The 56,503-nt window shown below is 72.9% G+C and carries 51 protein-coding genes and 2 pseudogenes (1 of these 53 cut by a window edge); 29 read left to right on the top strand and 24 right to left on the bottom strand.

Going from position 1 to position 56,503, the window contains the following annotated elements; all coding sequences use genetic code 11:
- Together ftsH and folE are read left to right on the top strand one after the other, a co-directional pair.
- A protein-coding gene (ftsH, locus tag ACIQR3_RS22655; protein ID WP_403542002.1) for an ATP-dependent zinc metalloprotease FtsH crosses the window boundary here: on the top strand, positions 1–1,165 show its 3' portion. Its footprint begins 887 nt before the window's first position; only the last 1,165 of its 2,052 coding nucleotides appear in the window; its start codon lies off the left edge, out of view; its stop codon occupies positions 1,163–1,165.
- 120 nt (positions 1,166–1,285) lie between these two features.
- Positions 1,286–1,891 (top strand): GTP cyclohydrolase I FolE, encoded by a 606-nt coding sequence (gene folE, locus ACIQR3_RS22650; RefSeq protein WP_403541659.1) that lies wholly within the window; start codon positions 1,286–1,288, stop codon positions 1,889–1,891.
- A gap of 13 nt (positions 1,892–1,904) precedes the next feature.
- On the opposite strand, the gene ACIQR3_RS22645 is transcribed toward folE, so the two are convergent.
- The 5 genes from ACIQR3_RS22645 to folP all read right to left on the bottom strand — a co-directional run bounded on the left by ACIQR3_RS22645 (position 1,905) and on the right by folP (position 5,054).
- A complete protein-coding gene (locus tag ACIQR3_RS22645) occupies positions 1,905–2,393 on the bottom strand; it encodes a DUF3180 domain-containing protein (RefSeq protein WP_403541656.1) in 489 nt (162 codons plus the stop codon).
- A gap of 71 nt (positions 2,394–2,464) precedes the next feature.
- A complete protein-coding gene (gene folK / locus ACIQR3_RS22640; protein ID WP_215170144.1) occupies positions 2,465–3,076 on the bottom strand; it encodes a 2-amino-4-hydroxy-6-hydroxymethyldihydropteridine diphosphokinase in 612 nt (203 codons plus the stop codon).
- Positions 3,073–3,432: a dihydroneopterin aldolase gene (gene folB / locus ACIQR3_RS22635; protein ID WP_215170142.1), complete on the bottom strand. Its 360-nt coding sequence runs from the start codon at positions 3,430–3,432 to the stop codon at positions 3,073–3,075. Before folB ends, folK begins: the two co-directional genes overlap by 4 nt.
- Positions 3,433–3,669: 237 nt before the next feature.
- On the bottom strand, positions 3,670–4,173 hold the full coding sequence (locus ACIQR3_RS22630) for a nuclear transport factor 2 family protein (RefSeq protein ID WP_403541654.1): 504 nt from the start codon (positions 4,171–4,173) through the stop codon (positions 3,670–3,672).
- Positions 4,170–5,054, bottom strand: a complete 885-nt coding sequence (gene folP / locus ACIQR3_RS22625) for a dihydropteroate synthase (RefSeq protein ID WP_403541652.1) — start codon at positions 5,052–5,054, stop codon at positions 4,170–4,172. The genes ACIQR3_RS22630 and folP overlap by 4 nt, the downstream gene beginning before the upstream one ends.
- A gap of 256 nt (positions 5,055–5,310) precedes the next feature.
- Here folP and ACIQR3_RS22620 point away from each other — a divergent pair, with 256 nt between their 5' ends.
- Positions 5,311–6,582 (top strand): hypothetical protein, encoded by a 1,272-nt coding sequence (locus ACIQR3_RS22620; RefSeq protein ID WP_403541649.1) that lies wholly within the window; start codon positions 5,311–5,313, stop codon positions 6,580–6,582.
- 122 nt (positions 6,583–6,704) lie between these two features.
- On the opposite strand, the gene ACIQR3_RS22615 is transcribed toward ACIQR3_RS22620, so the two are convergent.
- Positions 6,705–8,057: a PH domain-containing protein gene (locus tag ACIQR3_RS22615; protein WP_403541647.1), complete on the bottom strand. Its 1,353-nt coding sequence runs from the start codon at positions 8,055–8,057 to the stop codon at positions 6,705–6,707.
- Complete coding sequence (locus tag ACIQR3_RS22610; protein WP_403541644.1) at positions 8,054–8,560, bottom strand: PH domain-containing protein; 507 nt, start codon at positions 8,558–8,560, stop codon at positions 8,054–8,056. Before ACIQR3_RS22610 ends, ACIQR3_RS22615 begins: the two co-directional genes overlap by 4 nt.
- A gap of 31 nt (positions 8,561–8,591) precedes the next feature.
- Here ACIQR3_RS22610 and ACIQR3_RS22605 point away from each other — a divergent pair, with 31 nt between their 5' ends.
- The gene (locus ACIQR3_RS22605) at positions 8,592–9,743 is read left to right on the top strand and encodes an NADH-quinone oxidoreductase subunit D (RefSeq protein ID WP_403541642.1); all 1,152 of its coding nucleotides are present in this window, start codon (positions 8,592–8,594) and stop codon (positions 9,741–9,743) included.
- A 605-nt stretch (positions 9,744–10,348) separates the two neighbouring features.
- On the opposite strand, the pseudogene ACIQR3_RS22600 reads toward ACIQR3_RS22605, so the two are convergent.
- Positions 10,349–11,153, bottom strand: a pseudogene (locus ACIQR3_RS22600) (SAM-dependent methyltransferase); the annotation flags it as partial.
- A gap of 127 nt (positions 11,154–11,280) precedes the next feature.
- Between ACIQR3_RS22600 and ACIQR3_RS22595 the strand changes: the two are divergent.
- Together ACIQR3_RS22595 and ACIQR3_RS22590 are read left to right on the top strand one after the other, a co-directional pair.
- A complete protein-coding gene (locus ACIQR3_RS22595; protein WP_403541639.1) occupies positions 11,281–12,483 on the top strand; it encodes a sensor histidine kinase in 1,203 nt (400 codons plus the stop codon).
- 56 nt (positions 12,484–12,539) lie between these two features.
- Positions 12,540–13,211, top strand: coding sequence for a response regulator transcription factor (locus tag ACIQR3_RS22590; RefSeq protein ID WP_215170128.1), 672 nt, complete (start codon positions 12,540–12,542; stop codon positions 13,209–13,211).
- A 72-nt stretch (positions 13,212–13,283) separates the two neighbouring features.
- On the opposite strand, the gene ACIQR3_RS22585 is transcribed toward ACIQR3_RS22590, so the two are convergent.
- On the bottom strand, positions 13,284–14,417 hold the full coding sequence (locus ACIQR3_RS22585) for a DUF5937 family protein (RefSeq protein ID WP_403541636.1): 1,134 nt from the start codon (positions 14,415–14,417) through the stop codon (positions 13,284–13,286).
- A 154-nt stretch (positions 14,418–14,571) separates the two neighbouring features.
- Between ACIQR3_RS22585 and ACIQR3_RS22580 the strand changes: the two genes are divergently transcribed.
- Complete coding sequence (locus tag ACIQR3_RS22580) at positions 14,572–14,862, top strand: hypothetical protein (RefSeq protein ID WP_403541634.1); 291 nt, start codon at positions 14,572–14,574, stop codon at positions 14,860–14,862.
- Here ACIQR3_RS22580 and ACIQR3_RS22575 read toward each other — a convergent pair whose 3' ends face one another.
- Positions 14,863–16,074 (bottom strand): threonine aldolase family protein, encoded by a 1,212-nt coding sequence (locus ACIQR3_RS22575; RefSeq protein WP_403541631.1) that lies wholly within the window; start codon positions 16,072–16,074, stop codon positions 14,863–14,865. It lies immediately after the preceding gene.
- 223 nt (positions 16,075–16,297) lie between these two features.
- Between ACIQR3_RS22575 and ACIQR3_RS22570 the strand changes: the two genes are divergently transcribed.
- The 10 genes from ACIQR3_RS22570 to ACIQR3_RS22525 all read left to right on the top strand — a co-directional run bounded on the left by ACIQR3_RS22570 (position 16,298) and on the right by ACIQR3_RS22525 (position 25,162).
- Positions 16,298–17,461, top strand: coding sequence for a DUF2520 domain-containing protein (locus ACIQR3_RS22570; RefSeq protein WP_403541629.1), 1,164 nt, complete (start codon positions 16,298–16,300; stop codon positions 17,459–17,461).
- Positions 17,458–18,573, top strand: coding sequence for a pantoate--beta-alanine ligase (gene panC, locus ACIQR3_RS22565; RefSeq protein ID WP_403541627.1), 1,116 nt, complete (start codon positions 17,458–17,460; stop codon positions 18,571–18,573). The genes ACIQR3_RS22570 and panC overlap by 4 nt, the downstream gene beginning before the upstream one ends.
- Complete coding sequence (locus ACIQR3_RS22560; RefSeq protein ID WP_403541624.1) at positions 18,570–20,372, top strand: L-aspartate oxidase; 1,803 nt, start codon at positions 18,570–18,572, stop codon at positions 20,370–20,372. The genes panC and ACIQR3_RS22560 overlap by 4 nt, the downstream gene beginning before the upstream one ends.
- Positions 20,369–21,352: a carboxylating nicotinate-nucleotide diphosphorylase gene (gene nadC, locus ACIQR3_RS22555; RefSeq protein ID WP_403541621.1), complete on the top strand. Its 984-nt coding sequence runs from the start codon at positions 20,369–20,371 to the stop codon at positions 21,350–21,352. The genes ACIQR3_RS22560 and nadC overlap by 4 nt, the downstream gene beginning before the upstream one ends.
- Positions 21,353–21,359: 7 nt before the next feature.
- Positions 21,360–22,157: a type III pantothenate kinase gene (locus tag ACIQR3_RS22550; RefSeq protein WP_403541618.1), complete on the top strand. Its 798-nt coding sequence runs from the start codon at positions 21,360–21,362 to the stop codon at positions 22,155–22,157.
- A 496-nt stretch (positions 22,158–22,653) separates the two neighbouring features.
- Positions 22,654–23,265, top strand: a complete 612-nt coding sequence (locus tag ACIQR3_RS22545) for a hypothetical protein (RefSeq protein WP_403541616.1) — start codon at positions 22,654–22,656, stop codon at positions 23,263–23,265.
- Between the two features lie 26 nt (positions 23,266–23,291).
- Positions 23,292–23,459: a hypothetical protein gene (locus tag ACIQR3_RS22540; RefSeq protein ID WP_403541613.1), complete on the top strand. Its 168-nt coding sequence runs from the start codon at positions 23,292–23,294 to the stop codon at positions 23,457–23,459.
- Positions 23,460–23,575: 116 nt separating this feature from the next.
- Positions 23,576–24,001 (top strand): BlaI/MecI/CopY family transcriptional regulator, encoded by a 426-nt coding sequence (locus ACIQR3_RS22535; RefSeq protein WP_403542000.1) that lies wholly within the window; start codon positions 23,576–23,578, stop codon positions 23,999–24,001.
- Positions 24,002–24,010: 9 nt separating this feature from the next.
- Positions 24,011–24,544 carry an amino-acid N-acetyltransferase gene (locus ACIQR3_RS22530; protein ID WP_189421975.1) on the top strand — a complete coding sequence of 178 codons (534 nt, stop codon included), beginning with the start codon at positions 24,011–24,013 and terminating at the stop codon, positions 24,542–24,544.
- A 282-nt stretch (positions 24,545–24,826) separates the two neighbouring features.
- A complete protein-coding gene (locus tag ACIQR3_RS22525; RefSeq protein ID WP_403541611.1) occupies positions 24,827–25,162 on the top strand; it encodes an Lsr2 family protein in 336 nt (111 codons plus the stop codon).
- Between the two features lie 59 nt (positions 25,163–25,221).
- Here the strand turns inward: ACIQR3_RS22525 and ACIQR3_RS22520 are convergent, their stop codons facing one another.
- Positions 25,222–25,938, bottom strand: coding sequence for an SCO3374 family protein (locus ACIQR3_RS22520; RefSeq protein WP_403541609.1), 717 nt, complete (start codon positions 25,936–25,938; stop codon positions 25,222–25,224).
- A gap of 429 nt (positions 25,939–26,367) precedes the next feature.
- Between ACIQR3_RS22520 and ACIQR3_RS22515 the strand changes: the two genes are divergently transcribed.
- A complete protein-coding gene (locus ACIQR3_RS22515; RefSeq protein WP_403541606.1) occupies positions 26,368–28,893 on the top strand; it encodes an ATP-dependent Clp protease ATP-binding subunit in 2,526 nt (841 codons plus the stop codon).
- Between the two features lie 24 nt (positions 28,894–28,917).
- On the opposite strand, the gene ACIQR3_RS22510 is transcribed toward ACIQR3_RS22515, so the two are convergent.
- Both ACIQR3_RS22510 and ACIQR3_RS22505 read right to left on the bottom strand, forming a co-directional pair.
- Positions 28,918–29,076 (bottom strand): hypothetical protein, encoded by a 159-nt coding sequence (locus tag ACIQR3_RS22510; RefSeq protein WP_403541604.1) that lies wholly within the window; start codon positions 29,074–29,076, stop codon positions 28,918–28,920.
- 50 nt (positions 29,077–29,126) lie between these two features.
- Complete coding sequence (locus tag ACIQR3_RS22505; protein WP_403541601.1) at positions 29,127–29,810, bottom strand: HAD family acid phosphatase; 684 nt, start codon at positions 29,808–29,810, stop codon at positions 29,127–29,129.
- 487 nt (positions 29,811–30,297) lie between these two features.
- Between ACIQR3_RS22505 and ACIQR3_RS22500 the strand changes: the two genes are divergently transcribed.
- Positions 30,298–30,960, top strand: coding sequence for a M23 family metallopeptidase (locus ACIQR3_RS22500; protein WP_403541599.1), 663 nt, complete (start codon positions 30,298–30,300; stop codon positions 30,958–30,960).
- A 34-nt stretch (positions 30,961–30,994) separates the two neighbouring features.
- Here the strand turns inward: ACIQR3_RS22500 and ACIQR3_RS22495 are convergent, their stop codons facing one another.
- A complete protein-coding gene (locus ACIQR3_RS22495) occupies positions 30,995–31,585 on the bottom strand; it encodes a TetR/AcrR family transcriptional regulator (RefSeq protein ID WP_403541596.1) in 591 nt (196 codons plus the stop codon).
- Positions 31,586–31,728: 143 nt separating this feature from the next.
- Here ACIQR3_RS22495 and ACIQR3_RS22490 point away from each other — a divergent pair, with 143 nt between their 5' ends.
- On the top strand, positions 31,729–33,321 hold the full coding sequence (locus ACIQR3_RS22490) for an MDR family MFS transporter (protein ID WP_403541594.1): 1,593 nt from the start codon (positions 31,729–31,731) through the stop codon (positions 33,319–33,321).
- 617 nt (positions 33,322–33,938) lie between these two features.
- Here ACIQR3_RS22490 and cseC read toward each other — a convergent pair.
- From cseC to ACIQR3_RS22465, 5 genes are all read right to left on the bottom strand, one after another.
- The gene (gene cseC / locus ACIQR3_RS22485; protein WP_403541593.1) at positions 33,939–35,483 is read right to left on the bottom strand and encodes a two-component system sensor histidine kinase CseC; all 1,545 of its coding nucleotides are present in this window, start codon (positions 35,481–35,483) and stop codon (positions 33,939–33,941) included.
- A gap of 14 nt (positions 35,484–35,497) precedes the next feature.
- A complete protein-coding gene (gene cseB, locus ACIQR3_RS22480) occupies positions 35,498–36,199 on the bottom strand; it encodes a two-component system response regulator CseB (RefSeq protein ID WP_403541590.1) in 702 nt (233 codons plus the stop codon).
- A gap of 138 nt (positions 36,200–36,337) precedes the next feature.
- Positions 36,338–37,000: a hypothetical protein gene (locus ACIQR3_RS22475; protein ID WP_403541588.1), complete on the bottom strand. Its 663-nt coding sequence runs from the start codon at positions 36,998–37,000 to the stop codon at positions 36,338–36,340.
- Positions 36,988–37,539 (bottom strand): SigE family RNA polymerase sigma factor, encoded by a 552-nt coding sequence (locus ACIQR3_RS22470; protein ID WP_215166596.1) that lies wholly within the window; start codon positions 37,537–37,539, stop codon positions 36,988–36,990. The genes ACIQR3_RS22475 and ACIQR3_RS22470 overlap by 13 nt, the downstream gene beginning before the upstream one ends.
- A gap of 209 nt (positions 37,540–37,748) precedes the next feature.
- Complete coding sequence (locus tag ACIQR3_RS22465; protein ID WP_403541586.1) at positions 37,749–38,723, bottom strand: A/G-specific adenine glycosylase; 975 nt, start codon at positions 38,721–38,723, stop codon at positions 37,749–37,751.
- Positions 38,724–38,984: 261 nt separating this feature from the next.
- On the opposite strand from ACIQR3_RS22465, the gene ACIQR3_RS22460 reads away from it, so the two are divergent.
- Positions 38,985–39,851 (top strand): hypothetical protein, encoded by an 867-nt coding sequence (locus ACIQR3_RS22460; RefSeq protein ID WP_403541584.1) that lies wholly within the window; start codon positions 38,985–38,987, stop codon positions 39,849–39,851.
- Between the two features lie 128 nt (positions 39,852–39,979).
- Here ACIQR3_RS22460 and disA read toward each other — a convergent pair whose 3' ends face one another.
- On the bottom strand, positions 39,980–41,104 hold the full coding sequence (gene disA, locus ACIQR3_RS22455; protein ID WP_403541581.1) for a DNA integrity scanning diadenylate cyclase DisA: 1,125 nt from the start codon (positions 41,102–41,104) through the stop codon (positions 39,980–39,982).
- Between the two features lie 81 nt (positions 41,105–41,185).
- Entirely contained in the window at positions 41,186–42,595 is a 1,410-nt protein-coding gene (gene radA, locus ACIQR3_RS22450; protein WP_403541580.1) for a DNA repair protein RadA, read from the bottom strand.
- 253 nt (positions 42,596–42,848) lie between these two features.
- Between radA and ACIQR3_RS22445 the strand changes: the two genes are divergently transcribed.
- Positions 42,849–44,540, top strand: a complete 1,692-nt coding sequence (locus ACIQR3_RS22445) for a hypothetical protein (RefSeq protein WP_403541578.1) — start codon at positions 42,849–42,851, stop codon at positions 44,538–44,540.
- Between the two features lie 309 nt (positions 44,541–44,849).
- Here ACIQR3_RS22445 and ACIQR3_RS22440 read toward each other — a convergent pair.
- Positions 44,850–45,680, bottom strand: a pseudogene (locus ACIQR3_RS22440) (hypothetical protein); the annotation flags it as partial.
- A 71-nt stretch (positions 45,681–45,751) separates the two neighbouring features.
- Here ACIQR3_RS22440 and ACIQR3_RS22435 point away from each other — a divergent pair.
- From ACIQR3_RS22435 to ilvD, 3 genes are all read left to right on the top strand, one after another.
- The gene (locus ACIQR3_RS22435; RefSeq protein ID WP_403541575.1) at positions 45,752–46,684 is read left to right on the top strand and encodes a Ppx/GppA family phosphatase; all 933 of its coding nucleotides are present in this window, start codon (positions 45,752–45,754) and stop codon (positions 46,682–46,684) included.
- A gap of 123 nt (positions 46,685–46,807) precedes the next feature.
- Complete coding sequence (locus ACIQR3_RS22430) at positions 46,808–47,629, top strand: sugar phosphate isomerase/epimerase family protein (protein ID WP_403541572.1); 822 nt, start codon at positions 46,808–46,810, stop codon at positions 47,627–47,629.
- Between the two features lie 198 nt (positions 47,630–47,827).
- Complete coding sequence (gene ilvD / locus ACIQR3_RS22425) at positions 47,828–49,681, top strand: dihydroxy-acid dehydratase (RefSeq protein ID WP_403541569.1); 1,854 nt, start codon at positions 47,828–47,830, stop codon at positions 49,679–49,681.
- 182 nt (positions 49,682–49,863) lie between these two features.
- Here ilvD and ACIQR3_RS22420 read toward each other — a convergent pair whose 3' ends face one another.
- Positions 49,864–52,038: a PQQ-binding-like beta-propeller repeat protein gene (locus ACIQR3_RS22420; protein WP_403541567.1), complete on the bottom strand. Its 2,175-nt coding sequence runs from the start codon at positions 52,036–52,038 to the stop codon at positions 49,864–49,866.
- Positions 52,039–52,190: 152 nt separating this feature from the next.
- Between ACIQR3_RS22420 and ACIQR3_RS22415 the strand changes: the two genes are divergently transcribed.
- The 4 genes from ACIQR3_RS22415 (at position 52,191) to proC (ending at position 54,783) form a co-directional block, all read left to right on the top strand.
- Positions 52,191–52,511, top strand: coding sequence for an SH3 domain-containing protein (locus tag ACIQR3_RS22415; RefSeq protein ID WP_403541565.1), 321 nt, complete (start codon positions 52,191–52,193; stop codon positions 52,509–52,511).
- 34 nt (positions 52,512–52,545) lie between these two features.
- On the top strand, positions 52,546–53,070 hold the full coding sequence (locus ACIQR3_RS22410) for an EamA/RhaT family transporter (RefSeq protein ID WP_403541563.1): 525 nt from the start codon (positions 52,546–52,548) through the stop codon (positions 53,068–53,070).
- Positions 53,071–53,096: 26 nt separating this feature from the next.
- Positions 53,097–53,861: a class I SAM-dependent methyltransferase gene (locus tag ACIQR3_RS22405; RefSeq protein ID WP_403541560.1), complete on the top strand. Its 765-nt coding sequence runs from the start codon at positions 53,097–53,099 to the stop codon at positions 53,859–53,861.
- A 109-nt stretch (positions 53,862–53,970) separates the two neighbouring features.
- Complete coding sequence (gene proC, locus ACIQR3_RS22400) at positions 53,971–54,783, top strand: pyrroline-5-carboxylate reductase (protein ID WP_403541558.1); 813 nt, start codon at positions 53,971–53,973, stop codon at positions 54,781–54,783.
- A 12-nt stretch (positions 54,784–54,795) separates the two neighbouring features.
- Here the strand turns inward: proC and trpS are convergent, their stop codons facing one another.
- Positions 54,796–55,791, bottom strand: coding sequence for a tryptophan--tRNA ligase (trpS, locus tag ACIQR3_RS22395; RefSeq protein WP_403541556.1), 996 nt, complete (start codon positions 55,789–55,791; stop codon positions 54,796–54,798).
- Between the last annotated feature and the right edge of the window lie 712 nt (positions 55,792–56,503).

The following is a 56,503-nucleotide window of genomic DNA, read 5'->3' as shown; positions in this document are numbered from 1 at the left end:
GCTCCTCGTCGAGATGGACGGCTTCGACGTCAAGGGCGGCGTGATCCTCATCGCCGCGACGAACCGGCCCGACATCCTCGACCCGGCGCTGCTGCGTCCCGGCCGCTTCGACCGGCAGATCGCCGTCGACCGCCCGGACATGCAGGGCCGCCTGGAGATCCTCAAGGTCCACCAGAAGGGCAAGCCGGTCGCCCCGGACGTCGACCTCTCGGCCGTCGCCCGGCGCACCCCCGGCATGACCGGTGCCGATCTGGCCAACGTGCTGAACGAGGCCGCGCTCCTCACGGCCCGCAGCGACCAGAAGCTGATCGACAACCACATGCTGGACGAGGCGATCGACCGCGTGGTGGCGGGCCCGCAGAAGCGGACCCGGATCATGTCCGACAAGGAGAAGAAGATCACCGCGTACCACGAGGGCGGACACGCCCTGGTCGCGGCGGCCTCACCCAACTCCGACCCCGTCCACAAGATCACCATCCTGTCCCGGGGCCGCGCCCTGGGCTACACGATGGTCCTCCCGGACGAGGACAAGTACTCCACCACCCGCAACGAGATGCTCGACCAGCTCGCCTACATGCTGGGCGGCCGGGCGGCCGAGGAACTGGTCTTCCACGACCCGACCACCGGCGCGGCCAACGACATCGAGAAGGCCACCGGCCTGGCCCGGGCGATGGTCACCCAGTACGGCATGACCGAGCGCCTCGGTGCGATCAAGTTCGGTGGCGACAACACCGAGCCGTTCCTCGGGCGTGAGATGTCTCACCAGCGCGACTACTCGGAAGAGGTCGCCGCGCTGGTCGACGAAGAGGTCAAGAAGCTCATCGAGACCGCGCACAACGAGGCGTGGGAGATCCTCGTCGAGAACCGCGACGTCCTTGACAACCTGGTCCTGGCCCTCCTGGAGAAGGAGACCCTGGGCAAGGAGGAGATCGCCGAGATCTTCGCGCAGATCGTGAAGCGTCCGGCCAGGCCCGCCTGGACCGGCTCCTCGCGCCGTACGCCGTCCACCCGTCCGCCGGTGCTCTCCCCCAAGGAGCTGGCCCTGACGAACGGCGCCAACGGCTCCACGGCGGCGATCACCGCCAAGAGCACGACGGCCAAGAGCACGACGACGGAGCCGTCCCCGGCTCCGGAGCGCGCCCCGGAGGACCGCCCGGAGAGCTGACCGCTCGCCCAAGGCCCTCACCTGGCCCGGAATGACTGCCGCGCCCCCCAGGTTCTAGCCTGGGGGGCGCGGCAGTCCCATGTGCCGCCAAGCGGGACAGTGACAGGAACGAGGCACCACATGACCGACCCCGTGACGCTGGACGGCGAGGGTTTCATCGGCGAGTTCGACGAGAAGCGCGCCGAGAACGCCGTACGCGAACTGCTGATCGCGGTCGGCGAGGACCCGGACCGCGAGGGCCTGAGGGAGACGCCGGCGCGGGTGGCGCGGGCGTACAAGGAGATTTTCGCGGGGCTGTGGCAGCAGCCGGAGGACGTGCTGACGACGACGTTCGACCTCGGGCACGACGAGATGGTGCTCGTGAAGGACATCGAGGTCTACTCGACCTGTGAGCATCATCTGGTGCCGTTCCGGGGTGTCGCGCACGTCGGCTACATTCCGGCCACCACCGGCAAGATCACGGGCCTGTCCAAGCTCGCCCGGCTCGTCGACGTGTACGCCCGCCGCCCGCAGGTGCAGGAACGACTCACCACGCAGATCGCGGACTCGCTGATGGAGATACTGGAGCCGCGCGGGGTGATCGTCGTGGTGGAGTGCGAGCACATGTGCATGTCGATGCGCGGCATCCGCAAGCCCGGTGCGAAGACGCTGACGTCGGCGGTGCGCGGTCAGCTGCGGGACGCGGCGACGCGGGCCGAGGCGATGAGCCTGATCATGGCGCGCTGACGCCGCCGGAGGCTCACGCCGCCGAGGCCGCGCCCGGGTGGTCGTCGTCCTCGTCCTCCGGGAGTTTGCAGACGCGTTCCAGGAAGAGGGCCGCCGCTATCACGCCGACGGCGGCCAGGACGGCGAAGCCGGCGTAGACGGCCTGGTCGCGGCGGGCGGGGATGTCGAGCTGTTCCAGCAGGAAGACGCCGGTGCCGCCGTACATCCCGGCGACCAGGGCGGCGACCAGGGCGCTGGCCTGGCCGAAGACGACCGCGCGGGCCGCCATCAGGGGGTCGACGCCCTTGGCGCCGGGGACGCGCTCGCGCTGGGCCTTGAGGCGGGCGCGCAGCGAGAGGGCCGTGGCCAGCAGGACCGCGGCGATCAGGGCGAGCACGATCGGGGCGGCCAGGGGGACGCTGGGAAGTGTCCCGACCGAGTTCCACAGGCGGGCGCCCGCCCAGGAGAGGATTCCGGCCACGACGAAGACGCCGGCCAGCACCCTGATGCGCAGCTCTTTCACAGTGTCCCTTCGGTTCCCCGCGCGGGGGCGTCCGGTCGTCCTCGCACGTGTCGTCGTGCTGACCTTAACGACTACTCGGGCAGCCGGAGTTCCAGGTCGGCGCGGGGGGACACGCCCTCGCGCCCGACGGCGCCCAGGAGGTCGGCGACCGGGCCGCGGCCGGGGAGCGTGGCGTCGGGGTCCACGTCGTGCCAGGGGGCGAGGACGAAGGCGCGCTCGTGGGCGCGGGGGTGGGGCAGGGTGAGCTGCGGGTCGTCGGAGACGACGTCGGCGTAGGAGACGATGTCGACGTCCAGGGTGCGCGGGCCCCAGCGCTCCTCCCGGACGCGGTGGAAGGCCTCCTCGACGGCGTGCGCGCGCTCCAGGAGGGAGGTCGGGGGGAGGGTGGTCTTGAGGACCACGACCGCGTTGAAGTACGAGGGCTGGGTGCCGGGGTCGACGCCCCACGGCTCGGTCTCGTAGACGGGGGAGACGCCCTTGACGCGTACGCCGGGGGTGTCCTCCAGCGCGTCGATGGCGCCCTGGAGGGTCTCCAGCCGGTTGCCCAGGTTGGCGCCGAGGGCGATCACGGCGCGCTTGGGGTTGGAGAGCGTGGTGTCGGCGGCGTCGACCTGGTCGACGACCGCGGCGGGCACCGGCTGGACGGTCGGGTCGGTGGGGCCCTTGATGAAGGGGGCGCTCATACACGGCTCCGGGTGATGGTGACGGTCACGTCGTCGAACGGGACGGTGATCGGGGCGTCCGGCTTGTGGACGCAGACCTCGACCTCCTGGACCCCTTCGTGCTTGAGGCAGACCTGGGCGATCCGCTCGGCGAGCGTCTCGATGAGGTTGACCGGCTCGCCCCCGACGACGGCCACGACCTCCTCGGCCACGATGCCGTAGTGCACGGTCCTGGTCAGGTCGTCGTCGGCCGCGGCCGGCCGGGTGTCCAGGCCCAGCACGATGTCCACGAGGAAGGTCTGGCCCTCCTCGCGCTCCTTGGGGAAGACACCGTGGTGCCCGCGGGCCTTCAGGCCGCGCAGCGCGACACGATCCACGCGATCACTCCTGCAGTCGTCGGTCTCGGCCGGTCCCCCCGCCGGATGCGGACGGCACCCGGACCACACTCGAATCTACCCGCGAGCACTGACAGCGCCGGGCCGCGGGGGCGGCCGGCCGGGCGCGCGCCGGGAGGTTTCACCGTGTGTTCCCCCAGGCGGGGACGGTCGCTCACCGGCTGGTAGCCGTCCATACCCGCCGGTCGGTGATTCCAACCACTTTCCCGGCCCCGGTATTCAGGACGGTGTTTCCTCCTCGTCCTCCTCATCGGTCTCCGCGAGGACCGGTGAGCCGTGGTGGGACCAGATTTTCCAGCCGCCGGGGGTGCGGCGGAACACATTGGTGGCGACCACGAGCTGTCCGACCAGCGGTCCCAGTTCGGCGCCTTCCTCGGGGGCGGGGCCGCCGCTGAGGATGTTCTCCGTGCAGGTGACCACGGCGGTGTCGCCGGTGACGGAGACGTGGGTGTCGGTGAGGAAGAACTGGATGTAATCGGTGTTCGCCATGATCAGCGCGTACGACCTGAGGACCTCGCCGCGGCCGGTGAGGACCGGCCAGCCGGGGTGCACGCAGGAGACCACGCCGGTGTCCGCCGGGTCGTGGTAGGTCTCGTCGACGCCGAGGTCGGACGGGGCGAGCCAGAGGTCGCTCAGCTCGTCGAAGGCACCTTGTTCCAGTGCCTCGTAGAAGGCGGTGTTGGCCGCCTCGACCTGCTCCACATCGAGGTGCGGGGCGTTCACCTGGCTCCTTCCGGGTCGTGGTCGGCGGCTCGCTCGACGGCGCGGGCGACCCGTACGGCGTCGGCGGTGGCGCGCACCTCGTGCACCCGCACCGCCCAGGCGCCGGCCCGGGCCGCGAGCGCCGATACGGCGGCGGTGGCGGCGTCGCGCTCCCGCGCGGGCGGCACGGCGCCGTCGGGCCCGGCCAGCACCCGGCCGAGGAACCGCTTGCGGGAGGCGGCGACGAGGAGGGGGTGGCCGAGGCCGAGGAGGCGGTCGAGGCGGGCCAGCAGGACCAGGTCGTGCTCGGCGTCCTTGGAGAAGCCGAGGCCGGGGTCGACGATGACGCGGTCCGGGGCGATGCCGCCCTCCAGGACGGCCGTCACGCGCGCGTGCAGCTCGTCGGCGACCTCGGTGACGACGTCGTCGTAGGAGCCCCGTACGTTGCCGCCGCTCAGCAGGCCGCGCCAGTGCATCACCACGAAGGGGGCGCCGGCGTCGGCGACCACCGGGATCATCCGGTCGTCGGAGAGGCCGCCGCTGACGTCGTTGACCAGGGCGGCGCCGGCGGCCAGGGCCTGCTCGGCGACGGAGGCGCGCATGGTGTCGACGGAGATCGTGACGCCCTCGGAGGCCAGGCCGCGCACCACCGGCACGACCCGCCGCAGTTCCTCGGCCTCGTCGACCCGGGTGGCGCCGGGGCGGGTGGACTCGCCGCCGACGTCGATCAGGTCCGCGCCCTGGGCGACCAGGTCGAGGCCGTGCTTGATGGCGGCCGTGGTGTCGAACCAGCGGCCGCCGTCGGAGAAGGAATCGGGGGTCACGTTGACGACCCCCATGACCGCGCAGCGGTCCCATGCGGGGAGTCCCGCCACCTGGCGGGGGCCGGTCTGCTTGCTCATGTGTTCAGCGTAGGCCCAGGGGGTGGCGGCGTTCCGCCGCGGGCCGGGGGTGCGGGCCGGGCGCGGAATCGGGCCGGGGTGCCTTTCCGACCGGTTAATGGGAAGCGATCGACAATAAATGATCTTGATCAAATGGCGCCGGGTCCGCATCGCGTCCGGGCTTTGTTTCCTGATGTCCTGTGAACACTTCTGTGACAGCTGTCTTTTTACGGGGTCGAGGCGTCAGGAATCGCCTACGCGCGGTAAGTTTCTGGCCATGCCACGTGGACGTCACCGCCATTCCCCGCCCTTGCACAGGCTGCTTCCCCCGTCGGCGATCGCAGGCGTCTCCGTCGTCTGTGCCGTGGGCCCCTGGGTGTTCAGCGAAACACTGGTGCTGCGCGCGCTGGCCGGGGCCGCGGCGGTGACCGCCGTGCTCGGCGCGGTCGTGATGCGGCACTGGGACACCCAGGCGGGCCGGCGGGTGGCCGACCTCACGCGCGCGCGGGCGAGTGACGAGTGGCGTTTCGAGGAACGCGTGGCCGAACTCGAATCCGACCTGGAGGAGTCGCGCGAACTGCGCGGCAAGCTGGAACAGCGGCTGCGGGCCAAGCGCGCGGAACTGGCGGGGCTGCGCAATGAGCACGCCGCGCTGCTGCGCCGGTACGCCACGGCGGAGACCGAGCGCGCCAGCGCCCTGGAGGGCCGCCGGCGGCTGGAACTGGAGACGGTGTCCCCGACGCCCGCGCTGCCGGCGGCGCGTACGGAGCGTACGGAGCCGGAGGCTTCGGCGGTGACGGCGGTCCCCGGGGCGCCGGAGGCACCGGTGACCGAGGAGCGGACGGCGGCTCCCTCCGTCTTCTCGCCCGAGGGCTCACGGCTGTTCCTGCGGGCCAGTACGGCCCTGGCGCGGCTGGACGCCGGGGCGTCCGGGGCGGACGCGGACGTGTCCGCCGACGGTGAGGCCGACGGGGACGGTGGCATCGGGCCCGGCGCCGGCGGGAACGGCGGTGACGACGGGGACGGCGGCGGTGGCGGCGGCCGGGAGGCCGGGGCGGCGGGCGACGCGGCGGCCGAGCCGGGGCCGGGGCAGGCCGAGGACGCGGACGGCACGGCCGCGGGCGCCGAGGCGGCCGGCGGGCACGAGCGCGCCGCGGGTGCCGCCGCGCCGGACCAGCCCGCCCAGCCCACGCGGCGGGCCCTGGGCCACTTCACCGTGCCGACCGCGGTGGCCGTGGTCCCGGCCGCCTCGGCGCCCGCGCGGCGCCCGGTCGTCGAGGGCGGCTTCGACTTCTTCGGCAACAAGAAGCCGCAGCGGTCCGGGCCGGGGGAGGAGGGCGCCTCCGCCGGCGCCGTGGCCTCCGTGCAGAACGAGGACCTCGCCGACGTGGTGGGCCAGGAGGCCCTCGCCCTGCACAAGGCCGAGGCGGAGTCCGGGTTCAAGCGGGCGGGCGCGGAGTCCCGGGGCGTCGGCCAGGTCGTCGACCTGACGGCCCACGACGAGACCGAGCAGATCGACATGGAGGGGCTGCGGAGCGCGGTGTCCTGACGGGGCCGTGCTGGTTCCGCAGGTTCGGCCGTGTGCTCTGTTCCGGTCCCGCCACGCTCCCGCTCCGCCGGTCACCCCGTCGCCGCGTCACCCCGTCACCCCGTCGCCTCGGTCGGCGGAAATCAGTCCGGCCGCCCCTGTGTCATCCACCGGTCCGGCCCGGCGTCGCGCCGCCCCGTGCGGGAGCGTTCCGCCTGGGTGCGCAGCAGGTCCGCCGCCTCCTCGGCGTCGCGCTGCCGCGCCGTCACCGTCCTGCCGGCCCCCGTGTCCACCCGTACGTGCGCCAGCCGCAGCGCCCGCTGCCACGGCCCCTGGGTCAGCCGGACGCTCTGCACCTTGGCGTGCGGGACCAGGGCGAGGACGCGCCGCAGCAGTCCGTGCCGGGCGGCGAACACCTCGTCGGTGACGGCGAGCCCGTAGCCGCGCCACCACAGCGGCACCCGGCGCCCGGCGCGGCGCGGCGCGGGCGCCAGGGACGCGAGGGGCGGCACCGTCACCCCGGGCAGCACCCGCGCGACCACGGACTCGGCGATCTCGCGCGGGGCGACGGGCAGCAGGACGGAGTTCGAGGACCCGGCCACGTCGAGTTCCACCCGGACCCACCCCTGGCGCCGCCACAGCACCGGTTCCACTATCCGTACCGTCTGCACCCGCCCCGGCGGCACGGTCTCGTGGGTGCGGTCCAGGAGCCCGTGGTCGATGCGGAGCCCGTCCGGGGACTCGGCCAGCGTCCAGTCGTACTCCCCGACGAACCGCCCCACGCTGCTCGCGCCCGCCCAGCCCAGCAGCGGTACGGCGGTGGCCAGTACCGTCCACAGGCTGTGGGTGGCCGGCCACAGCAGCGCCGGTACGACCACGGCGGCCAGCAGCGTGCCCCAGGTCGCGCCGGTGAGCAGCAGGGAGACGGCGAGGACCCCGGGCGGCACGCGCAGCAGTTGCCGGGAGGGGGCCTCGCCGACCTCGGCGGCGGTCTCGGGGGCGAAACCGGCCGCCCGGGCGAGCAGTTCGGCGCGCAGTGCCCGGGCGTGAGCGGCGCCGAGGAAGGCGAGCTCGTCCTTCTTGTCGGTGCCGACGACGTCGAGTCTGAGTTTGGCCACGCCCGCGACCCGGGCCAGCAGCGGCTGGGTGACGTCGACGGCCTGGATGCGTTCGAGGCGGATGTGCGCGGTGCGCCGGAAGAGCAGCCCGGTGCGGATGCGCAGTTCCGTGCCGGTCACCGCGTAATGGGTGAACCACCAGGACAGGAAGCCGTAGAGGGCGGCGGCCGGGATGAGCACGGCGAGGCCGATGACGAGCGTGGTGGTGGTCAGCCGGGTCAGCTGGCGCTGGGCCTGGTCGGGGTCGTGCAGCGCCCAGCCGACCAGGACGGCGACCGGTGCCCAGGCGCGTCGCAGCGGGGTGACCGGGTGCAGCCGCCGCTCGACGACCGCCGCGGCCTCTTTCGTGTCGGGTATGCCCTGCTCGGTGCCGGTCACAGCCCCGCCGACCTGGCCTCGCCCAGCTCGGTGAGCCGGTCGCGCAGCCGTTCCGCCTCGGCCGGGTCCAGGCCGGGGATGGTGGCGTCGGTCGCGGCGGCGGCCGTGTGCAGCTGCACGCTGGCCAGCCCGAAGTACCGCTCGACCGGCCCCGAGGTCACCTCGACCAGCTGCATCCGCCCGTACGGCACGACCGTCTCCTTGCGCCACAGCACGCCGCGCGTGATCAGCAGGTCGTCGGCGCGCTCGGCGTACCGCCAGGAGCGCCAGTTGCGCTCCAGCATCACCCAGCCCCAGGGCAGCGGGGCCAGGGGGAGGAGGGCGAAGGCGGCCCAGGCGGGACCGGAGAACAGGCCTGGCAGCACTCCGGCGGCGACGGCCAGTAGCCCCAGCCACACCACCAGCAGCAGTCGTCGCATCCGCAGCAGACCCGGCGGCAGCCCGGTCCAGACGGGCTCGCCCCCGCTCGCCGTCGCCGTGCCGTGTGGGCTCCCCGTCTCCATGGGCCCAGCGTACGTAGGGGAGACTGGGTTCATGACTCCTACGACGGAGACCATGGTCGGCATCGGCGGCGCCGCGGAGAGCACCGACATGGTGCTGAACATCGGCCCGCAGCACCCGTCCACGCACGGGGTGCTGCGCCTCAAGCTCGTCCTGGACGGTGAGCGCGTCATCCGCGCGGAGCCGGTGATCGGCTATATGCACCGGGGCGCGGAGAAGCTGTTCGAGGCGCGTGACTACCGGCAGATCATCGTGCTCGCCAACCGCCACGACTGGCTGTCGGCGTTCTCCAACGAGCTGGGCGTGGTCCTCGCCGTGGAGCGGATGCTCGGCATGGAGGTGCCCGGGCGGGCGGTGTGGCTGCGCACGCTGCTCGCCGAGCTGAACCGGGTGCTGAACCACCTGATGTTCCTCGGCTCCTACCCGCTGGAACTGGGCGGCATCACGCCGGTGTTCTACGCGTTCCGGGAGCGCGAGGAGCTGCAGAACGTCATGGAGGAGGTCTCCGGCGGGCGCATGCACTACATGTTCAACCGCGTCGGCGGCCTCAAGGAGGACCTGCCGGCCGGCTGGGCGGCACGCGCGCGTGGCGCCGTGTCCGCGGTGCGCTCGCGCATGGACGTCTTCGACGACCTGGTGCTCGGCAACGAGATCTTCCGGGGGCGGACGCGCGGTGTGGGCGTGCTCTCGGCCGAGGCCGTGCACGCGTACGGCGTCAGCGGCCCGATCGCGCGCGCCAGTGGCGTCGACTTCGACCTGCGCCGCGACGAGCCCTACCTCGCCTACGGCGACCTCCAGGACACCCTGCGGGTCGTCACCCGCGCCGAGGGCGACTGCCTGGCCCGCTTCGAGTGCCTGCTGGAGCAGACGCACAACGCCCTCGACCTCGCCGACGCCTGCCTGGACCGGCTCGCCGAGCTGCCGCCCGGGCCGGTCAACCAGCGGCTCCCGAAGGTGCTGAAGGCGCCCGAGGGGCACACGTACGCGTGGACCGAGAATCCGCTCGGGATCAACGGCTACTACCTGGTGAGCAAGGGCGAGAAGACCCCGTACCGGCTGAAGCTGCGCTCGGCCTCGTACAACAACATCCAGGCGCTGACCGAGCTGCTGCCGGGGACGCTGGTCGCGGACATGGTGGCGATCCTGGGGTCACTGTTCTTCGTGGTCGGGGACATCGACAAATAGGTCGGGGATTCCGGCCGTCCGGAGCAGCCACTTGAAGTCGCCGAGGCCACCCGGCGCGGTCAGTTCGGCGGCCTCACCGGCGGCCGCGAGGGCGCGTACGTAGGCGGCGGGGTCGCTGGACGCCAGTGCGAGCGGGGGGCGTGCGCCGGAGAGGCCCAGGGCGTGCAGGGCAGCGCGCTGGGTCAGCAGGCGGACGCCGGGGAGCGCATGCGCTGTGCCGGGGGGTGTGCGTGCGGCACTGGGGGGTGTGCCTGCGGCACTGGGGGGTGTGCCTGCGGTGCCGGGGGGCGTGGGCGCCGTAGCGGAGGGTGTGCGTGCCTCGCTGGGGGACGTGTGCGCCGTACTGAGGGGTGGGCGTGCCGCGTCGGAGGGTGGGCGTGCCGCGTCGGAGGGTGGGCGTGCCGCGTCGGAGGGTGGGCGTGCTGCGTCGGAGGGTGCGCGTGTCGTGCCGGGGGGCGTGCAGGCCGCCTCGGGGGGTGTGCGGGCTGCTTCGGGGGGTGTGCGGGCTGCTTCGGTAGGTGAGCAGGCCGTCTCGGGGGGCGTGCACGCCGTGCTGGAGGGCGCGTATGTCGTGTCGGGGGGTGTGCAGGCCGTCTCGGGAGGCGTGCACGCCGCCGCGCACGCGTCGAGCGCCACATGGGCGGTGATGTCGCACGAGCCGTCCGGCACGGGACGCGTCTCCCGGCCGTCGCGGAACCCCGTCAGCGTCCCGAAGGGCGGGCGGGCGTCCGCGGTGTGCGCGTAGTCGACGGCCACGGCGAGCCCCCGGTCGAGCGCCGACACGGCGGACGCCCAGGCGGCGTCCCGGGGGAGTCCGATCTCGGCCCGCCGCCCCGGCTCCGGCGGCAGCGGCCACCAGCGCGCCAGCCACCCGGCGTCGGCCCCGCCGACCGGCTCCCCGAGCCGCTCGGCCCCGTCGCCCCGCACCAGGACCCGCCGCGCCACTCCCGCCGCGTCGGTCTCCGCGACCTCCACCGGTACGTTGTCCAGCCACTCGTTGGCGAACAGCAACCCCGTGATCCCGCGCGGCAGTTCGCTCCGCCACTCGATCCGGTGGTCCAGCCCCGGGGGACGGCCGCCCACCTCGACGGCACGAACCCGGACCCGGGCGGCCACGTCGGCGGGCAGCGCGGCGAGCACCCCGGCGGCGAGTTCGCCCCGCCCGGCCGCCATGTCCACGAAGTCCAGCGCCGCCGGCCGGCCCAGCGCCTCGTCGACCCGGCACAGCAACCGCGCCACGGCAGCGGCGAAGAGCGGCGACGCGTGCACGGACGTACGGAAGTGCCCGGCCGGTCCCTCGGGCCGGCGGTAGAAGCCCTCCGGCCCGTACAAGGCCTCCCGCGCGGCGTCCCGCCACCCCCGCCAGCCCTGCCGGCCCTGCCGCGCGCCCCCTGTCGCCCCTTCTGTCACCACCACAGGCTACGGACCGGAGCCGTGCGGGTGCGCACGGCCTCCACCTTGCGGAGTACACGCGCCCGCTTGGGATCGGCCCTCCGGTTGACCCCTGCACCTATCGGCCTTCCCTACGCTGGGTCACGTGCAGCGCATCTACGACTTCCTCCGCAGGCACCCGACCGGGGTCGACGCCTTCTGGGCCCTCGTCCTGCTCGCGCTCACCCTGCTGTCCGCGGTCGAGGGCCAGGTGAGCAGGGGAGTGGACGCCGCCGCGCTGATCGTCCCGTTCGCCGTGCTGCTGTGCCTGGTGGTGGCGCTGCGCCGGCGGATGCCGGAGAAGATGCTGCTGCTGGCCCTCGTGCTGGGCGCGGGACAACTGGTGCTGGACCTCGCCACGATGGCCGCCGACTTCGCCATGCTGGTGATCGTCTACACGGTGGCCGCCACCGGCGCCCGCTGGGCCTCCCGGCTGGCGCTGGCGGCCGGCCTGTGCGCGGCGCCCCTGGCCCAGTTGCGCTGGCCCAGCGAGTACACGGGGGTGTCGGGCAACGTCGCGCTGACGGTGTTCATGGCGGTGCCGTTCGCGCTCGCCTGGGTGCTCGGCGACTCCATCCGCACCCGCCGCGCGTACTTCGCGCAGCTGGAGGAGCGTGCCGCCCGGCTGGAGCGGGAGCGCGAGGCGCAGGCCAAGGTGGCGGTGGCCGCCGAGCGCGCCCGGATCGCCCGTGAACTGCACGACGTGGTCGCGCACAACGTCTCGGTGATGGTGGTGCAGGCCGACGGCGCCGCCTATGTCCTGGACGCCGCGCCCGACCAGGCCAAGAAGGCCCTGGAGACGATCTCCTCCACCGGCCGCCAGGCCCTCGCCGAGATGCGCCGCCTGCTCGGCGTGCTGCGCACCGGCGAGCACCAGGAGGCGGGGGAGTACGTCCCCCAGCCCGACGTCCAGCAGATCGAGGACCTGGTCGAACAGTGCCGCGGCTCCGGGCTGCCCGTCGACTTCGAGGTCGAGGGAACCCCGCGCCCGCTGCCCAGCGGCGTGGAGCTGACCGCGTACCGCATCGTGCAGGAGGCGCTCACCAACACCCGCAAGCACGGCGGCCCGAACGCCGGGGCGAGCGTGCGTCTGGTCTACTTCGACGACGGGCTCGGCCTGCTCGTCGAGGACGACGGCAAGGGCGCCCCGCACGAGATGTACGAGGAGGGCGGTCTCGACGGGCAGGGCCACGGCCTGATCGGCATGCGGGAACGGGTCGGCATGGTGGGCGGCACACTGGACGCGGGTCCGCGCCCCGGCGGAGGATTCCGCATCAGCGCCCTGCTGCCCCTCAAACCCGCCCACTGAGCCCGCTTGTCCGCCCGACTGATGCGTTCCCCGACCCGATCAAGGAAAGAGCCCCGATGACCATCCGCGTCATGCTCGTCGACGACCAGGCGCTGCTGCGCACCGGTTTCCGGATGGTGCTCGCCGCCCAGCCGGACATGGAGGTCGTGGCGGAGGCGGGCGACGGCGTCGAGGCCCTCCAGGTGCTGCGCGCCACCGCCGTGGACGTCGTCCTGATGGACGTCCGCATGCCCAAGCTGGACGGCGTGGAGGCGACCCGGCGCATCTGCGGGGAGCCCGGCGCCCCCAAGGTGCTGATCCTGACCACCTTCGACCTCGACGAGTACGCCTTCTCGGCGCTGAAGGCCGGCGCCTCCGGTTTCCTCCTCAAGGACGTGCCGCCCGCCGAACTCCTCGCCGCCATCCGCTCCGTGCACAGCGGCGACGCGGTGGTCGCCCCGTCGACCACCCGGCGCCTGCTGGACCGCTTCGCGCCGATGCTGCCCAGCGGCGTCCAGGAGCCGCCGCACGCGGGGCTCCAGCGGCTCACCGAACGCGAGCGCGAGGTGATGGTGCTGGTGGCCCAGGGCCTGTCCAACGGCGAGATCGCCGCCCGGCTCGTCCTGTCCGAGGCGACGGTGAAGACCCACGTCGGCCGCATCCTGACCAAGCTCGGCCTCAGGGACCGGGTGCAGGTGGTGGTCCTGGCCTACGAGACGGGGCTGGTGCGGGCCGGGGGACGGGGCTGAAGGCCCCGGGCAACCGGGCATGCCGCTGTGCGGCAACGGCCCGTCCGGTCCGGCTGAACGCTTCCTTCCGGGTCAGCGGAGTATCCCTTCCAGGAAGTCGCTGCCCAGCCGGGCCACCACCGTGACGTCCAGTTGGTAGTGGACGTACCGGCCGCGGCGGCGGGTGCCGATCAGGCCCGCCTTCTTCAGCACGCCCAGGTGCCGGGACACCTCGGGGGCCGTCATGCCGAGTGCCTGCGCCAGCTCGCCGGTCGTGTAGGAACTGCGGGCGAGATGGCGGCAGACGCGCATGCGGACCGGGTGGGACAGCGCCGTCATCCGCAGCGCGAGCTGCTCGACCGACGGTGGGGCGGCCGGTTCGGTGGCGGCGCCGACGGGGTAGTGCAGCACAGGCTGCCAGCCGTGCCGGTGCAGGACCATCAGGTGCGGTCGGCCCAGGCTGGTGGGGACCAGCAGCAGGCCGCCGTCCCCCGTCGCCGTACGACCGTCGCCCAGCTTGTCGACCGTGATCCGCGCGGCGTTCTCGTCCAGCGAGAGGGACGGGGACACGGCGGCCAGCGCCGCGGCCAGACCCTTGTGGCGCAGCAACTCGGTCTTGTGCCGGGCGTCGGCCGCGAGCTGGTGGCGCAGTCGTGACCAGGCGTCCGCGAAGAACGCTTCGTCGCAGTCCCGCGCGAACCGCCGCAGCCAGCCGCGGACGCCCGGCGGATCGGCCAGCAGCCGCTCAGTGAAACGCAGCTGCTGAGGCCCCCGCGCGGCGGCCAGGTTCAGCGCGCGCTCGCGTACGCCCGCGTCCGCGAGGGCGGAGGCGCCGTCCGTGCCGCACGGCAGCGCGCAGGTGAACTCCAGCGCCGCGTCCACGAACTGCTCGTCGGAGAGCTTGTCGAGCAGGTCCAGGTCGTCGGCGAGGGTGGTACCGGGCAGCGTGCCGGGGCCGGGACCGGGACCGGGACCGGGGCCGGGCACACCGGCGCACGGCAGGAACACGTCCGAGAAGGTCGTCCGCCACAGGAAGTCGGCCTCGCACATCCGGTCCGCCAGGGACGGGTCGAGCCGCGCGGTCACCGACGTCACCCAGCCCTGCAGGCCGGGGTGGTGCCCCGGTTCGGACAGCGCGTGCAGCGCCATGCCCAGCTCGGCCAGGGGCGAGGGCACGACGGCGATCCGCTCCGGCCGCAACCCCGCGATGTCGATGCGCACGCTCATGCCCCCATGGTGCACGTCGCCTCTGACAACGCCGTCGCCGATTGACCGTCCCCGTCAATCGGCACGACGACGGCGGCCGCGGCGGCGCAGTCTGGAACCACCGGGGCAGCCGCGGAGCCCGACCCTCATCCCTGTCCCCGAAGAGGCGACCGACATGAGCATCACGCAGCAGTACCTTCTCGACTCCTACCGCGCCCGGCAGCTCGGCGTGCCCGCGCCCCCGGCACCCGGCAGTCAGGACTGGCAGGTCGTGCGGGAGTGGCGCGACCACCGCCAGTTCCACGCCGTCATCGCCGGCCGTCCGGCACGGGGCCGGGCACGGAGGGCCCTGCACCGCTGGTGGGCACGGGCCCTCGGCCGACCCGCGCGCGCGGTCCGACCGCGGAGCGGCTCGCGGTCCGAGGCGAACGCCGCCATCGCCCGGTACGACCGCACGCCTGAGTGATCACCCGGCTCCGGTGTCCGCCCCGGCCAGCCGTCCCACGAAGCCGGTGACAGCCACCCGCACGTCCTCCGCCGACCACTCCAGCCCTTCGGCCCCCACGCTCACCTCGGTCATCGCGAGACCCGGCCCGGGGGAGTCCCAGGGGCGGGCGAAGAGGAGGACGCCTGTCTCCTCGCCCTGCCGCACCGCCGCCTCGGCGACGAGATCGGCGTCGTACGGCAGCCAGACCTGGAACTCATGGGTGTGCGGCACCTCGGGGTGGACCCGCGACCACGCCACGCCCGCCGCCGCGAACCCCTCCCGCAGCGCGTCGGCCACCACGCGCGCGTGCGCCACGAGATCCGGCAGCCGGGGCAGCTCCCGCTCCAGACCGGCCAGGGCCGACAGGGCGGTGGGGAACTGCTGGTAGACCATGCCGCCGTAACGGTGCCGCCAGGTGCGCGCCTCCTCCACCAGCGTCCGCGGACCCGCGAGGGCGGCGCCGCCGAAGCCGTCGAGCGACTTGTAGAACGACACGTAGACGCTGTCCGCGAGGCCCGCGATCTCGGCGAGCGGCCGGCCGAAGTGCGTGGCGCTCTCCCACAGCCGGGCCCCGTCGAAGTGGACCACGGCGTCCCGCTCCCGGGCGGCCCCCACCACCTCGGTCAGCTCCTCCCAGGTGGGCAGCACAAACCCGGCGTCGCGCAGCGGAAGCTCCAGCATCAGCGTCCCGAACGGCTCCTCGAAGTCACGTACCTCTTCGGCGGTGGGCTGCCGGGGCGCGCTCGTCAGCCGGACCGGGCGCAATCCGCTGACCTGGCTGAAGGCGTCCCCTTCGTGCACCTCGGGGTGGCTGAGCCCGTGCAGGGCGACGACCGGGCTGCCGGTGCGGCCCGCCCAGCAGCGCAGGGTGACCTGCTGGGCCATCGTGCCCGTCGGGAAGAACGCCGCCGCCTCCGTGCCGAGCAGCGTCGCGACCCGCTCCTCCAGGGCGGTGACGACGCCGTTGCCGTACTGGTCGGCCGGCTCGTCCAGGTCGTACAGCTCTCCGGCGCGGTCCAGCAGGGCCAGCCGTTCCCGGAGCGAGGCGAGGAAGCCGGGGCGCGCGAGCACCCGCCGCGCGCCCCGCTGAGCGGCCTGCCGCCGCTTGCGGAGCTGCGACTTCCGCTCCGCCTCCGTCAACCGCCCGCTCTCCTCGCCGTTCCGCCGCTCTGCGTCATCCGTCGTAGTCATGGGGCCGATCATGCAGGGTGCCGTCCGGCGGGCGACACGGGATGCCCGTCGTGGCCGATGCCCGCGGCGCGGCCGTGGCGGATGCCCGCGGCGAACGCCTGTGACGGCACCCGTTCGCTCCCCACAGCCTGTGGACGGACGGCCCCGCGGGGACCGATCGCGTTAACATGACGAGAAATCGTCCGGTACCCAGCGCGGACTGGAACGGGAAGGCCACCGTCGCGTGAAAACAACCCCACAGCCCGATCCCAGGGACCGCCCCGCGCGGCTCACCGTCGGCGTCGTCGGCGCCGGCCGGGTGGGTCCCGCGCTTGCCGCGTCCCTCCAGCTCGCCGGGCACCGCCCGGTCGCCGCCTCGGGCGTCTCCGACGCCTCCCGGCGACGCGCCGAGGCCCTCCTGCCCGGCGTACCGCTGGTGGAGCCCGCCGAGGTCCTCCAACGCGCCGAGCTGGTCCTCCTCACCGTCCCCGACGACGCCCTGCCCGCCCTGGTGTCCGGCCTCGCCGGGACCGGCGCGATCCGCCCGGGCCAGCTGCTCGTCCACACCTCCGGGCGGTTCGGCACCCGCGTCCTCGACCCCGCCCTGCGGGCCGGCGCCCTGCCGCTCGCCCTGCACCCGGCGATGACCTTCACCGGCACCCCCGTCGACGTACAGCGGCTGGCCGGCTGCTCCTTCGGCGTCACCGCGCCCGAGGAACTGCGGCTGGCCGCCGAGGCGCTGGTCATCGAGATGGGCGGCGAGCCGGAGTGGATCGACGAGGAGAAGCGCCCGCTGTACCACGCGGCCCTCGCCCTCGGCGCCAACCACCTGGTCACCCTGGTCGCCCAGTCCCTGGAGCTGCTGCGCACCGCCGGCGTCGGCGCCCCCGACCGGATGCTCGGCCCGCTGCTCGGCGCGGCCCTGGACAACGCCCTGCGCTCCGGTGACGCGGCCCTGACCGGTCCCGTCGCGCGCGGGGACGCCGGCACGGTCGCCGCGCACATCGAGGAACTGCGCGCGCACGCCCCGGGCACCGTCGCCGGCTACCTGGCCATGGCCCGCGCCACCGCCGACCGGGCCCTCGCCCACGGCCTGCTGGAGCCACGCCTCGCCGAGGATCTGCTGGGGGTGCTTGCGGGAGGGGCTCGGGGGGCTGAGGGGGCTGGAGGGACTGCGGTCACTGACGGGCCTGGGGGGACGGACGGGACCAGGGGGACGGACGGGACCGGGGAGATCGACGGGACCGATGGGACCAAGGGGACCGGGGGAACGCGGGGAACCGATGGCGCCGAAGCACCTGCCGAGCCCGACGGCCCCGCCAGCCCCGTAGACCCCGTAAATCCCGAAGACCCCGAAGACCCCGAAAGCCCCACCGGCCCCACCGGCCCCGAAGGAACCCCCCGATGACCGCCGCCCCCACCCCCGCCCCCACCCCCGCACCCACCCCGACCCCCGCCCTCCTGAGCACCGCCACCGCACTGCACGAGCGTGAGCGCGCCGGACGCCGTGGCCGCCGCGCCGTAGTGATGACCATGGGCGCCCTGCACGAGGGCCACGCCACCCTGATCCGCACCGCCCGCCGGATCGCGGGCCCGGACGGCGAGGTGGTCGTCACCGTCTTCGTCAACCCGCTCCAGTTCGGCGCCGGCGAGGACCTCGACCGCTACCCGCGCACCCTGGACGCCGACCTCGCCCTCGCCGGACGGGCCGGCGCCGACGCCGTCTTCGCCCCGTCCGTCGACGAGGTCTACCCCGGCGGCGAACCCCAGGTCCGCGTCTCGGCCGGCCCCATGGGCGAACGCCTGGAGGGCGCCTCCCGCCCCGGCCACTTCGACGGTGTGCTCACGGTCGTCGCCAAGCTCCTCCACCTCACCCGCCCCGACGTGGCGCTCTACGGCCAGAAGGACGCCCAGCAGCTCGCGCTGATCCGCCGGATGGTCCGGGACCTGAACTTCGGCATCGAGGTCGTCGCCGTCCCCACCGCCCGCGAGGAGGACGGCCTCGCCCTCTCCAGCCGCAACCGCTACCTCTCCCCGGCGGAACGCCGTACCGCCCTCGCCCTCTCCCAGGCCCTGTTCGCCGGCCGCGACCGGCACGCCGCCCAGGAGGCGCTGCGCGCCCGGGCCCGCGAAGTGCCCGCCACGCACGCGCGTGCCGAGGCGCTCGGCAAGCTCGGCGAGTCCCGCGCGGCGGCCGACGCGCACGCCGTCGCCCAGGCGGCCCCGGACGGCCAGGGCGGCCCGGCGGCCGTCCGCGCCGCGGCCCGCCTGGTCCTGGACGACGCCGCCCGCGCCACCCCGCCCCTGCTCCTGGACTACCTGGCCCTGGTGGACCCCTCCGACTTCACCGAGATCGACGAGGACTTCACCGGCGAGGCGGTCCTCGCCGTAGCCGCCCGCGTCGGCACCACCCGCCTGATCGACAACATCCCCCTCACCTTTGGAACCCCCGGAACCCCCGGAACCCCCGGAACCCCCGGAACTGCCGGAACCCCCGAAACCTCCGGAGCCACCACATGACCGGCACAGGCACAGGCACAGCCACAGCTACAGCCACAAGCCCAGGCACAGCCACAAGCCCAGCCACAGCCACAGGCATACGACTGCACGCCCCCGCCCCCGGCTGGGCCATCACCGCCGACGTGGTCGTCGTCGGCTCCGGCGTCGCCGGCCTCACCGCCGCCCTGCGCTGCGAGGCCGCCGGACTGCGCACCGTCGTCGTCACCAAGGCCCGCCTGGATGCCGGCTCCACCCGCTGGGCCCAGGGCGGCATCGCCGCGGCCCTCGGCGAGGGCGACACCCCCGAGCAGCACCTGGACGACACCCTGGTCGCGGGCGTCGGCCTGTGCGACGAGGAGGCGGTCCGCACCCTGGTCACCGAGGGCCCCGACGCCGTACACCGCCTCATCGCCACCGGCGCGCACTTCGACGAGTCGGCCGACGGCGCCCTCCAGCTGACCCGCGAGGGCGGCCACCACCGCCGCCGCATAGCCCACGCGGGCGGCGACGCGACGGGCGCGGAGATCTCCCGGGCCCTGGTCGAGGCCGTACGCGCCCGCGCCGTCCGCACCATCGAGAACGCCCTGGTCCTCGATCTCCTCACGGACCCCGAAGGCCACACGGCTGGCGTCACCCTGCACGTCATGGGCGAGGGCCGGCACGACGGCGTCGGTGCCGTCCACGCCCCCGCCGTCGTCCTCGCCACCGGCGGCATGGGCCAGGTCTTCTCGGCGACGACCAACCCCTCCGTCTCCACCGGCGACGGCGTCGCGCTCGCCCTGCGCGCGGGCGCCGAGGTGAGCGACCTGGAATTCGTCCAGTTCCACCCGACCGTCCTGTTCCTCGGCCGGGACGCGGAGGGCCAGCAGCCCCTGGTCTCGGAGGCGGTACGCGGCGAGGGCGCCCACCTGGTCGACGCGGCCGGCACCCGCTTCATGCTCGGGCAGCACGAACTGGCCGAACTGGCCCCCCGGGACATCGTCGCCAAGGCGATCACGCGCCGCATGCTCGAACAGGACGCCGAGCACATGTACCTGGACGCCCGCCACTTCGGCCCGGCCATGTGGGAGACCCGCTTCCCCACCATCCTCGCCGCCTGCCGCGCCCACGGCATCGACCCGGTCACCGAGCCCATCCCCGTCGCCCCGGCCGCCCACTACGCCTCCGGCGGCGTCCGCACCGACGCCTCGGGCCGCACCACCGTGCCCGGCCTCTACGCGTGCGGCGAGGTCGCCTGCACCGGCGTGCACGGCGCGAACCGCCTGGCCTCCAACAGCCTCCTCGAAGGCCTGGTCTACGCCGAACGCATCGCCGCCGACATCACGGCCACCCCCCGCCCCGCCCGCACCCCCGCCCCCGCCCCGTACGCACACCCCGAACGCCCCGCGCACCCCCTCCTCCCCCCGGAGGCCCGCTTCACCCTCCAGCGGATCATGACCGAGGGCGCCGGCGTACTGCGCTCCGCCGAGTCCCTCACCCGGGCGGCCGACCGCCTCCAGCGCCTCCACGACGAGGCCTGCGCGGCCCTCCACGAGCACGGCAAGACCGCCGAGCCCGGCGTGGACACCTGGGAGACCACCAACCTCCTGTACGTCGCCCGCGCGCTCCTCGCCGCGGCCGTCCTGCGCGAGGAGACCCGGGGCTGCCACTGGCGCGAGGACCACCCCGACCGCGACGACACGGCATGGCGCCGGCACATCGTCGTACGGCTGAACCCGGACGGTGCCCTCGCCGTGCACACCACACAGGCCGCAGACTTTCCCCCGACCGGACAGCCGGCGCGGACCGCCCAAGATCCCTCAGGAGCAGTGACGACGTGAGCACCCACGACCTCCCCCTCGCCCCCGACGGAGGCTGCGGCGACGGCTGCGCCTGCGGAGCCGGGTACGCCGGCGAGGACGACTACCTGGAGTGCGGCCTCGACCCCGCGCTCGCCCAGCTCCTGACCGAAGCCGGCCTCGACCCCGTCGAGATCGAGGACATCGCGAACGTCGCCGTCCAGGAGGACCTGGCGAACGGCGTCGACGTGACGACGGTCGCCACGATCCCCGAGGACGCGGTGGCCACCGCCGACTTCACCGCCCGCGAGGCGGGCGTCGTGGCCGGCCTCAGGGTCGCCGAGGCGGTCCTGTCGGTCGTCTGCACGGACGAGTTCGAGGTGGAACGCCACGTGGACGACGGCGACCGCGTCGAACCCGGCCAGACCCTCCTCTCGGTCACCTCCCGCACCCGCGACCTGCTCACCGCCGAACGCAGCGCGCTGAACATCCTGTGCCGCCTCTCCGGCATCGCGACGGCCACGCGCGCGTGGGCGGACGCCCTGGACGGTACGAAGACGAAGGTCCGCGACACCCGCAAGACCACCCCCGGCCTGCGCAGCCTGGAGAAGTACGCGGTCCGCCGCGGCGGCGGCGTCAACCACCGCATGTCCCTCTCGGACGCGGCCCTGGTCAAGGACAACCACGTGGTGGCCGCGGGCGGCGTCGCCGAGGCCTTCCAGGCCGTCCGCGACCGCTTCCCCGACGTCCCCATCGAGGTCGAGGTCGACACCCTCCACCAGCTCCGCGAGGTCCTGGACGCCGGCGCCGACCTGATCCTCCTCGACAACTTCACCCCCGGCGAATGCGAGGAGGCCGTCGCCCTGGTCGACGGCCGCGCCGCCCTCGAAGCCTCGGGCCGCCTCACCCTGGACAACGCCAAGACCTACGCCGCGACCGGCGTCGACTACCTGGCCGTAGGAGCCCTCACCCACTCCTCGCCCATCCTGGACATCGGCCTCGACCTGCGCCCGGCGGAGTAGACGAACCATGCTGCTGACCATCGACGTGGGCAACACCCACACCGTCCTCGGCCTCTTCGACGGCGACGAGATCGTCGAACACTGGCGCATCTCCACCGACGCCCGCCGCACCGCCGACGAACTGGCGGTCCTCCTCCAGGGCCTCATGGGCATGCACCCGCTGCTCGGCGACGAACTGGGCGACGGCATCGACGGCATCGCCATCTGCGCGACCGTCCCCTCCGTCCTCCACGAACTCCGCGAGGTGACCCGCCGCTACTACGGCGACGTTCCGGCCGTCCTCGTCGAACCGGGCGTCAAGACCGGCGTCCCGATCCTCACCGACAACCCCAAGGAAGTCGGCGCCGACCGCATCATCAACGCGGTCGCCGCCGTCGACCTCTACGGCGGCCCGGCCGTCGTCGTCGACTTCGGCACGGCGACGACGTTCGACGCGGTGTCCGCCCGCGGCGAGTACGTCGGCGGGGTCATCGCCCCCGGCATCGAGATCTCCGTCGACGCCCTGGGCGTCAAGGGCGCCCAGCTCCGCAAGATCGAGGTGGCCCGCCCCCGCAGCGTCATCGGCAAGAACACGGTCGAGGCCATGCAGGCGGGCATCGTGTACGGCTTCGCCGGCCAGGTCGACGGCGTCGTCGGCCGCATGGCCCGCGAACTCGCCGACGACCCGGACGACGTCACGGTCATCGCGACGGGCGGACTCGCGCCGATGGTCCTGGGCGAGTCCTCGGTCATCGACGAACACGAACCGTGGCTGACCCTGATCGGCCTGCGCCTGGTCTACGAACGCAACGTGTCCCGCCTCTGACCGCAGAGACGCGCTCGCATCCACTGCGCGGCGTGGTGACCGACGCGGGTGCGGGAGGCGCGGCCCGGCACGACTGCCCGCGGCGACGCGGCACGCCGTACCGCGCCCGAACCGGCACCCGCGTACGGCGGCGACGCGGGTACGCCGTACCGCGCCCGAACCCGCACCCGCGTACGGCGGCGACGCGGGTACGCCGTACCGCGCCCGAACCCGCACCCGCGTACGGCGGGAAGGGGACGGGGTGGGGGGTGTCCGCCCGCAGCGGTTGGCGCGTCAACACGCTTCACCCCCGTAGGAGACCGATTCCGCGCCGTTCCGAGGACGGACACCCCCCACCCCGGCCCCGACCCACCCGCACACGACTGGGCGCTACACGCACCCCCACCGAACCCGCACAGGCGCCGCAGGCGCACCGTCCCACCCACCCGAGTGGGACCGATACGCCACACCCACCACCCTCTGCCGAGTTTGTCTGATTAGCGCGTATCGTCGCCGCATGCCCACGCCCTACGGATCCCGCGGCGGCCTGGCGTTCGGTGTGGAGGAGCTGCGTGTGCTCCGCCGCGCCCTCGCCCTCGCCCTCAGCCCCAGCCCCGTCTCGACCGAGGACGTCCAGGACTGCCTCCGACTGGCCGAGTCGCTCGACGAGGCGACGCGGGAGAGCGCCCGGCTCCGTGCCTTCCTCCTGGCCGACCTCGCCCGGTACCGCGCCGCCCTCCCCGGTACCGCCGCCGGCTACCTCGCGCTCCTGGACGAGGCGCTGAGCGCCGGCCACCGCCCGGCCCGGGACGACCTCACCGCGCTCGGAGCCCTCCGCGGCAACCCCACCGCCGCCGCCCTCCTCAGGCGCTGCCAGGCCCTCACCCCCACGGTCCCCGCCGCCCGTACCCGCCTCCTCGCCCTCCCCGGCGGCGGCCCCGCCGCCCGCCCCGACCGCGAACCCGACCAGGACCGGGACCGGAAGCCCGGCACCCCCCGCCCCCAGCCCGGCCCGCCCCCGGCCACCCCCAAGCGCCCCGTCCCCACCCCGGGCGAGGTCTTCCCCCGCCGCAAGCCGGCCCCGCCCCCCGGCGCGGGCGCCCCGGGGCAGCACCTCGCGGCAGGCTGACCCGGCCCGGTGGCTACCCTGGGGTCATGGACTACGTCTCCGCGCTCCTGCCCCCGGTCGTCATGGCCGTGCTCTTCATCGCCGTGATCAGGGTGATCGTGAAGACCCAGGGCGGCGCCAACAAGGCCAAGGAGGACGCGGCCGTCGACGCCGCCATCGCGCAGGCGGAGGGTGCCCGCCGGACCGAGGCCTGAGTCGGCCCTTCTCGTCCCATTTGCCGGTGAACCGCACGTCCAGCACGCCCCGGGCGGAATCTCCCACTAGTGTGCTGAACGTGCCTCGCCCATTGGGAGAACTCGAAGACGCGGTCATGACCCGGGTGTGGAAGTGGAACCGCCCGGTGACCGTACGAGAAGTCCTGGAAGATCTCCAGCAGGAACGGTCGATCGCCTACACCACGGTGATGACCGTTCTGGACAATCTCCATCAGAAGGGCTGGGTCCGCCGCGAGGCCGAAGGCCGGGCCTATCGATATGAGGCGGTCTCCACCCGCGCCGCCTACGCCGCCGCCCTGATGAACGACGCGTGGTCCCAGAGCGACAACCCGGCCGCCGCCCTCATCGCCTTCTTCGGCATGATGAGCGAGGAACAGCGGCAGGCCCTGCGGGACGCCATCCGCATCGTCCAGGGCCCCGAAACACCCGAGCCCCAGAACCTCCCGCAGAACCCTCCCCGGAACCTCCCGCGGAACCCTCCCCAGAACCCCGGCTCCGCACCCGGACCCGATGAGCGATAACGTCCGCTCATGTCAGCAGTGAGCCCCGAAGTCACCGCAAAAGCCATCACCGTACGCCGGGCCCGCACCAGCGATGTCCCCTCCGTCCGCCGGCTCCTCGACGCCTACGTACGCGGCCGCATCCTGCTCGACAAAGCGACGGTGACGCTTTACGAGGACATCCAGGAGTTCTGGGTCGCGGAGCGGGACGACAACGCCGAGGTGGTCGGCTGCGGAGCCCTGCACGTGATGTGGGAAGACCTCGCGGAAGTACGGACTCTCGCGGTGAAGCCCGGCCTGAAGGGCGCGGGCGTCGGTCATCAGTTGCTGGAGAAGTTGCTGGAGACCGCGCGCTGGCTCGGCGTTCGCCGGGTTTTCTGTCTGACCTTCGAAGTCGACTTCTTCGGCAAGCACGGCTTCGTGGAGATCGGCGAGACGCCGGTCGACACCGATGTCTATGCGGAGCTGCTCCGTTCCTATGACGAGGGCGTCGCGGAGTTCCTGGGCCTCGAACGAGTGAAACCGAACACCTTGGGCAACAGCCGGATGCTTCTGCATCTGTGATCGCCACCGCCGGGTCTCCCGCATCTCCCGGTTCTGCCGCACGTGATCCGCACACATCCGCCAGGTTTATTCCCCCTAGGCGGCCCCTCGCGGGTGCCCTTTGTCCGAAACGCACATGTTCCGGCCCCGATGTGGGGTCGCTGCTCTCCGCCGGGGGTTTGTGTTTTTCCGGCAAAAGCGGTTTGCTTTCCGACGTACTGCAGTACTGCATATAACAAGGGGCGGCGATACGGCGGACCCCGGCGGACCCCACCCCTCAAGTTATCGATGAAAGGAAATCCGGTGGCACAGAAGGTTCAGGTCCTTCTTGTCGATGACCTCGACGGCGGCGAGGCTGACGAGACCGTGACGTTCGCGCTGGACGGCAAGACGTACGAGATCGATCTCACCACTGCCAATGCGGACAAGCTCCGTGACCTTCTCGACCCTTACGTGAAGGGCGGCCGGCGCACCGGAGGCCGTGCTTCCGGTGGACGTGGCAAGACCCGCGCCGCTTCCGGCGGCAGCCAGGACACCGCGGCGATCCGCGCCTGGGCGAAGGAGAACGGTTACGAGGTCAACGACCGCGGCCGCGTTCCGGCGACCATTCGCGAGGCCTACGAGAAGGCCAACGGCTGATCACGGGTTCCGCCGCCCGGATCACCGTCGGACACCCGGCGACGGAATCGGCGGCGCGCTCACCGGCGTCCCTGCGAGCGCGGCGGGCCCGCGCCCCGCAGCCGGACGCGGTGGCAGTGCGTGGCCACCGTGTCGACCAGCCGTACCAGATCGGGTGCGCGACCGGGGGCGCCCCCAACGCCCCCAAGAGCCCCGACAGCCGACAGCGTCGGCAACGAGGCTTCGACCTCACTCCCCGGCACGGGGGGCCGCAACCACACAGCGGCCCCCTGCCAACCGCCACCGGGCACCACGTCTCCCGCGATCCGGCCCGCCCGGCAGGACACCGTGCCGTCCGCCCGGCAGGACACCGTGCCGTCCGCCCGGCAGGGCACCGCCTCCGCCACCAGCCCCGCCGCCCCGCACGGCACCGGCGCCTCCACGAAGCCGTCCGCCCCGCTCGCCGACAGGTCCAGCGGCAGCGACCCCCACTCCAGCCACCGCAGCAGCCCCGGCAGTTCCTCCGCGCTGCCCGCGGCCACCAGCAGCAGCATCCGGTCGCCCCGCAGCGCCACCGGAGCGTGCGCGCCGAGCCGCCCCAGGGACGCGAGCCCGGCCTCGGCCGGAACGTCCAGGACGTCGAAGCGGACGCCGGTGCGCAGCCGTACCGGAATCCCCGGCGCCGTCTCCCAGCCCAGTTCGCACTCGTACCACCGCCGCACCCGCTCCCACGGCACGGCAGAAACATCCGGGTACGCGCAAGCGCCCGGAGGGACCGCGGGTGTGACACCGACCATGCCAGGAGCAACCGCGCCGAGAGCGGCGAGTTACGGTGGGTGGCCGAGTGGATGCGCAGGGTGCTGAGCGAGGGGGCGTGCGGGGGTGCGGCGAGGCGCAAGGTTGTTCGCCCGTAGCGGAGGGAAACGGTGTGCGCGGCATGGACTGTCAGTCCGAGCGGGTAAGACATCCCTAGTGGGAGGGGGCGACACGCAGAAAAGGCCGTCTCGCGTTCGCCATCGGCGTACTGGCGACTGGGGTAAGTGCCTGGCCTGCGGGAACATCGTCTCGCACCATCGGGTTGGAGCAGATGTCGGCGTTGCGGGTCAGGAGGCCATCGACGGTGTCGGCAGTTGGAATGAGCGGTCCCCGCTTGCGGGACTAAGCTGCGGAAGGACAGGGAGGGGAAGTTCCCCTTACTGCCTGACCGCTCTGAGGAGCGATTAACGATGTTCGAGAGGTTCACCGACCGCGCGCGGCGGGTTGTCGTCCTGGCTCAGGAAGAAGCCCGGATGCTCAACCACAACTACATCGGCACCGAGCACATCCTCCTGGGCCTGATCCACGAGGGTGAGGGTGTCGCCGCCAAGGCCCTTGAGAGCCTCGGGATTTCGCTCGAGGCGGTCCGCCAGCAGGTGGAGGAGATCATCGGCCAGGGCCAGCAGGCCCCGTCGGGTCACATCCCCTTCACCCCCCGTGCCAAGAAGGTCCTGGAGCTGTCGCTCCGCGAGGCCCTTCAGCTGGGCCACAACTACATCGGCACGGAGCACATCCTGCTCGGCCTGATCCGTGAGGGCGAGGGCGTCGCCGCCCAGGTCCTGGTCAAGCTGGGCGCAGACCTCAACCGGGTGCGGCAGCAGGTCATCCAGCTGCTCTCCGGTTACCAGGGCAAGGAGACCGCCACCGCCGGCGGCCCTGCCGAGGGCACCCCCTCGACGTCCCTGGTCCTCGACCAGTTCGGCCGGAACCTCACCCAGGCCGCTCGTGAGTCCAAGCTCGACCCGGTCATCGGGCGCGAGAAGGAGATCGAGCGGGTCATGCAGGTGCTGTCCCGCCGTACGAAGAACAACCCGGTCCTGATCGGTGAGCCCGGTGTCGGCAAGACCGCCGTCGTCGAGGGCCTCGCGCAGGCCATCGTCAAGGGCGAGGTGCCCGAGACCCTCAAGGACAAGCACCTCTACACCCTGGACCTCGGCGCGCTGGTCGCCGGCTCCCGCTACCGCGGTGACTTCGAGGAGCGCCTGAAGAAGGTGCTCAAGGAGATCCGCACCCGCGGCGACATCATCCTGTTCATCGACGAGCTGCACACGCTGGTCGGTGCGGGTGCCGCCGAGGGCGCCATCGACGCCGCCTCGATCCTGAAGCCGATGCTGGCCCGCGGTGAGCTGCAGACCATCGGCGCCACCACCCTGGACGAGTACCGCAAGCACCTGGAGAAGGACGCGGCCCTGGAGCGCCGCTTCCAGCCCATCCAGGTCGCCGAGCCCTCGCTCCCGCACACCATCGAGATCCTCAAGGGCCTCCGGGACCGCTACGAGGCCCACCACCGTGTCTCCATCACGGACGAGGCCCTCGTCCAGGCGGCCACCCTGGCCGACCGGTACATCTCGGACCGCTTCCTCCCGGACAAGGCGATCGACCTGATCGACGAGGCCGGCTCCCGGATGCGCATCCGCCGGATGACCGCGCCGCCGGACCTGCGCGAGTTCGACGAGAAGATCGCCGGCGTCCGCCGCGACAAGGAGTCCGCGATCGACTCGCAGGACTTCGAGAAGGCCGCCTCCCTGCGGGACAAGGAGAAGCAGCTCCTCGCCGCGAAGGCCAAGCGGGAGAAGGAGTGGAAGGCCGGCGACATGGACGTCGTCGCCGAGGTCGACGGCGAGCTGATCGCCGAGGTCCTCGCGACCGCCACCGGCATCCCGGTCTTCAAGCTCACCGAGGAGGAGTCCTCGCGACTCCTGCGCATGGAGGACGAGCTGCACAAGCGGGTCATCGGCCAGAAGGACGCCGTCAAGGCGCTCTCGAAGGCGATCCGCCGTACGCGGGCCGGTCTGAAGGACCCGAAGCGTCCGGGTGGCTCGTTCATCTTCGCCGGTCCGTCCGGTGTCGGTAAGACCGAGCTGTCCAAGGCCCTCGCCGAGTTCCTCTTCGGTGACGAGGACGCGCTGATCTCCCTCGACATGTCGGAGTTCAGCGAGAAGCACACGGTGTCGCGTCTCTTCGGTTCGCCCCCCGGTTACGTGGGCTACGAAGAGGGCGGCCAGCTGACCGAGAAGGTCCGCCGCAAGCCGTTCTCCGTCGTCCTCTTCGACGAGGTCGAGAAGGCCCACCCGGACATCTTCAACTCGCTGCTGCAGATCCTGGAGGACGGTCGCCTGACCGACTCCCAGGGCCGGGTCGTGGACTTCAAGAACACGGTCATCATCATGACGACCAACCTCGGCACCCGGGACATCTCCAAGGGCTTCAACCTCGGCTTCGCCGCCGCGGGCGACACGAAGACCAACTACGAGCGCATGAAGAACAAGGTCTCGGACGAGCTGAAGCAGCACTTCCGGCCCGAGTTCCTCAACCGCGTCGACGACGTGGTCGTCTTCCCGCAGCTGACCCAGGAGGACATCCTCGCGATCGTCGACCTGATGATCGGCAAGGTGGACGAGCGCCTCAAGGACCGGGACATGGGCCTGGAGCTCTCCCAGTCCGCCAAGGAGCTGCTGTCCAAGAAGGGTTACGACCCGGTGCTGGGCGCGCGTCCGCTGCGTCGCACGATCCAGCGCGAGATCGAGGACACGCTGTCGGAGAAGATCCTCTTCGGCGAGCTGCGCCCCGGCCACATCGTGGTCGTGGACACCGAGGGCGAGGGCGACGCCAAGACCTTCACCTTCCGGGGTGAGGAGAAGTCGGCGCTCCCCGACGTCCCGCCGATCGAGCAGGCGGCCGGCGGTGCCGGACCGAACCTGAGCAAGGAGGCGTAAGCCTCGACGAGAAGGGGCCGGTGCTCACCAGAGCACCGGCCCCTTCTCCATGTCCGCCTCCATGTCCGCCTCCATGTCCGCCTCCATGTCCGCCTCCATGTCCGCCTCCATGCCCGCGCACGGGGCCGTACGTGCCCGCACGGCGCCGTACGCCCCGCGCAGGGGGCTCGTACGCGCCCGCACGGGCCCGGCGCAAGCCCGCACCCGCACGCGCCCGCCAGGGCCGCCGGAGGCTACGACAGCTGTCCGTCGTAGTCCGGCAGCTTGAACGTCTTCTCCGCGTGGCCGCCCGACAGGTCACTGGCGCTGTTGCCGATGTTGGCGATGATCGTGTAGCCCTGGGACTCGATGGCGACGCGCTGGGCGGTCTTGTAGGCGGCGACGTCCTCGAAGAGGTCGAAGAACCCGCGGACGTACAGGCCGGAGACCTCGTAGCCGGCCTGGTCGAGGTTGTACTCCGTCGGCGCGTAGAGGATGCCAGGGCGGGCGGTCACGAAGAACAGGGCGACGCCGTGCTCCTGGGCGTACTGGGCGGCCTCCAGCACCGGCTGGTTGGCGGGTTGCGGGAAGCTGAAGCCGAAGTCGGTCTCCAGCGAGGTGTTGTCGATGTCGAGGACGACGGCCTGCTTCTCACCGGGGCCCGCGGCGGCGATGCGCTGCTTCAGATAGGGCAGCGCCTGGCCCATCACGGCCCGGCAGTCCCGCTGCCAGGTGTCGTAGCCGACGTCCGCGGCGGCGGAGGCCGTCACGGCGGTGGACGTCACGGCGGTGGACGCCACAGCGGAGGCCGTCACGGCGGCGGAGCCGGTGGGCGCGGGCGCGCTCGTCGCCGCCTCGGCGGGCGCCGCGAGGGAGACGAGGCCCGCCGCGGAGACGGTGGTCACGGCGAGCCGACGCAGCCAGGGGCGTCTGGTCATAGGGGCTTCTCCCGTTCGTGCGAGCCGTACACGCTGCTTGTTTTTGTTGTCGCGTGCATGCTCGATGCCGAGAGTGGCGCGGGAGGAACTGTGGGGTTACCAGTGGGTAAGTAGTGGTGGGCGCACCCCGGTCGCGCCCGGTGCGGGAGTAGTCCCGGTCACAATCCACCGGTCGTCGATCGCGGCCGCCAGTGACTTGCCGCACAGGAGATCTGGGGGGTACTACGCGGAATAGTGGAAGAGGCGAGAACTGACAAAACGGGCATATCTCTACCCGGAGGCCTCGCGCACCCGCCCCTCTGACCTGCTTTGTCCTGAATGAGAAGCCTGTCGAGAGAAGAGAAGTTTCGACCTCAATTACTACTTACCGTCGTAGGTCACACCTTTGTGCGGGTACGGCCGGGTGGGTTACCAATGTGGAGCCCGCCCGGTGAGCGACTGTTCGTCGGATGGGCGTTTCCTTGATCCCGTCCCCATGAGGTTCCGCATGTCTCCGCGTGTCACGTCCCGCTCTTCCCGTACGACCGCCATCCGCACCCGCGCCGCAGTCCTGGCCGCCGGCCTGGGAGCCTCGGTCGCGCTGGGAGCCGGGGTCGCGGCAGCCGCCGACACCACGGCGGCCTCCAGCACCGCCGGTGCCGTCCAGGCGCAGGCCGAGGCCCAGGCCAAGGCCGCGAAGACCGCCACCGCCAAGAAGGCCGAGACCAAGCAGGCCGCCGCCAAGAAGGCCGCCTCCTGGGTCGACCCGGTCAAGAGCTACACGCTCAGCGCCAAGTTCAACCAGGCCGGCGGCATGTGGTCGGCCAAGCACAGCGGCCAGGACTTCGCCGTGCCCAGCGGTACCAACGTGATGGCCGTGCACGGCGGCACCGTCGTCAAGGCCGGCGGCAACGGCGCCGGTGACGGCCCCGCCTACGGCAACGCCATCGTCATCAAGCACAGCAACGGCACGTACTCCCAGTACGCCCACCTGTCGCGGATCGACGTGAAGGTGGGCCAGGTCGTCACCACCGGCCAGCACATCGCCGCCTCCGGTTCCACCGGCAACTCCAGCGGCCCGCACCTGCACTTCGAGATCCGTACGACCCCGAACTACGGCTCGGCCGTCGACCCGGTGGCCTTCCTGCGCTCGCACGGCGTGACCGTCTGACGGGTGTCAGGGCGGGCGTGACCCGACAAGAGCCTCAGTCGCCCTGATGGGCCTGGGTGATCAGATCGATGGCGACCTCGAGAACGGCCTTGCGCTTGGTCTCGGGGTCGCCTTCCAGGTCGTGCAGGACGAACATCCCCGCGTGCAGCGTGAACAGCGCGCTGACGCAGCGCACCTGGTCGGTCATGTCCGCCTCGGGGTCGACCAGGATGTCCTTCAGGCTCAGCGTGCGGCTCTTGAGCATCTCGCCGATGCGCAGTTCCCGTATCGTCGCCTGGTTCTCCTGCATGAAGCGGAACAGCGGCGCGGCGCCCGACAGGGCCGCGCTGTACCGGCGCACTATCTCCTGCTTCGTCTCCAGGGAACGGGGCTGTTCCAGCCCCCACTCGATCAGCTCCTCCATGGGCTGCGTGAGGTCCTCGAAGATGCTGACCAGGATCTCTTCCTTGGTCTTGAAGTGGTAGTAGAGCGCCGCCTTCGTGACCTCCAGGCGCTCGGCTATCTCGCGCAGGGAGGTCTTCTCGTACCCCTGCTCGGCGAAGAGTTCGAGCGCCACGTCCTGGATGCGCTGGCGGGTGTCCCCGCGGCGTCGGTGCTGCTTGGTGCCGTCCATCGTGTCGCCCATCCTCCTACGTCACCTCCGCTCCGCGCACGTCCCGGGCTTTCCGGAAAACTTACTTGACGCCCGGCTAGTTGCGCGGCTACCTTCCGAGTGTAGTCACTAGCCGGGCGGCAAGTAAGTCCCCGGAGGCTGGGGGAGACGGAGCGATGGCGGAAACAGCGACGGCCGGGGCGGCCGGCGAAAAGCAACCGAGGAGCGTGCGGGTCGTCCTGCTGGCGCTCATGATCGCGATGATGCTCGCGATGCTGGACAACATGATCATCGGCACCGCGATGCCGACGATCGTCGGCGAGCTGGGCGGACTCGAACACCTCTCCTGGGTGGTCACCGCGTACACCCTCGCCACCGCGGCCGCCACGCCGCTGTGGGGCAAGCTCGGCGACATGTACGGCCGCAAGGGCACGTTCATGACGTCGATCGTCCTGTTCCTGATCGGCTCGGCGCTCAGCGGCATGGCGCAGGACATGGGCCAGCTCATCGGCTTCCGCGCCGTGCAGGGCCTGGGCGCCGGCGGTCTGATGGTCGGCGTCATGGCGATCATCGGCGACCTGATACCGCCCCGCGAGCGCGGCAAGTACCAGGGCATGATGGCCGGCGTCATGGCGCTGGCGATGATCGGCGGACCGCTGGTCGGCGGCACCATCACCGACCACTGGGGCTGGCGCTGGTCCTTCTACATCAACCTGCCGCTGGGTGCCGTCGCGCTGGTGCTGATCAGCGTCGTCCTGCACCTGCCGAAGAAGCGGGCCGAGGCGCGCATCGACTATCTCGGCGCCGCGCTGCTGACCATCGGCATCACCGCCATCGTCCTGGTCACCACCTGGGGCGGCACGGAGTACGCGTGGACCTCCGCGCGGATCATGGAGCTGATCGGCATTGGGGTCGCCGCGCTGGTCGGGTTCGTGTTCTGGCAGACCAGGGCCGCCGAGCCGATCATGCCGCTGCACATCTTCCGCAGCCGCAACTTCACGCTGATGTCCGTGATCGGCTTCATCACCGGCTTCGTGATGTTCGGCGCCACGCTCTTCCTGCCGCTGTACCAGCAGTCGGTGCAGGGCGCGTCCGCGACCAACTCCGGGCTGCTGCTCCTGCCGATGCTGGGCGCGATGCTGGTCACGTCGATGGTGGCGGGCCGGGTGACCACCAACACCGGCCGGTACAAGATCTTCCCGATAGCCGGCGGCGTGCTGATGACGGTGGGGCTGTTCCTGCTGTCGCTGATGGACACGGAGACCTCGCGGTTCACGTCCGGGGTGTACATGGCCGTCGTGGGTCTCGGCATGGGCTGCCTGATGCAGATCACGATGCTGGTCGCGCAGAACAGCGTGGAGATGAAGGACATGGGCGTGGCCTCCTCGTCCACCACCCTCTTCCGCACCCTCGGCTCCTCCTTCGGCGTCGCGATCATGGGCGCGCTCTTCAACCACCGCGTCCAGGACGTGATGGCCGAGCGGGCCGGGGACCTGGGCTCGAAGGTGACCGAGCAGTCGGCCCAGCTGGACGCGGCGAGCCTCGCCGAGCTGCCGGCACTGGCCCGCGAGGCGTACCAGCACGCCGTGTCGGCCGGCACCCACGGGGCGTTCCTGCTCGGCGCCGGGGTGGCGGTGCTCGCGCTGGTCGCGGCGGTGTTCGTCAAGGAGGTCCCGCTGAAGGGGACGGGCCCGAAGACGGACCAAGCCCCCGGGGACGGGCCGGGCGAGGGCGCGGCGCTGAAGGCACCGGCGGCCGAGGCGGTCTGACAGCGACCGGACGGCTGCCCGGCCGCTGCGCCGGTCAGCCGTCCGGCACAGCGGCTGAGCGACTGTCCGGCACAGTGACCGGGCAGGTGCCGGGGAGTCGGCCGCCGGAAGCTGCCGGGCAGGTGCCGGCAGCCGACTGCCGGAAGCCGCCGGCAGCCGACTGCCGGCAGCCGCCGGGAAGGTGCCGGAGAGCCGGCCGTCGGAAGTGGCCGGGCGGATGCCAGAGAGCCGGCCGCCGGAAGCTGCCGGGCCGCTGACTGACCGCCGTCGGCAGCCGTCACAGCTGTCGGTAGCCGTCACGGCTGTCGGCAGCGATCAGTGGCCGCACAGCTGTCAGCATGCTTCGGCAGCTGACACAGCCGTCGGTAGTGGTCAGCAGCCGCACAGCCGTCAGTGCGCTTCCGTCGCCGTCACGGCTGTCGGCAGTCATCAGCGCCTGCACAGCCGTCGGCAGGCTCCGGCAGCTGTCCGACCGCCGGCCGACACCGCGCGCCGACGCCCAGCTCCCGGGCCGTTCCAGGACCGGGGGCCTCATCCGTCGGCGAACCGGACCAGCGAGTCGGCGGGCCGGACCAGCGAGTCGGCGGGCCGGACCAGCCAGTCGGCCGGCCGGACGGTCAGTCGCCGTCCGTCGGCTGGTCCGGCAGCATCGGAAAGCTGCCGGTGTTCGTCGGCGCGTGTTCCGGCAGCCACAGCACGGCGACGGCTCCCTCGGCGGGCGCGTCCTCGGGCGCACCGGGGGGCCGTACGTTGCGGAAGGTCAGCCGCGCGCCCATGACCCGGGCCTGACCGGCCGCGATGGTCAGCCCCAGCCCGTGGCCCCGGCCGGCCCGGTCCGCGCTGCCGGTGCGGAAGCGGCTCGGGCCCTCGGCGAGCAGCCCCTCGGGGAAGCCGGGACCGTGGTCGCGTACCCGCACCACCCGCCCCTCGACGCTGACCTCGATGGGCGGCCGGCCGTGCCGGGCGGCGTTGGCCAGCAGGTTGAACAGCACCCGCTCCAGGCGGCGCGGGTCGGTGGTGACCTCCGACTCGTGCAGCACCCGCACCGTGACGTCGCCGCCCTTGGCCGCCACCCGCCGGGCCACGAACTCGCCCAGCACGATGTCCTGCAACTCGGCCCGCTCCGAGGCGCTGTCCAGCCGGGCCACCTCCAGCACGTCCTCGACCAGGGTGCGCATCGCCTTGGCCCGGTCCAGCACCAGCTCGGTGGGCCGGCCCGGCGGCAGCAGCTCGGCGGCGGTCAGCAGCCCCGTCACCGGGGTGCGCAGCTCGTGCGCGATGTCGGCGGTGACCCGGCGCTCCGCCTCCAGCCGCTGCTGCAACGTCTCCGTCATCGCGTCCACCGCCCGCGCGAGGTCGTCGGTCTCGTCCCGCACCACCCCGCCGATGGCGTCCCGCACCCGTACGTCGGTCTCCCCGGCGGCGACCTGGTTCGCGGCGGCGGCGGCCTTGCGCAGCCGGCGCGAGAGCTGCCCGCCGATGAGCACGCCGAGCGCGCTGCCGCCCAGGACGACCGTGATCGAGCCGATGACCAGCGCCTGGTCGAGGTCTTCGAGGATGTCGGAGCTGCGGTCGGTGAACCCGGTGTGCAGCGACATCACATGCCCGTCCTTGAGGGGCACGGCGGCCCAGATGTCGGCGGCGCCGCCCGGCCGGTCGGAGACGAAGGTCGCCCGGCGCCCCTCCTGGGCCTTCGCGCGCAGTTCGGGGGGCAGCCCCGGGTCGTCGATCTGGGCGTTGGGGAAGTTGAGCCGTCCCGACAGTTCGTAGTTGCGCTGGGCGATCAGGACCCGCTCGTCGGCGAGGTCGCGCGCGTTGTCCAGCATCGACACCCGGGCGGCGTTGTGCACGACCAGGCTGAGCACGATCGCGACCAGCGCGCCGACCAGCGCGATGGCCGCGCTCAGCTTCCACCGCAGCCCGGTACGGATGCCGGCCCGCCGCAGCACGGCGGCCCGCCGGCCGGTCCGGGCCCCCGCCCCCCGGACGTCGGCGCACGGGACGTCGGCGCCCCGGACGTTGGCGCCCCGGACATCGGCGCCCCGGACCCCGGCATCACGAGTCTCCGCGCCACGGACACCCGAGACACGCCCGCCACGGACGCCGCCACCACCCCCACGCCACAGCGCCGCGCCCCGCAGACGTCGGATGAACCCCCGCATACGCCCTCAGCCCCTCAGGCCTTGAGCTTGTAGCCGAAGCCGCGGACCGTCTCGATCCGGTCCTGGCCGATCTTCGTGCGCAGCCGCTGCACATGGACGTCGACGACCCGGGTGTCCCCGCCCCAGCCGTAGTCCCACACGCGTTCCAGCAGCCGGTCGCGGGAGAGCACCGTGCCCGGCGCGGTGGAGAACTCCAGCAGCAGCCGCATCTCCGTCGGCGTCAGCGCCACCGGCCGCCCGTCCCGGCGTACCTCCATGCCCTCGGTGTCCACCTCCAGCGCGCCGAAGGTCAGCACCCCGCCGGCCGCCGCCGCGCCCCGGTCGTCGTAACGGTCGCCGCCCGCGTGGCCGAAGCGGCGCAGCACCGCGCGGATCCGGGCGACCAGCACCGCCGCGTCGAACGGCTTGGTCACGTAGTCGTCGGCGCCCGCCTCCAGACCCAGCACCACGTCGATGGAGTCGGCCCGCGCCGACAGCATGATCACCGGCACCGTCGACTCGTCCCGGATGCGGCGGCACAGGCTGACCCCGTCCAGTCCCGGGACCATGACGTCCAGCAGCGCGATGTCGGGCCGTCTCGCCCGGAACGCCTCCAGGCCCGACAGGCCGTCGGGCATCGCGGTGACCGCGAAGCCGTCCCGCTCCAAGGTGAGCTGGGTGGCCTCGCGGATGACGTCGTCGTCCTCGACGAACAGGACGTGGGTCTGGTCTGTCATCCGGGTGCTCTCAGTCCTCGAAGGTGGTCGGTGCGGGCGCTCGACCCCCACCGGACGGGGGTGAGCCGGTCACTGTTCCATCGGTCCGGACGGCCCGTCCGGTTCACTCGCGCGGTCGTGCCGGGGCCGGTGCCCGGGTCAGCTGTCCGGGACCGGCGAGGGACCGGTCCCGACGGCGTTGCTGTAGTCGTTGTGCGTGCGGTACTTCTCGACGAACCGGCCCGAGGTCCAGCGGTACGTGATCACGTTCTCGCCGGACGGGACCGACACCGTGTCGTCCTTCTCGTACACCTGCTTGGCCACCACCAGGTCGCCGCGGTCGATCTCCGCGTAGACCGGCGGCTCCTCCGCCTTGAACACGTGCTGGTACCCGCCGTTCTCCTCCCGGTACACGTAACTGCCCACGCCGACCGCGTCTCCGCAGGTCAGGACGTTGACGACGATGTCCTCGGCGGGGCCGCCGGTCAGGTCCCCGTAACTGACGTCGACGGGGTACTCGTCGGCGACGCACGGCTTCAGCTCCCGCTTGACCTCCGCCGAGACCTGCGGGTCGTTCTTGACCAGGCGGACCGCGTCCACCCGGCCGGAGGCCTTGGCCGAGGAGACCGACGGAGAGGGCGAGGCGGCCGGGGCCGTCACCGACTCGGCGTGGGCCGGCCCCTCGTCGCGGGCGCCGGTGCCGCCGGCCGTGCAGCCGGAGAGCAGCACGGCGACGGCGACGGCCCCGGCCACCACCGGAACCGCCGCCCTGACGCTCACCCGGCCCGGTCCGGACCGTGGGCCGCCGCTCAGGCCGCGCACCGCTCCCGCTCCTCGTGCTCCAGCGCGCGTGCGTCCGACTCGCGGGCCACCAGCTCCTCGCGGAGCCGGGCCAGCGCCCGGTGCAGCGTGCTCTTGACGGTGCCGGCCGACATGCCGAGGGCGGCGGCCGTCTCCTCCGTGGTCATCTGCTCCCAGTGTCGCAGCACGACCACGCTGCGCTGCTTGGGGGCGAGCACCTTCAGTACGTCCATCAGCAGCGCCCGGTCGGCGTGCTGGTCGGCGGCGTCGTCCACGCAGGGCTCCGGGAGCTGCTCGGTCGGCACCTCCTCCAGCTTGCGCGCCCGCCACCACTCGGTCCGCGTGTTGATCATGACCCGGCGCAGATAGGCGTCCGCGAGCCGCTTGTCCTCGATGGTCTCCCAGCGGCCGTACGTGCGGACCAGTGCCGTCTGGAGCAGGTCCTGGGCGTCGACCGGGTCCGGGACCAGCCGGCGGGCACTGCGCAGCAGCGCGTCCTGCCGGGTGCGGACGTACTCCTCGAACCCCAGCACCTCGCCCTGTGCCTGCGCCTGCGCCATGGTGAACCGCCTCCCGTTCCCCGTTGTGTGTTCCGTGGTCCTGCTGTGCCTGACGGGCACGGGAACGAAGCTAGGGAAGCGTTGTCACGGCGCTGTGCGAGGAAGGCCGCGACTGGCAATCGGCTGTCCGTCGGTTGTGTAACGGAAGTAAGGCCTGGATAAAGGCGAGGGCTGGTACGGGTGGTTACCGGCCGTTTTGTCCGTACGAATCAGGCCAGTGGCAGCCGGTAACGGCCACCGGACAGCGGCTCGACCAGCCCGTCGGCGACCAGGCCGTCCAGGGCGCGGGCCCGCTGGACCGGCTCGTGCCAGACCCGGTCGAGGGCCGCCTGCGGGACCGGCCCGGGGGCCTCCCGCAGCACGGCCAGCAACCGGCCCCGTACCTGGCGGTCGGTGCCCGCGTAGGTCTGCCCGCGGCGCGGCGGGCCGTCGTGGGCGGGCTTGCCCGCCAGCCGCCAGGCGCACTGCGCGGCGATCGGGCAGCGGTGGCACGACTCGTTCTTCGCGGTGCACACCAGCGCGCCCAGCTCCATGGAGGCGGCGGCCCAGCGCGCGGCGGTCGGCTCGTCGTCCGGCAGCAGCGCGCGGGCGAGCCGGCGCTCGGCGGCGGTGGTGGCGTTCGGCGGGTACTGCACACCGGTGACGGCCCGGGCGAAGACCCGGCGGACGTTGGTGTCCAGCACGGCGTGGCGCCGGCCGTAGGCGAACGAGGCGACGGCGGCGGCCGTGTACTCGCCGATGCCGGGCAGCGCCAGCAGTGCCGCGTGGTCGGACGGTACGTCGCCGCCGTGCCGTTCCGTTATGGCGGCGGCGGCGCCGTGCAGCCGCAGCGCGCGGCGCGGGTAACCGAGCCGGCCCCAGGCGCGGACGGCCTCACCGGGGGCCTCCGCGGCGAGGTCGGCGGGGCGCGGCCAGCGGGCCAGCCACTGCTCGTAGACGGGCAGGACGCGGCTGACCGGCGTCTGCTGGAGCATGAACTCGCTGACCATGACGCCCCAGGCGCCGGCCTCCGGGCGCCGCCACGGCAGGTCGCGGGCGTGTTCGTCGAACCAGTCGATGACGGGGGCGTGCAGCGGGGAGCCGGAACCGGCCGCGTCGGGCTCGGCGGGGCCGGCGTGCGAGGGCTGGGTCTGAGGTTGGGGCTGAGTCTGGGGCTGGGTCTGGGGCTTCGTGGGAGCAGTCATGGCCTACCGATCCTGCCACGGGAGGGCGGTCCGGCGGGCGCAGCGCCACCCGGCGACGTACGTCAAGCAATGGCCAGAGCTGCAAGCGCTGCGGCTGTGAAGACGCAGGGTTCCGGCCGTCGGGACGGGTGGTCGTTTTGTCCCTTTGCAGGCGATGACGGTTCGTCAGGGGCGGTCTCCGGAATGATGATCCGCAAAAGTTGATGCCCCGAACGGCGGGTGGCGCAAGGTAGCGCACCGATCTCTCGTACAGTTTCCGCCGTGGGATCTCTGCGCAATCCGGTCGGGCCGCTTCCCTCCTCCATCTACTGGCGTCGGAGGGCCGTACTGCTGTTCGTCGTCGTCGTGTTGGCGCTTCTGGTCACGTGGATCATGACCATGGGCGGCGGAGGCGGCGGGGGCGGTCACGACGACGGCGCCGACGGCAAGAATCCCGCTCCCTCGATCACGCCGGGCCCCTCGGGTTCGGGACCCGCCATCAGCCAAGCGCCGGGCGGGCGCGACGAGTCGGGCGACGAGGACTCCGGCGGGACCGGCTCCGGCGGGGAGGACGGCTCGGGCGACGGGGCGGGCGACGGGGCGGGCGACGGTTCGGGGTCCGGCGCGGGGGAGTCCGGTGGCGGCTCCGGTGACGCGGGCGGTTCGAGCGGTTCCGGCAGCGGCGCGGGCGGCGGTACGGCCGCCGGTGTCGGCTCGGGCGACGCCCTGCCGGCGGGGACCTCGCTGCCCGACTGCACCGCCGGCGCGGTCGAGTTGAGCCTGCGCAGCGTGCGCAACACCTACGAGCCGGGCCAGACCCCCGCCTTCGAACTCACCGCGCGCAACACCTCCGGCAGCGACTGCAAAGTCGATCTCGGGCCCGAGCACGCGGTGGTGACGATCACCCCGGCCGACGGCGACGACGCGTTCTGGTCCTCCGACGACTGCGTGAAGGGCGCCGAGAGCCTGGTGTTCCGGGTCCCGGCCGGCACCGGCATCACCTACACGGTCAAGTGGGACCGCAAGCCGAGCGCCCCCGAGTGCGCGACCCCCAAGTCCGGCAAGGCGAAGGCGGGCACGTACCTGGTCGAGGCCAAGGCCCCGGGCTTCACGAAGACGCAGACGTCGTTCGTACTGGAAGACGCCTGAGAAAGCGCCCCGCCCGGGGCGCGGTGCGCTGCCGCTGTGCGGCCCCGCCGCGTGGGCGCGAGCAACCCGACCCCCGGCCCCCGACCCCCGACGCACCGGCACCCGACAACGGACCGAACCGCCGGAAGCTACACGTACCGCTCCAGAATGGAACTCTCCGCCAGCCGCGAGAGCCCCTCCCGCACACTCCGGGCCCGAGCCTCCCCGACCCCGTCCACGGTCTGCAGGTCGTCCACACTGGCCGCCAGCAGCTTCTGCAGCCCGCCGAAGTGTTCCACCAGCCGGTCGATGATCGCCCCCGGCAGCCGCGGCACCTTCGCCAGCAGCCGGAACCCGCGCGGCGACACCGCCGAGTCCAGCGTCTCCGGTGAGCCCAGGTAACCCAACGCCCGTGCCACCGTGGACAGTTCGAGCAGCTCGGCATGGCTGAGCTTGTCCAGTTCGGCCAGTGCCTCGTCCACCGTGCGCGAACGCTTCGCGGTCGGCTCGGGCACGTAGTCCCGTACCACCAGCTCCCGTTCGGGCTCCACGCCCGCGATCAGCTCGTCGAGCTGGAGCGCGAGCAGCCGTCCGTCGGTGCCCAGTTCCACCACGTACTCGGCGATCTCGGTGGCGATCCGGCGCACCATCTCCAGGCGCTGCGCGACCGCCGAGACGTCCCGGACGGTGACCAGGTCCTCGATCTCCAGCGCGGACAGTGTGCCCGCGACCTCGTCGAGGCGCAGCTTGTACCGCTCCAGCGTGGCCAGCGCCTGGTTGGCGCGGGACAGGATCGCCGCCGAGTCCTCCAGGACCCGGCGCTGCCCGTCGACGTAGAGCGCGATGAGCCGCATGGACTGCGAGACGGAGACGACGGGGAAGCCGACCTGCTTGCTGACCCGGTCCGCCGTACGGTGCCGGGTGCCCGTCTCCTCCGTGGGGATCGTCGGGTCGGGGACCAGCTGGACGCCGGCCCGCAGGATCTTCGACAGGTCCGAGGAGAGCACGATGCCGCCGTCGAGCTTGCACAGCTCGCGCAGCCGTGTCGCGGTGAACTCCACGTCCAGCACGAAGCCGCCGGTGCACATCACCTCGACGGTCTTGTCGGAGCCGAGCACGATCAGTCCGCCGGTGTTGCCGCGGAGCACGCGCTCCAGGCCGTCACGCAGCGCCGTTCCCGGTGCCACGGCGCTCAGCGAGGCGCGCATCAGGCCATCGGAACCGGCGCTCCCACCGGATTTCCCGGGAGCCGCCGCCCGGTCGTTGGCTGCCACTGCACTCCTCCGGTCGCTGGTTTCGGGACGCTCCCGTTTCGCGCACTCGGTTCGTACGGACGGGCGAGACCAGGGCAAAGTCTACCGGCGGTCCTCCGTCTCCCGTGGGGCCTCTCGGCGACGGGACCGCGGAAGGACCCGCAGCGCGTCCCCTATGTCCGCCACTTCCAGGACCTTCATGCCGGGCGGGACCTTCCCCGGATCGCCCGGTACCAGCGCGTGCGTGAAGCCCAGCCGGTGCGCCTCGGAGAGCCGGCGCTGCACGCCCGTGACCCGTCTCACCTCGCCCGCGAGCCCTACTTCGCCGATCGCGACCAGGTTCTTCGGCAGCGGGGTGTCGCTGGCCGCGCTCGCCAGGGCCAGCGCGATGGCCAGGTCGGCGGCGGGCTCGGAGAGCTTCACGCCGCCGACCGTCGCGGAGTAGATGTCCCGCTTGCCCAGGGCGCTGATGCGGCCGCGCTGCTCCAGGACGGCCAGCATCATCGACACCCGGGACGTCTCCAGACCGGACGTGGTGCGCCGGGGGGAGGGGATCTGCGAGTCGACGGTGAGCGCCTGCACCTCGGCCACCAGCGGGCGGCGGCCCTCCAGGGTGACGGTCAGACAGGTGCCGGGCACCGGCTCGGCGCGGCGGGTCAGGAACAGCCCGCTGGGGTCGGCCAGCCCGACGATGCCCTCGTCGGACAGTTCGAAGCAGCCGACCTCGTCGGTGGCGCCGTAGCGGTTCTTGACGCCCCGGACCAGGCGCAGCCGCGCGTGCCGGTCGCCCTCGAAGCTCAGGACGACGTCCACGAGGTGTTCGAGGAGCCGGGGGCCGGCGATCGCGCCGTCCTTGGTGACGTGGCCGACCAGCAGGGTGGACATGCCGCGCTCCTTGGAGGCGCGGATCAGCGCCCCCGCCACCTCCCGCACCTGCGCCATGCCGCCGGGGGCGCCGTCGATCTCCGGGGAGGCGACCGTCTGCACCGAGTCCATGATGAGCAGGGACGGCTTCACCGCGTCGAGGTGCCCGAGGACCGCCGCGAGGTCGGTCTCCGCGGCGAGGTAGAGGTGGTCGGCGAGGGCGCCGATGCGGTCGGCGCGCAGCCGGACCTGGCTCGCCGACTCCTCGCCCGTGACGTACAGGGTCCGGTGCTCCTCGGCGGACGCCTTGGCCGCGACGTCGAGGAGCAGCGTGGACTTGCCGACGCCGGGCTCCCCGGCCAGCAGCACCACCGCGCCGGGGACCAGTCCGCCGCCCAGTACGCGGTCCAGCTCGGGCACGCCGGTGGAGCGGGCGGTGGCCTGGCGGCCGTCGACCTGGCCGATGGGCAGCGCGGAGGTGGTGACACGCCCCGGCGCCGTCGTGCGGACCGCGGGCGCGCCGTACTCCTCGATCGTCCCCCACGCCTGGCACTCGGGGCAGCGACCGAGCCACTTGGCCGTCTGCCAGCCGCACTCCGTGCAGCGGTAGGACGGACGGTCCTTGGTGGTCTTCGTACGGGCAGCCATGCACGAAACCGTAGCCGCACCCACTGACAGTCCCCCCGGCCGCCCGCCGGCAGCCCGGCGCGGGCCCGGCGTCCGCCCCCGCCGGCGGTCCGGTGCCGGCCCGGCCCCGGTGGGCGCGCGTCGGCCATCTGCCGTAAAACGCCAAGGCGGAACAATGGGTTCCTGTCCCCTATCGAGGGATCATTTCACCCGTACGGATTAAAAGTGGCCAATGCGCCAGTCCGCGCCACCCATAGCCCCCTACGGTCGCCGGATGAGCAGCAGCAGTCCGCAGACCACGACCCGCACGACCGGCGCACACCGGGCGCACCGGGAAGCGCGTGACCGCGGCGCGGCGCGCACGGTGGCGCAGCGACCGCCCACGCCCCACGATCCGTATCTGGACGGTCTGTTCACCTACTGCCTGTCCGTGCTGTGCGACCACGACGCCGCGACCGCCGCCCTGGGCGACGCCCTGGTCCTCGCCGAGCGCCGCCACCACCGCTGCCCCGAGGCCGCCGCCGACCGCCGGGCCTGGCTGTACGCGCTGGCCCGCTGGGCCTGCCTGCGCAAGCTGTCCGAGGCTCAGCAGAAACGTCAGACCGCCCACGCGGCGGGCCGCGAGGCCCTTACCAAGGCGCCGCCCGCCCCGGCCGTCCCCGAGGACGTCCAGGAGCGCCGCCGCCGCGAACTGGCCCTGCTCGCCTGGCCGGAGGCGGCCGGCACCACCCCGGAGCAGCGCGAGGCCCTCGAACTCGCGGTCCGCCACCACCTGGCCGCCCACGAGGTGGCCGCCGTCCTCGGCACGGCCCCGGCCGCCGCCCGCGAACTGCTCGCCTCCGCCGCCTGCGAGGTCGAGCGCACCCGCGCCGCCCTCGCCGTCGTCGACACCGGCACCTGCCCCGGCGTCGCCCGCTTCGCCGCCGGGGCCGGCGACGACCGGCCGGTGCTGAGCGCGGCCCTCCGCCGCGAACTGGTCCGGCACGTCGACGACTGCCCGCGCTGCCGCCGCACCGCCGAGCGCGCCATCCCCGGCCGCTGGCCCGGCACCAGCGTCACGCCCGCCGCGCTGCCCGTCCTGACCGCCCCCCGCGCGGCACTGCACATGACGATGGCCCACCTCCCGCGCGCGCGGGGCGCCGCCCCCCGCTTCGACCGGCGCGGTTTCCCGATGCCCCCCGGCGACCGCGCCGCCCGGCGCGACCGGCTGCGCGCGCGTGCCGTCGTCACGACCGTCGTCGCCACCGTCGTGGCGGCCCCCGCGTTCGCCCTGTGGGCCGCCTGCCGTGGCACCCCGGCCACCGGCACCGAGGACGGCCGCGTCACCAGCGCCAGCGAGACCCACGACACCGACGGCACCGACGACGGCACGGCGGGCGGCTACGAGCACACCGGCAGCACCGGCACCGCCCCCGCCGGTGACCTGCGCGTCTCCGTGAAGGTCCTCGGCGCCGTCGACCGCGAGGGCGCCGCCCGGATGGAGGTGACGGCCGCCCGCAGCGGCGGGAGCACGCTCATCACCCTCACCGCCACCGGCCGTTCCCCGGTGCGCTGGTTCGCCTCGACCGGCGCCCCCTGGCTCTACCTGAACCGCTCCTCCGGCACGCTCGCCCCCGGCACGAGCACCACGGTCACGGTCCACGTCGATCAGCTGCGCGAGCCCTCCGGCCACTGGAGCGCCCGGGTGGCCGTCACGCCCGGCGGCGCCGTCGTCTCCATCGAGGGCTACGGCACCGCGCCCGGCCCCTCCCGGCCCGGCCCCCGCCCCGGCCCGCCCGGCACGCCGGCCACCCCGCCCCCCGCCGACCCACGCCCCACCGCCCCGCCACCGGCCGAGCCCACCCCGACCGCGACACCCGCCCCGACGCCCCCCGGCCCCACCCCCGCCGACCCGTCCCCCACCGGCACGGGCGGCCCGCAGGCCCCGTCCGACGGCGACGGCACCCCGAGCCCGGCGGCGCCGTAGGCCCCGGGCAGTGCCGCGGGCCGCGCTACGCAGGCCCGCAGTACCGCAGCCCGCAAGCCCGCAGCACCACAGCCCGCAGCACCACAGTCCGCAGCACCACAGCCCGCAGTACCGCAGTCCGCAGTACCGCCTGAGCCACCGCGGCGCCGCAGGAACCGGGCAGCCGCAGCAGCGCAGTACCGCCTACGCCTCCGGAAGCGCAGGAGCCGCCGGAGGCACAGGAGCCACAGGAGTTCCCGAAGCCGCAGGAGTCCCCGAAGTCCCCGCAGTTCCCGAAGCCGCAGAAGGCACCGCCGGCACCGGAAGCACCGGATCCGCCGGATGCGGCGCCAGCAGCGGCAGCCGCGAGGCCAGCCGCTCCTCGCACAGCTCGGCCAGCCGGTCGTACCCCGCCTTGCCCATCAGCTCGATCAGCTCCGGCCGGTAGGACACGTACACCGGCTCGCCCGCACCGTGCGCCGAGGTGGCCGACGTGCACCACCAGTGCAGGTCATGGCCGCCCGGACCCCAGCCCCGCCGGTCGTACTCACCGATCGACACCTGGAGCACGCGGGTGTCGTCGGGCCGGTCGATCCACTCGTACGTCCGCCGCACCGGCAGCTGCCAGCACACGTCCGGCTTGGTCTCCAGCGGCTCGCGCCCCTCCCGCAGCGCCAGGATGTGCAGCGAGCAGCCCGCGCCCCCGGCGAAACCGGGCCGGTTCTGGAAGATGCACGACCCCTGGAAGGGACGGGTCTGCCGGGAGCCCTCCTCGTCCTCGGACACCCAGCCGTTCGCCGTGCCCTCGGCGTGGTGCTGCCAGATGTCCGGCGTGAGCCGGGCCACATGCCCGGCGACCCGGGCCTCGTCGTCCTCGTCGGAGAAGTGGGCACCCAGCGAGCAGCATCCGTCGTCCGCGCGGCCCGCCTGGATGCCCTGGCAACCGCTGCCGAAGACGCAGTTCCAGCGAGAGGTCAGCCATGTCAGATCGCAGCGGAAGACCTGCTCGTCGTCGGCCGGATCCGGGAACTCCACCCACGCGCGCGCGAAGTCGAGCCCCTTCTCGTCACCCGCCGGCGCCGCCACGGCCCGCACGTCCGTCTTCTTCCGCTTGCCCTTCTTGGGCAGTTTCGCGTCCTTCGCCTGCTTCGTCTTTGGCACCCGTCCAGGGTAAGTCGCCCGCCCCCGGTACCCCCACCACCGCCGACCGTCCTGGCAGTAGCGTTCCGTACATGAGACTCGGTGTCCTCGACGTGGGATCCAACACGGTCCACCTGCTGGTGGTGGACGCGCACCCGGGCGCACGCCCGCTGCCCGCGCACTCGCACAAGGCCGAACTGCGCCTCGCCCAACTCCTCGACGCGGACGGCGCGATAGGCGCCGACGGCGTCGACCGCCTGACAGCCGTCGTCCGACGGGCGCTCCAGGCCGCCGAGGACAAGGGCGTGGAGGACCTGCTGCCGTTCGCCACCTCCGCCGTGCGCGAGGCGCACAACGCCGAGGAGGTCCTCACCCGCGTCCGCGCCGAGACCGGCGTCGAGCTGACCGTGCTGACCGGCGCGGAGGAGGCCCGGCTCACCTTCCTCGCCGCCCGCCGCTGGTTCGGCTGGTCCGCGGGCAAGCTGCTGGTCCTCGACATCGGCGGCGGCTCCCTGGAGATCGCGTACGGCATCGACGAGGAACCCGACGCCGCCGTCTCCCTGCCGCTCGGCGCGGGCCGCCTGACCGCCGGCCGGCTCCCCGGCGACCCGCCCGACCCGGACGACGTGCGCGCCCTGCGCCGGTACGTCCGTACGGAGATAGCCCGGACGGTCGGCGAGTTCAGCCGCTTCGGCGCCCCCGACCACGTCGTCGCCACCTCCAAGACCTTCAAGCAACTGGCCCGCCTCACCGGCGCCGCCCGCTCCGCCGAGGGCCTCTACGTCCAGCGCGAACTGAAACGTTCCTCCCTGGAGAGCTGGGTCCCGCGCCTGGCCGCCATGACCACCGCCGAACGCGCCGAACTCCCCGGCGTCTCCGAGGGCCGGGCGAACCAGTTGGTCGCGGGGGCGTTGGTGGCCGAGGCGGCGATGGACCTCTTCGGCGTCGAAACCCTGGAAATCTGCCCCTGGGCCCTGCGAGAGGGAGTGATCCTCCGCCGCCTTGATCACATGGGTCAGGAGTGAGGAACCCGGGGGCGCGGGGAACCGCGCGAGCGACCACGACGACGCCGCACCCGCCTATGGCGAGCACCACAACGGCGACCACGCGCGCCGGCCCACCCGACCGCACCCCGTAACCTGAACCCCATGGCGCAGCCCCAACGCATCCCGGATGCGAAGGTCGCCCTGTCGACGGCCTCCGTCTACCCGGAGTCGACGGCGACGGCCTTCGAGATCGCCGCGCGCCTCGGATACGACGGCGTCGAGGTCATGGTGTGGACCGACCCGGTCAGCCAGGACATCGAGGCGCTGCGCAGACTCAGCGACTACCACCAGGTCCCGATCCTGGCCGTGCACGCCCCGTGCCTGCTCATCACCCAGCGCGTCTGGTCCACCGACCCCTGGGTCAAGCTCCAGCGGGCCCGCGCCGCCGCCGAGAAGCTCGGCGCGAGCACGGTCGTCGTCCACCCGCCCTTCCGCTGGCAGCGCCAGTACGCGCGTGACTTCGTCGCCGGCGTGTGGCGCATGGCCGACGAGACGGACGTGCGGTTCGCCGTCGAGAACATGTACCCCTGGCGCTACCGCGACCGCGAGATGCTCGCCTACGCCCCCGACTGGGACGTCACCAAGGACGACTACCGGCACTTCACGATCGACCTCAGTCACACCGCCACCGCCCGCACCGACGCCCTCGGCATGGTCGACCGCATGGGGGAGAGGCTCGGCCACGTCCATCTCGCCGACGGCCGGGGCTCCGCCAAGGACGAGCACCTCGTCCCCGGCCGCGGCACCCAGCCCTGCGCCGAGCTGCTGGAGCGCCTCGCGCTCACCGGCTTCGACGGCCATGTCGTCATCGAGGTCAACACCCGCCGGGCGATGTCCAGCGCCGAACGCGAGGCCGACCTGGCCGAGGCCCTGGCCTTCACCCGCCGCCACCTGGCCTCCGCGGCGAGCACCTCCCGCGGATGAGCGACGGCGGCCCGCGGCGCACTCCGGCCACTCCGGCCACTCCGACCACTCCCGGCCACTCCGGCCGACGAGATGTGCGTCCCGTCATCCGGACACCGTGTCCCGGACCCTGGATGACGGGCGTACGCTCGACGTCAGTCAGAACCCTGTCAGTGCTCTGAGTGACACTGGCAGAACTCTCCGAAGGAGCGAGCGACGATGCCCGAGCTGAGGTCCCGCACAGTCACCCACGGCCGCAACATGGCGGGCGCCCGCGCCCTGATGCGTGCCTCCGGTGTACCCGGTGCGGACATCGGCCGGAAGCCGATCATCGCGATCGCCAACAGCTTCACGGAGTTCGTGCCCGGCCACACCCACCTGGCCCCCGTCGGCCGGATCGTCAGCGAGGCGGTCACGGAGGCCGGCGGCATCCCGCGCGAGTTCAACACGATCGCCGTCGACGACGGCATCGCCATGGGCCACGGCGGCATGCTCTACTCCCTGCCCTCCCGCGACCTGATCGCGGACAGCGTGGAGTACATGGTCGAGGCCCACTGCGCCGACGCACTGATCTGCATCTCCAACTGCGACAAGATCACCCCGGGCATGCTCAACGCGGCGCTCCGCCTGAACATCCCGACGGTCTTCGTCTCCGGCGGCCCGATGGAGTCCGGCCGCGCCACCCTGGTCGACGGCACGGTCCGCACGCTCGACCTGGTCGACGCGATGTCCGAGGCGGTGAACGAGAAGGTCTCGGACGAGGACATGCTCCGCATCGAGGAGAGCGCCTGTCCGACCTGCGGTTCCTGCTCCGGCATGTTCACCGCCAACTCCATGAACTGCCTCACCGAGGCGATCGGCCTCTCCCTCCCCGGCAACGGCTCGGTGCTGGCCACCCACACGGCCCGCAAACAGCTCTACGTGCGCGCCGCCGAGACGGTCATGGACCTCACCCGCCGCTACTACGAGCAGGACGACGCCTCGGCGCTGCCCCGCTCCATCGCCACGTTCCAGGCGTTCGAGAACGCCATGGCCCTCGACATCGCGATGGGCGGCTCCACCAACACGATCCTGCACCTGCTGGCCGCCGCCCAGGAGGCCGGCGTGCCCTTCGGCCTGGAGCAGATCGACGCCGTCTCGCGCCGCGTGCCGTGCCTGGCCAAGGTGGCGCCGAACGTCGCCAAGGACCGCACGTACTACATGGAGGACGTGCACCGCGCCGGCGGCATCCCCGCCCTGCTGGGCGAGCTGCACCGCGCGGGCCTGCTCAACGAGGACGTGCACTCCGTCCACAGCCCGACCCTCGCCGACTGGCTGAAGACCTGGGACGTCCGCGGTGGCTCCCCGTCCCCCGAGGCCGTGGAGCTGTGGCACGCGGCCCCCGGCTGCGTCCGCTCCGCCGAGGCGTTCTCCCAGTCCGAGCGCTGGGACACCCTCGACACGGACGCCGAGGGCGGCTGCATCCGCTCCGCCGCGCACGCCTACTCCAAGGACGGCGGCCTGGCGGTCCTCAAGGGCAACCTCGCCGTCGACGGCTGCGTGGTGAAGACCGCCGGCGTCGACGAGTCGATCTGGACCTTCGAGGGCCCGGCGGTGGTCTGCGAATCCCAGGAAGAGGCCGTCCAGAAGATCCTCACCCAGCAGGTCAAGGAGGGCGACGTCGTCGTCATCCGCTACGAGGGTCCCAAGGGCGGCCCCGGCATGCAGGAGATGCTCTACCCGACCTCGTACCTCAAGGGCCGCGGCCTGGGCAAGGCGTGCGCGCTGGTCACCGACGGCCGTTTCTCCGGCGGCACCTCGGGCCTGTCCATCGGCCACGCCAGCCCCGAGGCGGCCTCCGGCGGCACCATCGCCCTGGTCGAGGACGGCGACCGCATCCGCATCGACATCCCGGGCCGCTCCATCGAGCTGCTGGTCGACGACGCCGAGCTGACCCGCCGCGAGCAGGCGCTGGGCGGCACGTACGCCCCGAAGAACCGCGACCGCAAGGTCTCGGCCGCCCTGCGCGCCTACGCCGCGATGGCGACCAGCGCGGACAAGGGCGCCGTCCGGGACGTCAGCAAGCTCGGCTGACCCAGGCACACGCCCCATCCCACGAAGACGCGAACCCGCCCCGCCGCGCCCACCCACCGCGGGGCGGCCCACTTGGCACCGCGGCCCACTTGGCACCGCGGCCCACTACTAGGCGCCCCGCCCCGCAGCCCACTACCGAGCGCCCCGCCCTGCGGCTCGGCCCACTAGAGGGGCCCCACCCCTCACCAGGCGCCCGGATCCCGCCCGTCCACCGCGAAGACCGTCCCGTCGGGGGCACCGGCGTAGACCCGGCCCCCGACGGCGACGGGCGCGGGCAGCGCGGCGGCCACCCGGTCCGACCCGCCGCCCAGCCGCGGGGCCGTCTGACCGAGGAGCCGCCCGGTACGGGCGTCCACGCCCAGCAGCCGCCCGTCCGGGGCGGTGACGTACACATGCCGCCCGTCGGCGACGGGCGCCGAACCGCGGCTCACGCCCGTCTCCAGGCTCCACCGCTGCTCACCCGCCGCCAGATCGACGGCCGCCAGCGTGCCGCCCGCGCCCATCACGTACACGGCGTCCCCGCGCACGGCCCCCTGCGCCCGCGCCACCGGCACCGACAGCGAAACCCTCCGCACGACCCCGGCCCCCGCCCCGGCCCCCGCCCCGGCCCCCGCCCCGGCCCCCGCCCCGGCCCCCGCCCCCGGGCTGTACCGCACAACGGCCCGCGTCTCGCCGTAGACCGCGTCGGCGTCGAGGAAGACGACGGAACCGTCCGCCACCCCCACCGCCTCCAGCTCCCCCGCCAGCTCCGCGTCCCACCGCACGTCACCCGTCCCGGGGTCCACGGCCGTGACCCGGGTACGCGTCCCGTCGTCCGACACGCTCGTCGCGTACGCGGTCCCGCCCGCCGTCCCGTCTTCGCTGAACGAAGAGAAGTACGGCACCGCCTGCCCGGGAATCCGCCGCGACCACACCGTCTCACCGGTGGCCCCGTCCACCCCCGTCACCTTGCCGTCCGTGCCGGTGAGCAGCAGCATCCCGCCGACCGGCCGCAGGCCCTGGTACGCGGGCACCTCCCGGCGCCACGCGGGCTCGCCCGTGACCGGGTCGAACGCCGTCAGCGCGGCGCCCTCGTTCAGGGCGGGCTGCACGAGGCCGCCCGCGACGGCCGGCGGCCCGCTCCGGGAACGGCCCGCGACGGAGCGCCGCCACAGCCGCGTCCCGTCGTCGGGGTCGAGGGCGAGCACCGCCCCGTCCCGCGCGCACAGCAACCGCCCCGCCCCGTACCCGCACACGGAACCCCCGGCCCCGGACGCCGCGGCGCTCTCCCACCCGGCGAACGACGCCGACGCGCCCGCCCGCCCCCCGGACGGCGCCGCGTCCGTACCCCCGAGCAACCGCAGCGGTACGAGCGTGCCGACCGCCGCCAGGCAGACCGCGCCCGCCACCAGCAGCAGCCGCTTGCGCGGCCCCCGGCGATCCGGGACCGCCCCGGCGGACTCCTTGACGTGGGTCGACGCGTCCGCCTCCGCGGCGGGAGCGGGTTCCGGCGCCCGCTGCGCCGGTATGAACGCCTGCGTGTCGTACGACGCCGCCACCGACCGCAGCTGCCGCATCACCTCGTCCGGCGTGGGCCGGTCCTCCGGCTCCTTCGCCAGGCACCGCAGCACCAGCGCGGCCAGCGAGTCGGGCACGCCCGTCAGATCCGGCTCGTCGTGCACCACCTGGTAGGCGACGACATACGGACTGTCGGAGTCGAACGGCCCCCGCCCGGTCGCCGCGTGCACGATCACCGAGCCCAGCGCGAACACATCCGCCGCCGGCCCCACCTCCCGGGGCCGCCGGAACTGCTCGGGCGCCATGAACGGCGGCGTACCGATCAACTTCCCCGTCTCCGTACGCAGTTCACTGTCGGTCGGCCGGGAGATCCCGAAGTCGATGACCTTCGGCCCGTCCTCGTCCAGCAGGACGTTGCTCGGCTTGAGATCCCGGTGCACGACCCCGACCCGGTGGATGTCCCGCAGCGCCTCCGCCAGCCCCGCCATCAGCCGCCGCAGCCGGTCGGCGTCCAGCGGCCCGTTCCGCTTCACCTGCTCGGCGAGGGTCGGTGCGTCGATGAACAGCGTGGCCATCCACGGCCGCCCGGCATCCGGATCGGCATCGACGACCGGCGCCGTGAACGCCCCGCTCACCCGCCGCGCCGCCGCCACCTCCTGCCGGAACCGCCCCCTGAACTCCGGGTCCCTGGCGAACTCGGCATGCACGACCTTCACCGCGAGCCGCATCCCCGACGTACTGCGCGCCAGGTGTACGACGCCCATGCCGCCCGACCCGAGACAGGACTCCAGACGGTAGTGACCGGCGTACTCCGGAAGTTCCGCTTCCGCATCCGTACCGGTGCTCCGCTGCGGCGCCATGGGACCCCCCGTACTGTTCGTCCACGCGCGCGACGCACGGAGCCTAGTCGATGACTCGTACGAGACCGAGGCGGCTTGCTAGCCTCCGCGTTCGAATCACTGTGACCCCACGACAGCCGTGGGGCGCAAGGGACGATCTGGGGGGAGTTCTCATGTCGGTCGAACAGACCACGGAAGCCACGGGCGGGGACGAGAGCGAGGCCGTCACCACGGCGGCGGCGGACCTGACCTACTTCGCGGTGGCGCCGGGCGTGCGCCTCAACGTCCGCACCGGCCCCGGCACCCAGTACGCACTGGTGAAGCAGCTGCCGCTGGGCGCCAAGGTCCCGATCTTCTGCCAGTCCCCGGGCACCCGGGTCACCGGCACCTACGGCACCACCAACATCTGGGACAACATCGACAACGGCCAGTACGTCTCGGACGCCTACGTCCGGACCGGCAGCGACGGCTACATCCGCCCCCGCTGCTCCTGACCCACCCGGAGCCCGCGACGGCCATAATCGACGCGTGAGCGAAGAGAACGGCAGCCCCGACACGACCACCGGCACCGCCGCGGGCACCCCGGGGAACCCCACCACGGGCCCCCGCCCGGAACCCATCCGCTTCTTCGGCACGACCTGGCTGCACCACGACGGCGCCTACACCGCCCGCCGCCTCGCCCTCGCCGCCGGCGCCCTGCTCCTCGCGGCCGCCGCCTGCCTGGTCCTGCGCCTCGCCTACCAGGGCCTCCAGATCGCCGAGATCGGCAGCTTCGTCACCGTCCTGGTCATCGTCATGTTCGCGGTGTGCAGCGCCCTGGCCTTCGGCCACACCTGGGGCGCCTTCACCACCCGCCCCGCCCCCGACCGCCAGGCGTCCCTGCGCGGCCTGCTCACCGTCGGCTTCCTCGGCTCCCTCCTCGCCTACGCCCTGCGCTGCCTCATCGAGGCCCCCGGCGAGAGACTCCACCGCGCCGAGTACGAGGCGGCCGTCACCCGGCACGAGAAGCGCACGACCCGCCGCTCGGGCAACCCGAAGAAACGCCGCCGCTGAAACCCCCGCCCGGTCACCATGACCGTATGGCCACACCCGCGCACTCCGCCCGCGCCCATTCCTTCAACAGGGCCGCCGCCCAGTACGCCGCCGCCCGCCCCGCCTACCCGCCCGCCCTCTTCGACACCCTCGAAGAACTCACCGGCCGCCCCCTCACCGGCGCCCGCGTCGGGGACATCGGCGCCGGCACCGGCATAGCCACCGCCCTGCTGCACGCCCGCGGCGCCGATGTCATCGCCGTCGAACCCGGCGCCGGCATGGCCGCCCAGTTCCGCCGTGCCCTCCCCGGCACCCCCCTGATCCGCGGCACCGGCGACGCCCTCCCTCTCGCCGGCACCTCCCTCGACCTGCTCACCTACGCCCAGTCCTGGCACTGGACCGACCCGGCCCGCGCCGTGCCGGAGGCGCTGCGCGTCCTACGCCCGGGCGGCGCGCTCGCGCTGTGGTGGAACACCGACGCCATCGACGTCCCCTGGATCACCGAGGCCGCCGCACGCATCCGGCGCCACTTCGGCCTGGACGTTCCCACCGAGCAGCGCATGACCGGCGCCCGCCTGCACGACCCCACCGGCCGCCTCACCCCCGTCCGCCGCGAGATCCGCTGGAGCCGCCGCGTCCCGCTCGACACCCACCTGGCCAACCTCGGCAGCCACTCCTTCTTCCTCGTCCACGACGCGGCACACAGCGCCGCCTTCCTCACCGAGGAGCGCGAGCGCCTCCTGACCGTCTTCCCCGACGGCGTCGTCGAAGAGGTCTACGACGTGATCCTCCTGGTCGCCCCGGCCCCCTGACGCCCGGCCGAGGCGACCCACGTCCCGCCCACTGGACGCACCACCCCCGCCCGCCCCCGGGATGCGAGGATGACGAACGGACGACGCACCCCCGGAGGCACCCGCAGCCATGACCCAGAAAGTCGCAGTCCTCGGCACCGGCAAGATCGGCGAAGCCCTGCTCAGCGGAATGATCCGCGCCGGCTGGACCCCCGCCGACCTGCTGGTCACCACCCGCCGCCAGGAACGGGCCGACGAGCTCCACGCCCGCCACGGCGTCACCCCGGTCACCAACGCCGAGGCCGCCAAGACCGCCGACACCCTGATCCTCACGGTCAAACCGCAGGACATGGGCACCCTCCTCGACGAGCTGGCCCCGCACGTCCCCGCCGACCGCCTGGTCATCAGCGGCGCCGCCGGCATCCCGACGTCCTTCTTCGAGGACCGCCTCGCCACCGGCACCCCGGTCGTCCGCGTCATGACGAACACCCCCGCCCTCGTCGACGAGGCCATGTCCGTCATCTCCGCCGGCACCCACGCCACCGCCGCCCACCTCGCCCACGCCGAGGAGATCTTCGGCGCCGTCGGCAAGACCCTCCGCGTCCCCGAGTCCCAGCAGGACGCCTGCACGGCCCTCTCCGGCTCCGGCCCGGCGTACTTCTTCTACCTGGTCGAAGCCATGACCGACGCCGGCATCCTGCTCGGCCTGCCCCGCGACAAGGCCCACGACCTGATCGTCCAGTCCGCGATCGGCGCCGCGACCATGCTCCGCGACAGCGGCGAACACCCGGTCAAGCTCCGCGAGAACGTCACCTCCCCCGCGGGCACGACGATCAGTGCCATCCGCGAACTGGAGAACCACGGTGTACGGGCCGCCCTCATCGCCGCCCTGGAGGCCGCCCGCGACCGCAGCCGCGAGCTGGCCTCCGGCAACAACGGCTGACGCCGGCCCGGCCTACGGGGCGAGCAACCCGATCGCCCGGTAGGCGGCGTCCACGGTGGGCCGCGCCACGCCCCGAGCCCGCGCGGCCCCCTGCCGCAGCACGCCCTCCACATACCCGGGATCGGCACACAGCTCCCGATGCCGCTCCCGCAGCGGCCGCAACACCTCCACGACCGCCTCGGCGACATCCTTCTTCAACGCCCCGTACGAGTCGTAGCTCCCGGCCAGCTCCTCCGGCTCCCCACCCGCACAGGCGGCGAGGATCTCCAGCAGGTTCGCGACACCGGGCTGCCCCTCCCGGTCGTACACGACCCCTTCCCCGCTGTCGGTGACGGCCCGCATGACCTTCTTCCGCACGACATCCGGCTCATCGAGCAGATAGACGATCCCCGGCCCGGTGTCATCGCTCTTCCCCATCTTGGACGTGGGCTCCTGGAGATTCATCACCCGAGCCGCCACCTCCGGCCGGGTCGCCCGCGGCACCACGAACGTGTGCCCGTACCGCTGGTTGAACCGCACGGCGAGATCCCGCGCCAGCTCCACATGCTGCGTCTGGTCGTCCCCCACCGGCACGTCGTCGGCGTTGTACGCCAGGATGTCCGCCGCCATCAGCGCGGGATACGTCAGCAACGACAGCCGCACACTCCCGCCCCGCACCCGCTCCCGCGCCGCCTTCTCCTTGTACTGGATCATCCGCCGCATCTCCCCGTCGGTCGCGACGCACTCCATCAGGTACGACAACCGGGCGTGCTCATCCACATGACTCTGTACGAACACGGTGCACAGCTCCGGATCCAGCCCCGCCGCCAGCAACAGCGACGCCGTCTGCCGGCTCAGCCGCCGCACCCGCGCCGGATCGTGCTCCACGGTCAGGGCGTGCAGATCGACGACGCAGAACAGCGCCTCGCCCCGGTGCTGATCGACGGCGGCCCACTGCCGCATGGCTCCCAGATAGTTCCCCAGCGTCAGATGCCCGGTCGGCTTGACCCCACTGAAGACCCGTGCCATCTCTTCTCTCCTCCTGGTCAGGACCGCCGCCCGCCGGCCGCCCCTCCTGGAGGGAGATACGAGAACGGCCGCCGAAGCGGCGGCCGTCTACCTGCGTACGTGAGCGCGGCCGCCGTCAGGCGGCCCACCAGCACTGGGTGCACGTACGCGTCATCACGCCCCCGAGACTACGCCCCGAGCGGCCACGACACACCTGAGTTGACACGCCGGTCCCCCCTCCGTAAGGTTCTCCGAGTTGTCCGACGTGAGCGCCGACTCCGGTCGGTCCCCGGACAGCCATTCCGCACGTAACCAGCCACCTCAGGTGTCACTGGCATGCGTATTCACGGAATGAGGAATCCACGTTCGAAAGAGCGCGGCCCCCGATTAGGTCGGGAGCCGGGAATCCGCTAAAGTATCACCACGTCGGAACGGCCCAACAGCCGGGAAGGCAGCCCACTCTGACTGGGAATCAGGACCGAAAGGATCTGATAGAGTCGGAACCGCCGGAAAGGGAAACGCGGAAGCGGGAACCTGGAAAGCGCCGAGGAAATCGGATCGGAAAAGGATCTGATAGAGTCGGAAACGCAAGACCGAAGGGAAGCGCCCGGAGGAAAGCCTGAGAGAGTCTCTCGGGGGAGTACAAAGGAAGCGTCCGTTCCTTGAGAACTCAACAGCGTGCCAAAAGTCAACGCCAGATATGTTGATACCCCGTCCATCACGTTCGTGATGG

It is taken from the genome of Streptomyces sp. NPDC090994, assembly GCF_044768905.1.
Lineage (GTDB): Bacteria > Actinomycetota > Actinomycetes > Streptomycetales > Streptomycetaceae > Streptomyces.
Note: the sequence above shows the minus strand (reverse complement) of the source record. Positions and strands in the feature narration are given on the sequence as shown.

Bases quoted from the DNA above. Each gene is read 5' to 3' on its own strand.
- folE (WP_403541659.1), top strand. From the start codon at position 1,286: ATGACCGACCCCGTGACGCTGGACGGCGAGGGTTTCATCGGCGAGTTC.
- folK (WP_215170144.1), bottom strand. From the start codon at position 3,076: ATGAGCGCCCCCTTCATCAAGGGCCCCACCGACCCGACCGTCCAGCCG.
- folP (WP_403541652.1), bottom strand. From the start codon at position 5,054: ATGAGCAAGCAGACCGGCCCCCGCCAGGTGGCGGGACTCCCCGCATGG.
- ACIQR3_RS22620 (WP_403541649.1), top strand. From the start codon at position 5,311: ATGCCACGTGGACGTCACCGCCATTCCCCGCCCTTGCACAGGCTGCTT.
- ACIQR3_RS22610 (WP_403541644.1), bottom strand. From the start codon at position 8,560: ATGGAGACGGGGAGCCCACACGGCACGGCGACGGCGAGCGGGGGCGAG.
- ACIQR3_RS22605 (WP_403541642.1), top strand. From the start codon at position 8,592: ATGACTCCTACGACGGAGACCATGGTCGGCATCGGCGGCGCCGCGGAG.
- ACIQR3_RS22590 (WP_215170128.1), top strand. From the start codon at position 12,540: ATGACCATCCGCGTCATGCTCGTCGACGACCAGGCGCTGCTGCGCACC.
- ACIQR3_RS22585 (WP_403541636.1), bottom strand. From the start codon at position 14,417: ATGAGCGTGCGCATCGACATCGCGGGGTTGCGGCCGGAGCGGATCGCC.
- ACIQR3_RS22580 (WP_403541634.1), top strand. From the start codon at position 14,572: ATGAGCATCACGCAGCAGTACCTTCTCGACTCCTACCGCGCCCGGCAG.
- ACIQR3_RS22575 (WP_403541631.1), bottom strand. From the start codon at position 16,074: ATGACTACGACGGATGACGCAGAGCGGCGGAACGGCGAGGAGAGCGGG.
- panC (WP_403541627.1), top strand. From the start codon at position 17,458: ATGACCGCCGCCCCCACCCCCGCCCCCACCCCCGCACCCACCCCGACC.
- ACIQR3_RS22560 (WP_403541624.1), top strand. From the start codon at position 18,570: ATGACCGGCACAGGCACAGGCACAGCCACAGCTACAGCCACAAGCCCA.
- ACIQR3_RS22550 (WP_403541618.1), top strand. From the start codon at position 21,360: ATGCTGCTGACCATCGACGTGGGCAACACCCACACCGTCCTCGGCCTC.
- ACIQR3_RS22545 (WP_403541616.1), top strand. From the start codon at position 22,654: ATGCCCACGCCCTACGGATCCCGCGGCGGCCTGGCGTTCGGTGTGGAG.
- ACIQR3_RS22540 (WP_403541613.1), top strand. From the start codon at position 23,292: ATGGACTACGTCTCCGCGCTCCTGCCCCCGGTCGTCATGGCCGTGCTC.
- ACIQR3_RS22535 (WP_403542000.1), top strand. From the start codon at position 23,576: ATGACCCGGGTGTGGAAGTGGAACCGCCCGGTGACCGTACGAGAAGTC.
- ACIQR3_RS22530 (WP_189421975.1), top strand. From the start codon at position 24,011: ATGTCAGCAGTGAGCCCCGAAGTCACCGCAAAAGCCATCACCGTACGC.
- ACIQR3_RS22520 (WP_403541609.1), bottom strand. From the start codon at position 25,938: ATGGTCGGTGTCACACCCGCGGTCCCTCCGGGCGCTTGCGCGTACCCG.
- ACIQR3_RS22515 (WP_403541606.1), top strand. From the start codon at position 26,368: ATGTTCGAGAGGTTCACCGACCGCGCGCGGCGGGTTGTCGTCCTGGCT.
- ACIQR3_RS22505 (WP_403541601.1), bottom strand. From the start codon at position 29,810: ATGACCAGACGCCCCTGGCTGCGTCGGCTCGCCGTGACCACCGTCTCC.
- ACIQR3_RS22500 (WP_403541599.1), top strand. From the start codon at position 30,298: ATGTCTCCGCGTGTCACGTCCCGCTCTTCCCGTACGACCGCCATCCGC.
- ACIQR3_RS22495 (WP_403541596.1), bottom strand. From the start codon at position 31,585: ATGGGCGACACGATGGACGGCACCAAGCAGCACCGACGCCGCGGGGAC.
- ACIQR3_RS22490 (WP_403541594.1), top strand. From the start codon at position 31,729: ATGGCGGAAACAGCGACGGCCGGGGCGGCCGGCGAAAAGCAACCGAGG.
- cseC (WP_403541593.1), bottom strand. From the start codon at position 35,483: ATGCGGGGGTTCATCCGACGTCTGCGGGGCGCGGCGCTGTGGCGTGGG.
- cseB (WP_403541590.1), bottom strand. From the start codon at position 36,199: ATGACAGACCAGACCCACGTCCTGTTCGTCGAGGACGACGACGTCATC.
- ACIQR3_RS22470 (WP_215166596.1), bottom strand. From the start codon at position 37,539: ATGGCGCAGGCGCAGGCACAGGGCGAGGTGCTGGGGTTCGAGGAGTAC.
- ACIQR3_RS22465 (WP_403541586.1), bottom strand. From the start codon at position 38,723: ATGACTGCTCCCACGAAGCCCCAGACCCAGCCCCAGACTCAGCCCCAA.
- radA (WP_403541580.1), bottom strand. From the start codon at position 42,595: ATGGCTGCCCGTACGAAGACCACCAAGGACCGTCCGTCCTACCGCTGC.
- ACIQR3_RS22445 (WP_403541578.1), top strand. From the start codon at position 42,849: ATGAGCAGCAGCAGTCCGCAGACCACGACCCGCACGACCGGCGCACAC.
- ACIQR3_RS22435 (WP_403541575.1), top strand. From the start codon at position 45,752: ATGAGACTCGGTGTCCTCGACGTGGGATCCAACACGGTCCACCTGCTG.
- ACIQR3_RS22430 (WP_403541572.1), top strand. From the start codon at position 46,808: ATGGCGCAGCCCCAACGCATCCCGGATGCGAAGGTCGCCCTGTCGACG.
- ilvD (WP_403541569.1), top strand. From the start codon at position 47,828: ATGCCCGAGCTGAGGTCCCGCACAGTCACCCACGGCCGCAACATGGCG.
- ACIQR3_RS22420 (WP_403541567.1), bottom strand. From the start codon at position 52,038: ATGGCGCCGCAGCGGAGCACCGGTACGGATGCGGAAGCGGAACTTCCG.
- ACIQR3_RS22415 (WP_403541565.1), top strand. From the start codon at position 52,191: ATGTCGGTCGAACAGACCACGGAAGCCACGGGCGGGGACGAGAGCGAG.
- ACIQR3_RS22405 (WP_403541560.1), top strand. From the start codon at position 53,097: ATGGCCACACCCGCGCACTCCGCCCGCGCCCATTCCTTCAACAGGGCC.
- proC (WP_403541558.1), top strand. From the start codon at position 53,971: ATGACCCAGAAAGTCGCAGTCCTCGGCACCGGCAAGATCGGCGAAGCC.
- trpS (WP_403541556.1), bottom strand. From the start codon at position 55,791: ATGGCACGGGTCTTCAGTGGGGTCAAGCCGACCGGGCATCTGACGCTG.